The following is a 56628-nucleotide window of genomic DNA, read 5'->3' as shown; positions in this document are numbered from 1 at the left end:
GAGAGCCATACCGGTAGTCGTCGCGGTCGACGATGGCCACTGCCACGACAAGCGACGGCAGCCGAACCACCAGTATCTCGTGCGCCCTGTGGAGTCGTTCGAGCCGAATCTCCTCGTCACCGCGGAGGAAGCCATCGTGCATCAGGTCGGGATGCGCACAGTTGTAGAACGCGTGACCGAAATCATGTGGCAGCCGCGGATGCCGGTTCTTCACCCACGCGTCGTCGAACGACCCCGCGCGTGCGCGGCGCGGCAGCCAAGGCTTGGCGATCGCGGAGAGGCCCTCCACAGGATAAGGTTCACCGAGAACGGGGACGCGGCCATCGGGCGACAAGATCGTAGGCGCCGGGATCGTTTGCGCGGTGTGCAGCCTCCGTCGGTCCACGAAGCCCACCCCCACCGGATTTTGTTGGTGCACCTCCACGATGCCATCTCGTTCGACAAAACCCCCGAAGGCGTGCTCGTAACGAATAGGCATCTCCGTGACGGGGGTCACGGGGCCGAGGGACCAGCCGACGAGCGGAGCATATGCCCACGCGCGTGTCCCCGTCACGAGCACCCGCTTCGCGCGGTCGCCGATCGTGATGCCTGCGAGCCATTCAGGCGACGGCCGACCGCTCGGCGCATATGCAGTGGCATTGACCACGACGTCCGTGCACGGCTTGAAGGGCGCGAGGTCGTCCTCCCAGCGCAGGCTGGATGGCTTCTGATTGTCCCAGTAAGTATCGCAGGTCCGGATGGGATCCTGCTCCGCAGAGAGCGAGAGGGGAGCGTCGGGAACGATGTCGAATGTTCCCTTGGCGATGACGACCTGGAATGGATCGTCGTCGGTATCCAGGGTTTGGAAGGTATACGGAGAAAACGGGGTCCGGTTCCGGATCTTCACGGTCGCAACCTCGTCAATTGAGATCGATCGGATCGCCAGAAATCTGAACTGTACCGCCCGCGAGTTCTGCCTTTCCGGATGCGCTGAGGCCGAGCTCGGTGCCGTCGACCGTGATTTTCTTGCCTGTCACACCGACCGGACCGGAAGAGTTGAACACGAACTCCGTGCCCTCCAGCGTCACCTTCCCTGATTTCTCCAGCACGAGCTTCGCCGCACCGCACGTGAATTCGATCTTGTCTCCCACCGTGACGGTCTTTGTCAACCCCACCTGCTCGGCCTGCACCAACCCCACGGTCGTATTCATCGCCCCGCCCACCGTCACCTGGTACCCCGCCCCCACCGTCAGCGCTTTCGCGAGCCCCACCGTCTCCGCCGCCGCGAGCTTCACCGTGACAGCCTGCGCGCCCCCCACGGTGATGGTCTGCGTGGCCCCCACCTTCACGTTCTGCGCCGCGCCCACGTTCAGACTCTGATTGACCCCCACGGTCATCGTCTCATTCTGCCCGACCACCTTCGTCCGATTGTTCCCGACCGTCACACCCTCATTGTTCCCCACCATCCTGGTCCGATCATTCCCAATCTGCACCGTCTCATCATGCACCACCTGACGCGTCCGATCATTCCCCACCGTCAGCGCATCGTCGTGCCCGACCTGTTTCGCCCGATCCCTCCCAATCGTCACACTCTCATCATTTTTCACCAACTTCTTCAAATCCTTCTCCGCCTGCATCCGGAGAAGCTCCTTCCCCACCGCATCCTCGAACATCACCTCATTGTACCCGCCGCCCCCACCCGTCGAATTGCTCTTCCACCCGCTCTGCGTCTTGCTCTCCGGCAGCTTGTACGGCGTCTTCTGCAAGTTCGTATACACCCGCCCCACGATCACCGGTCGGTCCGGATCTCCCCCCAGGAAATCCACCAGCACCTCCTGCCCGATCCTCGGCAGATTCGTCGCGCCATACCCCGCGCCGCCCCACGGCTGACTCACGTGGATCCAGCACGAGCTCCCGTCATCCATCTTGCTCTCGCGATCCCAGTGGAAATGCACACGCACCCGCCCGAACTCGTCCGTGTGGATCTCCTCCCCCGCCGGTCCCACCACCGTCGCGCTCTCCACACCGTTCACCTTCGGCTTCGGCGTCGATACCTCCGGCCGGAACGGCACCTCCGCCTTGCGCGCCTCGCACCGCAACGACCATTCCCCCTGCGCCGTCCCGCTCAGCGTCGCATCCACCACGAGCAGCGCCTTCCCGTCCCCCAGCGCCGCGTGCGGATGCCCCACCATGCTCATCACCACGGCCGGCGCGAGGTCGTACGCGTTCGTCTCGAACGAACACACCCACCCCTTCCCCCGCTTCGCGTCCAGCCGCTTCTGCGCCAGGATCGCCGCCTCCTTTTCGTCCGTCCGCGTCTTGCCCTTGTCGTCCGCGCTCGGCGTCGCTTCCCCCGCCTCCGCGCCGAACAGGAACGCACCCGGCGCGTACTGGAACCGCTCCAGCTTCTCCTCCACCGCGAGCCCCTTCGACGCCGTCGACATCAGCTTGTACGTCGGCGGCTTGCGGTAATCGTGGTCCCGTATCGCGTACTTCCCGGGCCGCACCTGCTGGTGCACCTGCACCGACGTCACGAACTCGACGTCGACCTTCTGCACCAAGCTCACGTCGTCCAGGAACTTGAGCGGCGCATCACGCCGCGGATTCGATTGCGGCGCGTCCGAGAGCACGAGCTTCGTCTCCTCGCCCTCCTGCGCGAAATGATAGGTGATCCCCGCGTCCTCCAGCATCCGGTTCACGAACGCGAAGTCCGACTCGGCATACTGCACGCGGTACTTCCGCTTCTTGTATGCCCCCTTGTCGATCTTCAGCGCCGGCTCGATGCCCCACTCCGAGAGCACCTTCACGACGATGTCCGGCTCCGCGATGTGCTGGAACATCCGGTGGTTCTTCCGCTGCGTCAAAAGCCACATCGTCGGCACGATCGAAAAACGATACGTCGAGAGGCCCGTCGGCTCCGAGCGCAGGAGCTCGAAATGATTGCAAAGGCCCGACCAGAACCGCGGGTGCAGCCCCGCCTGCATCGCGAAACGCGCGGGCTGGCCCACCACGGCGTCGAAGTCGATGCTCGGGTTCTCCGAGACGGCGACGAGGCTCACCTGGAACAACGAGGAGAGCCGCTCGTTCACGGAGAAGTGTCGTACGTCGAGCGCGTCGCCCGAGGCGATCTCGAGGGAGAAATTCTTCATCGGATACTCATTTCTTGTATCGAATGTGGACACCGCCCACCCGCCTCGTGCCTTTGCGTCGAAGAATCAGATATGCGTAGATCGTATCCCAGACATCCGGATCGACGGAGAGACATCCCGCCGACCGGAGCCCACAATGAAGGTATCGTGCTTCGTTGTTCAACAATGCGATGTTCTTCGTGCCGGTATAAATGGGGAACCAGACCAGGTGCATCGCCGCGCGGTCCGCATACCCCCGCGCCTTGTCGATAGGCCAGTTCGGGATCCCCAGCGCGCTCCAGCGCTCCTCGCCAGGCTTCAACCCGCCAGGGACATCGTCGACCTCCATACGAACGGAGTAGGGACCTCGCGAGCCGGGGCCCGAGCGCGCCCCGATCCAAAGCTTGCCCTGGAGCATGTCGAACACATCCGTGACACGGTCGCCGTCGACGAAGTCGACGAAGATGAGCCCCTCCTCATCGCGTCGATCCCAGGGGTTGTCCCAGAGCGTCGGCCACCTCGAATCCGGGTCGATTGTCCAGACGCTTCCCTTCCTGCCCTCTGCAATCCCCAGGCTGGGGACCGAGCCCTCCATGAAGGTGAAGTTCGTTCGACCATCCTTCTTGCCGTCGACCCGCACCTGAAGCCCGGCGGGGACCGATACTTCGGTGCCCGAGGCGTTCTTGACCTTCAGCCATCCGTCGCCCGACACAAAAGGACTGATGTACTTGAGCTCCGCCACGCCTTCGCCCCTCGTCCGCCAAACCCTCTACATACGTGAGCCACCATTCTACACGCTCCCCGTGCGCGTCGTAAGTGGTTTGTTAGCGGCAGACCAGATCAGCATAACCACGGGGAAACACTGCGACAGCACGCTGCGCACGAAGTGTGTGCCGATCTTCCTTGACGAGCCGCAGATCTATCTGTTAGCCGCCGTCCACGACGAGGAGGATCCATGGCAAAGCAGGTTACCGATCGGCAAGGCGCGGTCGTGTTCGTCGCATCGGCGGCGGATACCCACGCGGCGCGCTTGCAGCAGAGGTTCGAGGCGCTCTTCGCGGAGCACCTGAGGCCGGGCGAGGTCCTCCCCGACGTCGGCCTCCTCGGGCTGCTCATCGCGAGGCGGCTGCGCGCGACGAATGCAACGCTCGTGGAGAAGAGCGACGCCTACGACAAGGAGCTCTCCGACGACGCCGGGCCCCGCGAGCGACGCGACGAAGCGGCGGCGAGGCTGACGAGCGAGATCGTGGAGATCCGCAGCACCCTCGAAGCGGCCTATGGCGCGGGGATCCTGCGTGAGCTCGGGCTCGATGGGAAAACGGAGGTCGAGCCGAAGGCGATCCTCGCGAAGGCGAAGCGGCTCGTCGACGAGCTCGGGCGGCCCGCGAGCGCATGGCCGAAGCCGCGGCGGAAGGGAGTGACGATCGAACCGGCGGCGTGGGTCGCGGACCTGACGAAGCCCATCGCGACGCTGGAGCAAGCGCTCTCCGACGTGGCGCGCGAGGCGCGCGAGGCGCAGGCCGCGAGCGACGCGAAGGCGACGGCAATGGATCGGAACGACGACGTCTTCGCGCGCTCCGCGGGGTGTCTGTCGGGGCTCTTGCGGCTGGCCGAGGAGGACACATTCGCGCGCCAGGTGCGTCCTTCGGGGCGGAAGCCAGGGCGTGTGGCCGAGCCGGAGGAGTCCACGAGCGGGGAGGAAGGCAGCTCCGCAGGGCAAGGGGGCTGAAGGAGCGGGGAGGGCCCGAGGCGCCGCGGGCGAGGCGCGGGCGGTTGTGAGGTGGAAGGGTGTTTCCCGGGGCGAGGGGCGATCTTCCCCGGGAAGGACGCGCATTCCGTGCCGCCGGCCCCTCCGGTAGACTGTCGCGACCATGCTCAAACGCGCGATTCTTCTCCTTGGTCCCGCAATGGTGCTCGTCTCCGCGTGTGGCTCCGGCCCTTTCCCCGACGCCCCGAAGAAGCCTCTGCCCGACGATTGCTCGAACCCCGCGGTGCGCGACATCCTGGGCGACCAGTCCACGGGGCCGAAGACGTTACGCGTCCGCGCGCGGATCGCCACGAACGCGGCCGGCGAGCTCGCCGTCCCGATCTCCCGGCCCCTGTTCGACATGGTCACCCTCAACGCGCATTTCGCGTCGGCCAACGTTCAGTTCCTGCTGGTGGACGTGGAGGCGCTCCCCCCGGACGACGCGCTCTACGACATCCCGTACGGCGCGAGCCCCCTCTGCGGGGGCGATCTGAGCTCGCTCTCCGACGACGCGATCCCGATCCTCTACGTGAACACGATCGACTTCGGGAACGGCAACAAGTACGGCGGCAAAGGGAATCATTGCGGCGCGATGATGACCGTCTACACCTCCTATGCGATGTTCGGCGATCTCAACGGCAACTTCTCGGACCCAGAGACGCTGACGCACGAGCTCGGCCACGTCCTCGGCCTGAGCCACACGCACGAGTGTTATGAGCACGCCGATTACCCCGAAAATCTGGCGCTCAACGAGGACCTCGTCGCGGACACGCCGTACGATCCGGGGCCCGTCGGCGCCTCGCTCCTCTCATGCGCGAGCGGCGCGCTTCCAGGTCAGTGTACGGTGGACCCGAATTCGTGCGCCGTGGATTGCGCCGACGGATCGACGCCCGACGTCCGCAACTTCATGTCCTATTATCACGGATGCCGGAGCCACTTCTCCGCCGGGCAGGCGGTCCTCATCCGGTGCGACGTCGAGAAGCTGCACCCGGGCGCGCGGTGCAACAACCGGTGGTCCGAGAGCTTCGGCGTGGATTGGGATTGGGCCTCGAGTTTCAATGGCGGCTACAAGAGCTGGCACATCGCCGATGTGGACGGCGACAAGAAGGCCGACGCCATCCTTCATTACGTCGACGACGCGCCCGTCACCTGGGAGGTCGCGCTTTCGAATGGCGCCTCGTTCGACGAAGGCTCGGTATGGAGCGTGGAACACGGCCGCTTCGCAGACGGCGCGGTCGGAGACGTGGACGGAGACGGGAAAGCGGACGCCATCGCCGTCACGGAGGAGGGCACCTGGTCCGTGGCGCGCTCGACGGGGACGTCGTTCGCCGAGCCTTCGATCTGGGTCGAGAATCTCCCGGGCGGCTACCCCTACCGGCGGCCGCTCGCCGCCGATGTGAACGGCGACAAGAGGGTCGACGCAATCTCGTTCGACGACGCGACGGGGCGATGGTCCGTGGCGCTGTCGACGGGGACCTCCTTCTCGACGCCCGTGCCCTGGATCGAAGGGTTTGGCGCGGGCTCGGCAGGCCAATACGTGGCCGACGTGGACGGCGATGGCAAGGCCGACGCCATCAGCTTCACCGACGACGACATGTGGACGCCGAAGCATCTCTTGCACGTGGCACGCTCGACCGGCAGCTCGTTCGAGCCGCCCACGTCGTGGTTCGAACGGCAAGGCAGGACCAAAGATGTCGATATGATCTTCGCGGACATCGACGCGGACGGGAAGGCCGACGCGATTCGTTACCTTCATCGGATCGCCGGCTGGTCCGTCCACCTCTCGACCGGAACGAGCTTCGCGGAAGGATATGGAGCCGCCGGCGGCCTCGGCCAGGGAATCTGGTTCCCCGGCTTCGAGGACCAGGCCCAGGGCGCCGCGGGCGACATGGACGGCGACGGCAAGGCGGACTTCGTCGCGTTCGATTTCCGCAAGGGGATCTGGACGACGAATCTCTGTCGATAACGACAAGCCTCTTGACAAGAGGCTCCTTCTCGAAAAAGCGCGCTTCGCTCAGCGCCCCGCGTAACAACAGAGCGCCGATCCGTCCTCCGCGACCACGGTGATCCGCGGCGTGCGGGGCCAGACGAGCAAGAGCGCGCTCGTGACCGAGGGATCGAGCGGGACGCGGATCCACCCGCCCTCCTGCCGTTCGAGCAGGCGCGCATCCGCGCCCACGGCCCACGCGCCGCCCGTCGTCGGATCGACCGCGACACCCACGAGATCCCGCGTCGTCTGCACGCTCTCCAGCGTCGCCACCGCGCCGCCGTGCGCCGGCTCGACGCGGAGCGCATGTCCCCCGCTGCCCACGGCATACGCGACGCCGCCCGGTCCCGCCGCGATCGCGTAGAGGTGCCCCGTTCGTCCCCAGGGCACGTCGCGCGCGCCGCGCTCGCTGATCTCCACGAGCGTCCCCTGCGTGCCGACCGCGATCCCATGCCCGCTGCTCGTGCGCGTCACGCCCGCGAAGCGCGCCGTGTCCGGCGCGGCGAGCATCGTTGGTGCTCCTTCGTTCGGCAGGAAGATCGCCACGCCGCCCGGACGCGACGCGCGCTCGCCGACGAGCACGATCCCCCGCTCGTCCGCGTGCGCCGCGAGCAGCGTGAGCTCGCGCTCCGGCAGCGTGATCCGCCGCAGCCCGCCGCGCGGCGAGAGGGCCGCGCAGAGCCCCGCGTCGCCGAAGAGAAGGACCTCGCCCGACGGGAGCCGCGACAGGCCTCGCACGGCCCGCACATCGATCCCCGCAGGCAGCGGCGCCAAGGACCACGCGCCGTGCACGAGCCGGTAGAGGCCTCGCGTGCCGAGGGCCATGATCGCGCGTCCCTCTTCGACGACCATCGCCGCGCGGAGGCGCTCGCCTGCGATCGCGGGGCCGAGCAGCTCCCACACGGGCATCGGCGCGGCGACGGGCGCGGCCGAGGGCGTCGGCATGGGCATCGCGGCGGCGAGGCGCGCGCCTTCGCTGGATCGCGGGAAGACCGAGTCGAAGCTCACGGGCTCTTCCGGTGTGCTCCCGCCGCTCGCCGTCGGCCGCACGGCTTCGCGCAAGAGCGGCTCCAGCGCGAGCCAGAGCTCGCGGATCGACCCGTGCCGATGGATCGGATTCGTGCTCGTGGCGCGGCCGATCTCCCGATCGAGCGCAGCCACGAGATCCGGGCGATCGCGGAGCTCCGCCGGCAACGTGGCGCGCACGCGGCCGAGCTGCGGCCGATCGCCCGTCATCAAGCGGAGGAGCGCTTTCGGCTTTGCTTCGCCCGGCTTCGGCGCGAACGCGGCGGTCCCGCAGAGCAGCTCGTAGAGCACGGCCGCGAACGAGTACACGTCCGCCTCGGGCCCGATGGGGCCCGCGAGGTGCCCGAAGCTCTCGGGCGCTTCGTAGAGCAGGTTCGGCGGGTCGAGCGGATCTTGCGGGCCGAGGGTCGTGACGAAGCCGTCCGTGATCCGGGCCGTCTCCTGGCCGCGCTCCTGCGCGATGAGCACGTGCGAGGGCTTCAGGTCCCGATGCACGCCGCCAGCTTCATGCAAGGCGAAGAGCGCCCGCGCCACGTGCCCCATGACGCGCCGCGTGCGCGCCGCGGGCAGCCCAAAGCCGCCGTGCGCGGCGATCACGCGCGCGAGGTTCTGCCCCGGCAGGTACTCGCGGACGAGGCACGGCAAGGCGCCGCGCGGGCTCTCGATCGTGCCGTGATCGATCACGTGCGCGAGCCCGCGCCGCTCCGGGAGCGAGGCGAGCAAGCGGGAGAGGACGTTCGCCTCGCGGGCGAACCGCAGGAGCGCTGTGCCGCCGTCGACGAACCCGGGCCGGTACACCTTCACGGCGGTCGTCGCGCCGAGGACCTCGCTCGTGGTCTTGAAGACCCAGCCGGAGCGGCCTTCGCCGACGAGCTCGCCGAGCTCGTAGCGGACGCCCTGGGCGCCGGAAAGCACCTGGCCGATCAGGCTTTGTCGGAGTTCGGCGTCCACGAGAGCCAAGCTCTACGAGGAAAATGGAGGCGCGAAAAGACGCGAGCGCGAACCCCTCGTGCTCCGAGGGGCCGCGCTCGTAGGGGCCGCCGACTTTGGTGGCTCGTCTTACACGCCGAGGAGCTTGACGAGCTTGTCTCGGTTCGTCAGCCCCACGTGCTGGTCGGCCTTCGCGCCGCCTTTGAAGATCATCACGGTCGGAACACTACGGACGCCGTATTTCGTGGCGAGGTTCGGGGACTCGTCGATGTCGAGCTTGCCGACCCGCACCTTGCCCTCGAACTCGTCGGCGACCTTGTCGACGATCGGGGCGAGCGCCTTGCAGGGGCCGCACCACGTGGCGGTGAAATCCACGAGCACGGGCACATCGGACTGCAGGACCTCTTGCTCGAAGTTTTTCTCGTTGAAGCTGCGGACGTTCTTGCTAGCCATGGTGCCTCGTTCTCTGCCGGGCCGTTGGCCATTGGCGCCTGTTGCAGGTACCCGCACGATCCGGTAGGGCAACGAAACGTAACTTCGAGAATCGGAGCCGACAAGGCTTCCTGCTGACGCTCCCTTTCTGCTACATGACCCCACGCTCCCCCGCGTCGGTCGGGGAGCCCACGAGCTCGAATGGCCCCGCGGATCCTCGTCGTCACGCCGACCTACAACGAGCGTGACAACCTCCCGCGCTTCGTGCGCTCGGTGCTCGAGGTCGTCCCCGAGGCGCACGTTCTCGTCGTGGACGATGCCTCGCCCGATGGTACGGGCGCCGTCGCCGACACGCTCGCCGCCGAGGACCCGCGCACGACCGTGCTGCATCGACCGGGCAAGCTCGGGCTCGGCACGGCGTACGTGGACGCATTTCGGCGCGCGCTCGATCTCGGCTATGACGTCGTCGTGGAGATGGACGCGGATCTCTCGCACGATCCGAAGTACCTGCCCGCGTTTCTGCGGGCGATCGAGGAGGGCGCGGACGTCGTGCTCGGCTCGCGCAACGTGCCCGGCGGCGGCGTCCTCGGATGGGGGCCGGGGCGGCACGTGCTCTCGAAGGGAGGCTCGCTCTACGCGCGGACCCTCCTCGGCGTGCCGATCCGCGACCTGACGACGGGCTTCAAGGCGTTCACGCGCCGCGCCTTGCGCGCGATCGACATCGAGACGCTGCGCTCGAACGGCTATTCGTTTCAGATCGAAACGACGTACCGCGCGCTGCGCAAAGGCCTGCGGGTGACCGAGGTGCCGATCGTGTTCGTCGATCGGCGCGCGGGCCACTCCAAGATGAGCCGCTCGATCTTCGCGGAGGCCGTCGTGGAAGTGTGGCGCTTGCGCTTCGACGCGCTCACCGGTCGGCTCTGACGTCAGCGCATGAAGCCGCGTCGTTGCAGGCTGACGACGCGTCCGAGGGCGACGACCTTGAGCGCGGCCGGATGGTTCTCGTACTCGTCCTGCTGCATGTGCGCCTCGGCGACGATGCGCGCCTTGAAGCGCTGGAACATCGGCAGCTTCTTCGTGAGGCTCTCGGGCAGGTAGGCGGGCATCAGCGACTGCGAGCCCGCGGGCACGAGGACGCTGCGGATCCAGGGCTCCCCGAAGACCGTGCGTTTCTGGTAGTGCCGTTGTTCGAGCAGCATCCGCTCGGTGTGCGTCTCCAGGTAGCTCGGCGGCAGCATGCGGTTGCCCTGCGCGAAGGCGTCCTTCACCTGCTGCGTGAGCCGCTCGGCGACGCCGCTCGAGCTCGACAGCCACGGCGTCTTGAGCAGCTCGTTCACCGTGTCCACGGTCTCCTTGAGCTTCTTGTCGCCCGCGATGAGCGGCGAGACCGCCGTGACCGTGGCCTTCAGCGTCTCGAGTTCGTCGAACGGGAACGTGAGCTCGGCCGAGACGAGCACGAGCGGCGGCGTGAAGGTGCCGTCGTCGGCGACCGCATCACCGATGGCCTCCTGGATGCCCTCGGCGTCGGTGGTCGCGCCGCGCGTGAGCACGGCGAAAACGTCCTTGCGATCCCGCACGTCGGGCGGCTCCTCGGGCGGCGGCTCGTCGTCGAAGTCGAGGTCGCGTGGCTCGGGCTTCTTGTCGAGCAGGAGCTTCCAGCTCGGGTGCTCGCGCATCTTCGGCGCGGCTTTCGGGTCGTACCAGATGAGGTCGACGACGTCGCGCGAAGGGCCGCGGTGGGTGTACGGCCGCGGCGAGACGGCAGGGGAGGGCGAGGACGAGCTGTCGCTCGGCGTCGACCATGGGCCCGCGGCGGCGGCGGCGTTCGAGGCTGCGGCGGCGCCGACGGTCGCGGCGTTCGCGACGGCGACGGGCGGCGGGGGCGCGGCCTGCGAGGCGCTGGAGAACGCGGCGACGGCGGCCGCACCGGCGAGGCCCGCGGCGGCCATCGCGGTCGCCGTGGGGGCGATCGGGCTCGGCGGGGACAAACCCGCGGCCATGCTGCCCACGGTCGGCGCGGGGAGGTTCTCGTTTCCGCCGGCGCGCGCGGACGGGTTTGCCCACGGGCTGTCGAGCGGCGAGGGGCTCGGCGAGGGCGGGGCCTGCGGGACGCGCGCGGGCAGCGGCGGAGGCGGCGGCGCGGAGGGTTGCGCGGCGGGAGGGGCGAACGGCGTCGCGGGCGGCGGCTGGGGTTGCGCGGCCGCGGGGGCGAACGGCGTCGCGTTGGGCACGGCCGGCGAGGGGACGCTGGGGGACGACGATTGGCGCGCGGCCGAGAGCCACGGCGGCGCGGCGTCTCCAGGTTGCGGACGATCGGCCAGCGGTTGCGGCGCGCCCCCGGCGGGCCCCACGTTTTTCGCCGCGATGAACGGCAGGCCGCTCGCCGTGGGCGCGACGCGGGGCTGCGGCAACGCGTTCTCCGCGCGCGGCGCGCTCATCTGGCTGAGCGCGGAGACCGCAGGCGAGGGCGAAGGCGGTTTGGCCGGGACATCCCCCGCCACGTCGGGCCGCAAAAACGGCACGGTCGCAGGGCGAAGTGGTTTGCTCGGGGGCGGCGTGGACCGCGTGGGGGCTTCGGCCGGGGCCTCCGGGAGCGGCTCGCCGGCTTGCCCGCTCGCGACGAGCAGACGCTCGACGTCGGCCCACGTGAGCCGCTGTCCCGGCTCCTCCATCGCGACCACCACGCGGCCGAGGCCATGCGGCCTGTCGAGCCCGATCTGCGCGCGCCACGTCAGCGTGCATTGCGCCCGGTCCGTGTCGATCCAGAGCGTGTCGCACTTCATCGTGAGGTCCTGCGGGGTCCCGCCGGGCCGAACCACGAAGGCGCGCGGATGCAGCCCCGGCAGGCTCGTCACGAGCCGCGGGTGCTGCGGGTGCAGGTTCTCGAGCACGATGCGCTCGTTGTCGCGCAGCTCTTCGAGCTGCTGATCACGCGGGGCGCAGTCGAAGTACGCAGGATCGATGTCGTCGGGCACCGGCTGCTCACGGACGATTTGCTGCGAGAACGACGACGCGTGCGCGCCGAGCGCTTCCATGCGGCCCGGCCACGTCGGCGCGATCGGGCCGTACCCGATCGGGGGGATCACGTCTGCGCGGCTCTGCACGAGCATCCCCGGCGGCTGCAAGTTCGGCACGGGGGAGACGCCGTACGCGTCGGGCTGCGCGTCGGGCCGGATGCCCACCGGGTTCAGCGTGTCTGGACCTCCCGTCGCGCGCTCGTAGCGCAGCGGCACCTTCGTCACGCGGCTCGTCTCGCGCACGGCGCCGTCCGGGCCGTATACGCGCTCGCCGAACGCTTCGATCGACTTGTCGACGCCGCCGACGACGAGGCGCGAGACGATCGACCGGGACGCTTCGCCGCGCGGGGCGAACGCGTTGCCCACGAGGATCACGTCGGCGCGCACCTTGAACGGAACGAGATCACTCGGCGAGTACACGCTGCGTGCGGGATCGTCGTTCCAGTGGTTGTCGTCCTCGTTCGGATCGTCCTGGTTCGCGGCGAGGCGCGACTGGACGGGCGCGAGGTCGTACGTGGCCTTGCAGACGACCGTGAGGACCCACCCGCCGCGTCGTGGCTGCCAGAGCAGCGACGCGACCCGGAAGGGACAAACCGTGACGACCTCCATGGCGGAGTGATACTAATCGACCGTCGCGAAAGCGGATACGGGGGTTCTGGCATGAACGCGATCATCTCGGCGCGTCCGTGGGTTTTGGCGTGTCTTCTGTCGCTCTTCACGGTCGCGTGTGGGCCGTCCTGGCATGTGGTGGCCAAGGCCGTGCCGAATCCGTTCGTGAACCAGCGCAGCTTCGCAGTGGAGCCCGTGCACTTCGAAGGGGTCCAGATCGGCGAAAAGAGCGAGGCGGAGTACCAGGCGTCGAAGGACGGCGATCAGCAGGCGAGCTGGGACGAGGACAAGCGTGCGTTCGCCGGTGAATTCGGCCGGGAGCTCGCCGAGGAGCTGCCCGAGGTCCAGTTCGTGTCCGCGCCCGCGCCGAGCCCGTTCGTGGTGCGGCCGGTGGTCACCTTCATCGAGCCGGGGTTTTACGCCTACGTCGCGGCGCGTCCCTCGGAGGTGCGGATGACGCTGGAGATCTGGGGGCCGGGGCCCCAGCGCCTCGACGTGCTTCAGTTTCGCGCCGTCGTGCCCGCCACGATGACGAACCCATCGAGCGGCGGCCGTCTGCGCAGCGCCGGCGAGATGCTGGGCGCGCAGGTGGCAGAATATCTGCGGACGCGCGTCTTCCCGGATTAATGCAGCGTGTGCCAGTCGCCGTCGTGCTCCACCTTGGGCACCTCGGCCTCCGGCGGGAACGTCTTGCCGAGGTCCTCGCGCTCGCTGCCGTCGATGCGCTCGAGGAGGAGCGGCGCGGGCGCAGGGCGCGGGAGCGGGCGGCTCGGGGGTTCCATCGGGAGCGGCCGCGGCTCCTTGCGCGGCGCGGGCATCGTCGTCCCCGCGCGCCGGCGCTCGAACACGCGCCGCACGAAGAGGACCAGCGCGCAAAGCGCCCAGACCCCGATCCCCGCGAGGAACACGGGCAAAAACCCGTACCGCCGCGCGAGATCCTCCCGCCACTTCCGTTCGATCTGCGCGAGCGGCGCCTCGTGCGTGGCCGCGAGCGCCTGCTCGAACGGCTCGCCGCTCCGCGCCCGATCGAGCGCCCCCACGAACGCCGATCGGTGAGGTTTGTCCGTGAGGAAGCGCGCGAGGTCCGCGGCCTGGGCATACGCGAGCGACGTCTCCGGCGCGTCGGCCGGCAGGCCTCCTTCGAGCGCCGCGATCCCGTGCAGGCGCCTTTGCAGCGTGGCGAGGAGGAGCGCCTGCGCGCGGATCGCCGACGCCTCGCCCGCCACGTGCGCGGCGAACCCCTCGTGCAGCCAGAGCGGCGCGGGCTTGTGGTCGAGCGCCTCGTCGAGCGCCACGTGCGCGAGCGCGTGCGGAAGGGCCACGGCGAGATCCGTCGGCTCCAGCGATCGATGCGAGCCGAGGCTCGTCACCACGAGCCGCTGCTTCGAGAACGCGAGCGCCGGCGCATACCCGGGCACGTCCTCCATCGGGCCGAGCGAGCGCACCTCCTCGGGCACCGCGGCCACGCGGATCTCCACCGCGCCGAGGACCTCCCGCCCGAGCAGCTCGCCCATGGCCTTTCGCGCCCGGAGCACCGCGGGGATCGCGGCGCGCACGCGCTCGTGCGCGGAGGGGTGGTACGCGAATGTGAGGCCTGCCTCCTGAAGCTCCAGGTATCCCGTGGGGCGCGCGGGCACGTCGGCGCGTGGATCCGTCACGGCCGGCGCGTCGTGCGGGCGCGAGGGCGCGGCGAACGCGTCCGCGGCGACGAGCCACGACGCGACCGACACGACGACGAGCGCCCGCAACCCCGCTCTCACGGCGCGACCTGCCCTTTCAGCCGCACCATGCCCGTCGAATCTTCCGTCACCTTCGACGTGATCAGCACCGCGGCGCCCGCGGCCACGACCGCGCCGAGCGGGCCCCAGAACCAGGCCGACTTGTAGAACGGCTTGCGCGTCGGCTCCTCCGGCTTCGGCGGGGCGGGCGTGCTGGTTTGTTTCGGTGCGATCGGCGGAGGCGGCGCGGCCTGCGGCACGATCACGAGCTTTCGCAACGTCGACGCGGCGCCGGGCCACGTGTAGCGGATCTCCCCGGCCTCGCTTCGTTCGATCGTCGGCCCGAGCTCGATCGACTCGTACCGCGCCGTTCCCACGCGGAGCACGCGCGCGACGGGGCGATCGCCGGCCATCGACACGGCGACCACGATCTCGGCCTTCTGCTCGGCGCCGAGCGAGGCGAGCAGCCTGCGGCTCGGGGCGTCGTCGTTCGCCGTGAGCGCGCTCCGCACCTCGGCGAGCTCGCGCTCCTTCGCGGGCGCGTCCGGCGCGGCGGCCTCACCGGCGAGCAGCCGCGCCGCCCGGTCGTCGAGGCCCGGCCGGAGCACGTCATCCCGGTAGATCTCGCGCGCGAGCGGCTTGGCCGCGGCCTCCACGCCGCTCCCGATCGCCACGACGACCGCCCCGCGGCCTGCCGGCGCCGCCGTCTCCGATCCTCGCGCCTCGGGCTCCGCCGCCAGGCTCACGCCTGGGGAGCCGAGCCACATCCCGCACCCGGCGAGGGTAAGGGCGAGCACACGAAAACGCATGTGCGGATTTTACGGACGACCTATCGCCCCGTCAAAGTGTTTTTCGGGAGGCGCCGGCCCATTCTGCTCACAGCTCGCGCTGGTAGACGCGATATTTCTTGTAAATGCGGCCGCCCATCAGCCGGATCCCCGCATTGATGGCCGCGTTGTCCTCGAGTGTCCACGAGAGCTCGCCTCGTTCGAGGCCGAGCAGGTGGGCGGAGCGGTTCATCGCGACGTAGAGGAACGCGGAGAGCCCCGCGTACTTGCGCACGTGCCGGTACTTCTTCTTGATGCCGAGGATGATGAGCCGCCCGCTCTTCGGCCCCTTCACGCGCAGCCGATAGAGGAGCTTCGCCACGTTGAACGGAAAGAGTTTTCCGTCGAAATCGCGGATCACCTCGTTGATGTTCGGCAGCGCGAGCGCCACCGCGGCCGGCTCGCCGTCGATCGAGACGAGGTAGGTGATCTCGGGGAACAGGATGAGCTTCATGTCGGCCGCCATCTTGGCGAGCTCGCGCTCCGAGAGCGGCACGAAGCCCCAGTTGTCGCTCCACGCGTCATTGAAGATGTCCATGAGGACGCGGACCTCTTCGCCGAAATGCGCGGGGTCCAAGTGGCGGACCGTCACCTCGGGCATGCCGAGGACCTCGTCGTGCGCCTTCTGCGCGCGCGCCGGGACCGAGCCGACGTCGTACGTCCACGCATAGAAGTCCTTGAGCTTCGCGAGGCCCGCCTGCTCGATGAGCCCGCCCTGGTAGGGCCGGTGGTGGGGCATCATGATCATCGGCGGCGTATCGAAGCCCTCGACGAGGCAGCCGAGCTCCTCGTTGATGTTCAGCGAGATCGGCCCGCGCAGGAGCTTCATCCCCCGGGCGCGGTTCCAGTCCGCGGCCTTTTCGAGCAGGGCCCGCGCGACCTCCGGGTCGTCCAGCGTATCGAGGAACCCGAAGAACCCGGCCGCGTCCTTGTGCCGTTCGAGGTGCGTGTGGTCGATCTGCGCCGTGATACGCCCGACGCGGCGCCCATCCCGGTAGGCGACGAACGCCTGCGCGTCGCCGTGGTCGAAGAACGGGTTCTTCTTCCGGTCGAGCCGGTCCTCGATGTCCATGTCGAGGGGACGCACCCAGGCCGGATCGTCCGCGTAGATCTCCCGCGCGACGTCGAGGAAATCCCGCCGCCGCTTCTTGTCCTTCTCGCCAAGCTCGACGATCTCGATGGCCATTGCCCGCCGTCCGTACCGTTCGGAGGCCGGCGACGCAAGAGGAAACGAGGGAACATGGAACGAAATGGGGCCGCCCGCGTACGGGCCGCCCCATTTCGCTCTCGCCGCGCGAAGCGCGCCGCTTCAGTTGATCTGGATGTTGAACCCGGAGGTGCCGTTCAGGCCCTTGCCGCCCACGCCGCCCTCGGGGTTCGTCCCGCCGTTCGCGCCGAGGCCGACCGCGCCCGTCGAGCAGCTATTGCCGTCGAACGTGAACGTGACGCCGCTGGTGCGCGCGAGGCACGCGCTCGGGCCGCCGCCGCCGCCGCCGCCGGCACCGCCGGCCGAGCCCTTTCCGCCGTTGCCGCCCTTGCCGCCGGGGCCGCTGTCGTCGTTGTGCGCGCCGCCGTTGCCGCCGACGCCGCCGTTCTGTCCCAGCGCGCCATTGCCGCCGAGCCCGCCGTTGCCGCCGGCGCTCGTCTGGATCTCGTTCTTCGACACGGTGACCTTGCCGGAGACCGCGAACACGCCAAAACTCCCGCCGCCGCCGAAGCCACCCTTGCCGGCATTGCCGCCCTTGCCGCCGCAGCCGCCGCTGCCGCCGCCGCCGCCCTTGTCCCAGTCGCCGAGGCAGAACCCGCCGCCGCTGCCGCCGCCGCCGCCGCCGCCGCCGCCGCCGCCCTTGGCCGTCTGGGCGTTCATTCCGTCGGTGCCGTGCGCCGGCCGATAGAAATGGTCCTGCACGCCGCCGAGCGTCGCGCCGCCCTGGCCCGCCTGTCCTTGCGGGGAATCTGCGCCGTTTTGCCCGGTCCCGCCGGCCGGCCCGGCGCCGCCGATGGCGGGCGTGCAGCCGTTCCACGCGGCGCCGCCGCCGCCCGACGTTCCACCGAATCCGGACGAGCCGGCCTGGCCGTTGTTCTCGTTCGCCCCGCCGTCGCCGCCCTTCCCGCCGGGCGCGTCGCATACCGGCGCTGCGCCGCCGATGCCGGAGTTCTGGTTTTTCTGGGCGCCGGCCGACCCGTTGAGCCCGCCGGGCGCCTGCGATTGCGCTTGCGCCGCTCCGTTCGTGCCGGCGTCCCCGCTGGTCCCGCCGCCGATCACCATCTTGTTGTATCGCACGAAGAGCTCGCCCACGCCGCCGCCGAGCCGCACGCCGTACGTGCTCGCGCCCGAGCCCTGCGGCGTCGAGGACTCGATCGTGATTCCTTCGATGTGCGTCTCCTGATCGATTTGCGGCGCGTAGAACACCGTGCCCACGGCCTTGACCGTGGTCGTCACCGCCGCGGATCGCCGGAAGCGGAAATCGGCATTGTTATGATCGAATCCGCCGTAAATGTTGATACCTGAGACCACGGTCACGGCCTCGTTGTAAATCTCGCCCGAAAGGCAGACCGACGGGACGCCCTTCGACTGCGCCTGCTGAATGGCCGCGGCGATCGTCTTCATCGGGTCCTGCCGCGTGCCTGGGCTCGCGTCATTCCCCGCGCCGGCGGAGACGTAGATGCACTGCTCGGCGACGCCGTCCGTCCCGTCGCAGTTGTCGTCCTTGTATCCGTCGTCGATCGGGTCTTTGTCGGCGCTCACCAGCGTGCACTGATATTCGCAGCCGCACTGGGCTCCCGTGAGCGGGTTTCCGTCCACGTCCCAGGTGCCCGCGGGGCAGCCCATGGAGCATGGATCGACCATCCCGCCGCCCGTTCCGCCGCCGCCTGCGCCGCCCATCCCTCCAGCGCCGCCCGCGCCGCCCATCCCGCCTTCGCCGCCTGCGCCGCCCGAGCCGCTCGACGCACTCGCCGAGCTCGAGCTCGACCCCGAGCCGCCGCCCGCGCCGCCGCCCGCGCCCCCTGCGCCGGCATCGCCGCCCGATCCTCCGTCGCCGCCCCCGTTGCCGGATCCGCCGATGCCGCCGGTGATGCCTCCGGACGTCACGGACCCGCCCTCGGCGCAGCCTGCGACCGAAACGGCCCCTACCAAACCGACCAAACCCAGTGTCGTACCAAGAAGAAGACGCGCGCGCATGCCTGAATCTTTCTCTCCCGCACCATCGGTTGGCAAGGAATTTCTTCCATTTCGACGAACGCCGTACAGCCCGAATGTGATCGTCCGACCCAGGCCTCCGGGGACGTCGCAAAATGCGACGCGGGTGCGAGCGTCCCGGCTCGGGTTGACGTCTCTCCCCTCGATCGGGCACCATCCAGACATGAACCGTATCCACGCCGCTTTGCTTGTTCTATCGGCATGCGCCCTCGGCGTTGCCTGTGCGCCCGACTCGAACCTGCCTCCCTCGGGCAATCCCGCCGGCGCCGGCGCCGGGAGCGCGGGCGGCTCGGGTGGCGCGGGCGGCATGGGCACGGGCGGAGATATCTTCGTCGGCAGCGGCGGCAGCAGCAGCTCCAGCGGCGTCGTGGATCCAGGCTGCGGACTCCTCACCGAGCAAGGAAAGTCCGTGCCGCTCTCGCTCTACATCGCGTTCGACAAGTCGAGCTCGATGGTGGGAACGAAGTGGAACAGCGCCGAAGCGGGGCTCGCGGCGTTCGTCAACGATCCGAACTCGGCGGGCACCTCGGTCGCGCTCAATTTTTTCCCCCTGCCGGCCGAGTCCACTTGTGATCAGATGCTCTACAAGCCGCCGGTCGTGCCCTTCGGCGAGCTGCCGGCGAACGCCGAGCCGATCATTCAGGCCATCGCCGCCGAGGACCCGAACGGCTTCAAGACCCCGATCTACCCGGCGCTCGGCGGCGCCCTCCTCGCCTGCGCCGACGCATTGCAGCAAAAGCCGGGGACGGGGTGCGCCGTGCTCCTCGTCACGGACGGGCAGCCGGCCGGGCCCGCGCCTGTGTGCAGCGGCGTCAATCCGGAGGACCCGCAGGTCATCGCGAACCTCGCGGCGACGGGCCTCTCGCAATTCAAGGTCCGCACGTTCGTGATTGGCCTCCCGGGGGTCACGCAGGATACGGTGAACCTCATCGCGGCGTCGGGCGGCACCGATTCGGCCATCCTCGTCGGCAGCGTGAACGTCCAGGTCGAGTTTCAGAATGCGCTCGCGAAGGCCCGCGGCAAGGCCTTGCCCTGCGATTACGAGATTCCGACGAAGGTCTCGGGGGGCGAGGTCGATCCGGGCTTCGTGAACGTGCTCTTCACGCCGTCGAGCGGCGGCGAGCCGCAGACGATCCTCCAGGACAAGGCGTGCACGAACGGCCTCGGCTGGTATTACGACAATCCCGTCGTTCCCTCGAAGATTTCGTTCTGCCCGGCCACCTGCGACGCCGTCCGCAAAGACTTCGGCGCGAAGGTGCAAATCGCCCTCGGCTGCAAGACCGAGGTGGCCAAGTAAAACCCTGGGCGCGCGGCGGGGACGAATCTCCGCGCCGCGCGCCTCCAGCGGTCAAGGCCCCGGGTTCGGGCTCGGCGCTTCTCCGGAGGGATCGTGCGGCAGGCTCCCGCGGCGGGAGCGGAAATACGAATACGGCGTGTAGCGCAGGAAGTTCGAGACGCGCGACGTGTAAATGTCGGCCGAGCGCTCGATCTGCCGCGCCAGGTGGCTCTTGTCGTTGCCCGTGCGCAGGAGCAGGCCCCAGCGCGAGTTCGAGACCTCGGCCGCCGCCTTCGCGAGCGGGGCGATTCGATCGTCGAGCTCCGCGAGCGCCGTCTTCAGCGCGCCGAGCCGCGCGAGGACCTCGTCGCACGAGGGGGCGTCCTCGGGCAACCCATCCTCTTCCCTGTGCCGCTGGGCGAGCAGCCGGAGCTGGCAGGAGGCGAGCTCGAGCGCCTCTTTTTCCTCCATCAATGCGCCGAGCCGCGCCTCGTCCACGCGGGACGCATAGGCCGCCCGCACCTCTTCTTCGAGCTCCCACAGAATGAGCGCCGTCCGCCAGCGCAAGACGCTCTTCGACACCCGCACGTCGCCCCAGATGTGGTCCCCCACGTACAGGATCTCGTCCCCCGAGATCCCGAGCGAGCGCTCCACCTGCGTCGCGTCCCCGCCGAGGTACGAGCCGCCTTCTTTGAGCGGACCGATCCACGGCCGGAGCAGCCCGTCCTCGCTCACGACCTCGAAGAGCGGCGATTTCTGCATGAAGAAATCGGGCTTCCGCGCCTGCACGATCACCACGTCGAAGAGATTCCGCCACCGCATCCCGTTCGGCAGGAATCGTTCGAATGCATAACGCATCATCGCGTCCGTGTAGCCCCACTCCGAGTTCGTGATGAGCAGGAGCTTTTTCCCGGCCCGCTGCTGGTCGAGCAGCGCGAGCGGCGCCTCCGGGTCGAGCACCACGAACCGGTCCGGATCCGCGATGATCTCGGCCTTCAAGCGGCCCTCCATGTGCGCTTCGTCGAGGCCGCTCTTCACGAGCCGATAAAGCTGCTCGTAGCCTGTCCCGGCCGGCATCTTTCCCGCGTCCGCGAGGTCGACGAGCTGGGCGTACATGCACGCCTCGGAGAGCGAGAAGAGCGTGTTCAGAAAGACGAACCGCGGCTCGGCGAGGTCGATGATCGTCCGCGCGTACGCCGCGCGCATCGGCTCGAAATCGAGCAGCGACGTCCCGTGCATCGCGCGCTTCACGTAACCGAAGCGGTTCACCTTGAGCAGGTTGCCGAGCTCCGTGTCGATGATGAGCCCCCGGATCACGAGCTCCGGATCGAAGCGGAGATCCTCCACCGGATACCCATGCGCGAGCAGCCGCGTCCGCAGGTGCTCGTACGCCAGGCGCTCCCACTCCTCCACCCGGTAATGGATGAGCGTGTAGTCCATGTCGTAGCCGATCGCCTTGATCGACCGCATGTTCATGGTCCGGTTGCAAAAGATGCCCCGCTCGCGCGGCGGCTTGCCCGGCAGACCGTCGAAATACGACATTCCTCGAACTCTCCTCGAACCCTGCGACTCGTCCTTCAGTAGGGCGGCTTCGCCGTCGCGTACGGCTCGGCGAGCCCTGTCTGGAAAAACTCCACGTATTGCGCCTGTCCCTCCGGCGAGAAGATGAGCTCGCCATGCACGGCGAGCTTCGTCCCCTCGATCCGGTCGAACTGCGACATCACCAGCGTCGAGCCGGTCTTGCCGTTGCCCGCCAGCGGCCCCTCGGCGACGGGCAAGCCGCTCACCGGGCGGATCGCATTCATGAGCGTCATGCCCGAGGCCCGCGCGAGCGCTTCGCTGGTCGAGTTTGGGACGATCGTGTCGTTCATGACCACCTGCAAGAGCACGTCGCGCGGCTTTGATTCCGGTGCGCCCGGCAGACGTTCGCCCGACGCGAACCGAGCGTAGTTGATCGGATCGCCCGGGTCCACGATCGCCTGCGTGACGGCGAAGAAACGGGCGAGCGCGCCGTCCGGCGTCTTGGGTGGACGCATCGCGTCGACGAGCAGGGCGAACGTGCCGGAGTCCCGCAGGAGCATCATGAGCCCGTCGCCGCCCACGTTCCAGACGGCTTGCCGGATCTCGGGCGCGAGCGCGAGGATCGTCGGTCCCTGCACGGACCCGAACGAATGGCCGATGTAGAGGATCCGCGAGGTATCGAGGTCGGGCACGCCGTCCGGGGCGCCAACGGGCAGGAGATCGAGCGAGCCGAGCGAATCGATGAGCCGCACGAGCTCGAGCTGATCCGAGGCCATTTGCCGGAAATTGTCCCGCGCCTTGCCGATGTCGAATTCGCCCGTCGCGCTGTTGATGCCGAAGAAGCCGAACGCGGCGAGCAGGGCATTCTGGTCCGGCTTTTTCGCGCGCGAGCCGTGCTCGGGCGAGTCGATCCCGAAGACGGCCGCGCCGTTCGGGTGAATCGCCGCGAGCCTCTGGGCCGTGCCCCACGTGCCGCCCTTGTCGCCGCCGAGCCCGTGCCCGTAAATGACCACCGGCCTCTTTCCGCTCACCTCCGCCTTCGAGAACGCCAGGAACACATCGAGCCCGACCTTCTTGCTCGCGACGGGTGTCCCTCCCTCGAAGGACCATTTCCCCGTCTCGCCGCGATATTCGGGTGCCTCGTACACGCCACGAAAACGCACGCGCCCGCCCGGCTCGGCCGGCGTCTCGACTTCGAAGGGCGTGAGCAGCGCAGGCGGAGGGGACTTTCGTGCGGCGACGCCCATCGCCTCGATCCCGGCGCGCACCGTGGCCGTGGTGAACGCGGTCGCGAGCACGACGTCCTCGGTATGGAAGAGCCCGCTCGTCCGCGCCTCGGTGATGGCCTTGCGCACCTCGTCGCCGTATTCGCCCTCGGCCGTGCCTCCGAGGAGCGCCTGCATGTCCGGCGATCGCCGCACGGGGGCACCATCGTCCGCGCGGAGCACGTTCGTCGCGACGAACAGATAGCGTGTCCCGGGACGGAGCGGCGTGGCGGGCTCCGCGACCAAGGTGAAATCGTCCGGGTAAAACCCGTCGTCGGGCTGCGGGAACCAGCGGGGGATCAGCCCGACGGGTTTTCCTTGCTCGGGCGAGTCCGGGTCCACGTCGACGAGGTAGAGCGGCGCGCCGGGCTTTTTGTAGTCCTCCGCGTCGAGGATGGGCCCGAGCAGCGGCGGCTCCGCATACGGCGCGAGCACGAGCGGCCGCGCGTCGATGGGGCCGCTGAAATTCACCACGACGCCGCCCACCGTGGAGAAACCATCCATTTCGTTCAGGAGATCGACCGTGCCCTGGTAGCTGGTGACGAGCGGATCGGCCGCCGTGTCCGGCCCGATCCGCACGCGCCGGCCCGTGGCCGTGGCCGCGTCGGCCGTCGTGTATCGGTCGGACGGGTAGGGCGAGAGGACCGTCTCGGCGGGCTTTCCGTAGAGCGCGACGACGCCGGTCTCCGGCGGCACGGGCAGCTCCACGGGATCGCTGCATGCGGAGAGGAGCAGGGCGGCGAGGGGAAGGGGGAAGGCAAGGGCGCTGCGCACGAACGCAGCCTACCAGAAATCGCGCGCGGCCGCAGGCCGTTCATCTCGATCAGGGCATCTTGCAGGCCATGAAATAATTCGAGGTGCCGAACGAGAGCAGGCCGTCTCCGCCCCAGGTGGGGTACGCTTCTTTGAGCTTCGTCACGGCCTCGTCGGCGGTCGTCGCGGCATCGAGGATCGGCTTTGCGTCGCTCAAGTACTTCTTGTCCTCGTCGATGACGGCGGCCGTGGCCTTTTCGCCGTGGCCCGGATAAAACGTCGTGAAGCCCTTCCCGGCGAGGGCGTCGAGGTTCTTGATCCAGCCGTCGAAGTTGCACTCCGCGAGCCAGAGGTGCTCCTTGTTGTAAAGCAGATCGCCCGCGAAAAATGCCTTTTGCTCGTTCAGCGCGAGCCCCGCGGCCTCCACGCTCTCGCCCGCGTCGCCGATCTCGACGACGTCGAGTGTATGCCCGTCGACCGTGATCGTGGTCCCTGCGAGCGCGGTGAAGGCGACGACCTTGTCGGGCACCTGGCCGGGGAAGTTCGTCTGGGCGAACGCGAGCGTGCCGTCCTTCTTCGCGTTGTAATCGGCGAGGACCGCGGCCGTCGTCACGAACTTCGCGTCCGGGAACGCCGCGCGGATGACCTCCATCCCGAGGTAATGGTCGGGGTGGGCGTGCGTGAGCCAGACGGTGGTGAGCTTCTTGTTCGTGCCTTTGACGAGGTCGACGACCTTTTGCGCCTCCGCGGTGAAGAACTGGCCATCGACGAGGACGACCTCGGTCGGGCCCACGATGAGGTGCGAGTCGACGCCGAATCCATCGGGCGAGACGTGCGTCTGCACTTCGATCTCCGAGCCGCTGCCGCCGGCGCCTCCATTTCCGCCGCTGCCACCACTGCCGCCGCTGCCGCCCGAGCCCGACGAGGAGGACGAGGTTGTATTGTTGTTATTGTTCGTATCGTCGCCACAAGCCACGACCGCGAGCGCCGCGCCGAGGCCGAGCGCGAGCCAAAGACCCTGCTTCATGGTGAATTCGCTCCTTGGAAGGATGAAAGCACCGCGAAGCTAATGGGCACCGATACGACTGTCAAACGAGGAGCGTATTGGCGTGAGCGATGTCACGCATGCAGGGCGTGAATGGGAGAATGGGGGATGCGGTCGGCCGATGCGTCAGCCGCCTGTGGATTCGCCTCCGCCCGGCGGCGGCTCCTCGGCCGCGCCCTCGGACCTCGCCTTGCGGGCCGCGCGCCCCGCCGTGACGAGCGACGGATACGGCGCCGCGCCGCTTTCTTTCCGCCAGAGCCACGCCGCGGTGGTGGTCGCCTCCCCATAAAGTCCGAGGAGGAGCGTCCAGGCGCGCTGGACCCGCTCGGTCCAGAGCGCTTGCTCCGTGCTGCGGGACGTGGCGAGCTCCGCCAAGATCCGGTGGGACAGCTCGTCCGCGCGTGTGGCGTCCTCGACGCTGTAATGGACTTTGTCGTTTTCGAGCTGGTTCTTCTCGGTGCGGTAGAGCCTGGCGAGCCGGGCGAGGTCCTGGGCGAGGTCGCGGTACCCCGTGCCGACGCGGATATCGGCGATCTCGCGGCCGGTGGGCGTGGCCGGGTCGAAGTGGTACTCGCCGACCTTGAGCATCCGCGCCTTGAGCGTGGTGGCGTCGTCGACGAGCTCGACGGGGAGCTTGGCCTCCGTGCCCTGGGCATTGGCGGAGAGGAGGCTCGTGGCCGTATACCAGGCCGCGAGCGCCGCGGCTTCGAGGTCGTCTATGGCGGCGATATCGAAGAGCTCCTTGGGCAAGAGCTCGAAGCGCGCGCGCGCCTGGGGCGCCGAGAACTCGCGGGCAATGCCGAGGGCGACGATGGCCGCGGCGTCGACGCTGGTGTTCGGTGATTGGAGGCCATCTTTGGGGAGCTGGGCGAGGCGCGGCAGGAGTTTTTCGAAGGCGGCCTTGGCGGCGTCGTGGTCGACCGGGGGTTTTTTCTTTTGGGGAGGACTCATGGTGGGGAAGCTACCATGAGGATGCGCGGACGGGAACCTCTACGAGAAAGCGGTCGTTCAGGCGCGGGGATCTCCGGTGTTGGGGGGCTGGGCGTCGCCCTGGTCTGTCCCGCCGTGAAAACCAGACTTGCGCCCCTGTTCGGCTTCATCCAGGTCCCGTAACGGGATGGAGCGGAGCAGCGGGCTCCCATCCTTGCGCTGCCAGAGCCGCTGCGCTGGGTAGATGCTGCGATGCCCCGCCAGCAGATACGAGAGTACGCAGACCACGGCCACGTGCGGGAAGACATTGGGCCCGAGCAGTTCCATCGCCATGATCGAGAGCGCCAGCGGCGTGTTCGATGCGCTCGCGAACACGGCGGCGAGGCCGACGCCCGCGCAGAGCGGGAGCGGTAGCCCGAGCGGCCCGGAGAGCGCATTCCCGAGCGCCGCGCCGACGAAGAAGAGCGGCGTCACCTCGCCGCCCAGGAAACCCGCCCCGAGCGTCACGGCCGTGAACACGAGCTTGGCCGCGAACGCATACGCGGGCAGGCCCGGATCCTCGAACGAACGCACGATCATCGGCACCCCGAGGCCGAGATAGTCGCTCGTCCCGATGATCTGCCACATCGCGACCACGACGACGCCGCCGAGCATCATCCGCACGGGCAGCCGAGGTACCCGCTTCTCCATCTGCTTTTTGATGAAATGGGTGAGCTCGATGAAGACCGTCGTCGAAGCTGCGATGGCCACGGCGAACAGGAGCCATTTCAACAGGAGCAGCGAGGAGAGGGGGACGTGCGGGGGAGCCGGGTAGTGGGTATGCCCGATGCCGAGCCAGCGCGTCGTCATGTCGCCGACCACGGACGCGACCAGCGCCGGGACGAGGGCGGTGTATTCGATGCGTCCGAGCGTGATGAACTCGAGCCCGAACACCGTGCCAGCGATCGGCGTGCCAAAGACCGAGCCGAAGCCGCCCGCGACGCCGGCCGCGAGGAGCTGTTTGCGCAGCTCTTGCGTCAAGCGGAGGCGGTGGGCTACGGCATCGGCGAGGCTCGCCCCCATCTGCACGGCCGTTCCTTCCCGTCCGGCGCTGCCGCCGAAGAGGTGGGTCAATACCGTGCCGATCAGCACCATGGGAGCCATGCGCAGCGGGATCTCGGGGCCCTCGTCGTGAAGGGTGTCGAGGATGAGGTTGCTCCCGGCCTTGATCGGCTTTCCGAACCGCTCATAAATCCATCCAATGGCGAGGCCCGCGAGGGGCAGGGTATACACGACGACCTCGTGACCCGTGCGGACCTCCGTGGCCTTTTCGAGGAGAGAAAGGAAGAGCGCGGACGAGCCCCCGCATATCACGCCGACGCACACGCCAAGGACAATCCACTGCCCGAGCGTCGAGAGTCGCCGCCGCGTCACGATGGCCCCCCGATGGACAGGGCAACTCCATCGAGGCGGACGATGACCGCGCCTCGAAGATCATCGCGGTGCGCCGTCACGAACGCCTCGAGGATTTCCGGCGTCCCGATGAGTTCGACGCAGCTCGGCAACGTATCCGGCGGCGTATCGGAGAGGTCGGCGACGACCGCGGTCGATCCCGACACGAAGCCCATGTGTCCCTGCGTCACGGTCGCGTACAGCACCCCCGACCGCAGCGCCTCCGCTGCGAGGTGATGCGTGATCGAGCGACCGAAGAGCCACCCCCAGAAGCCTCGACCGTGCTTGACGCCGCGGCGGGGAAGGTAGATGCGGAGCACCGACAGGGCTCCCGAAAGGCTGGTCGTCACGTCGTTCTCTCTCCTGGCTCTGGCGGCACCGGAGGAGAAGACGGACAACTCCTACGGTGCCCTGGGGGCATGCATCGTAGGAGTCATTGGCGGTCGCGAAGGACCGCGGTTATCGGCGGACTCCACCGCCATCGACCTGCATCTTGTCCGAGCACGGCCTGCGCCGTCAAGGCAGATTCGCGGCGTGAGCCCGCGGCGGGCGAAGGGTGACCTCCGGACGGCCCGGCCGAGCCGCGGGACGGTCGGTAGGCGACGACATTTGGGATGAAGCCAACCTCCGGAGGTCGGTGGGGGACCGCCGGGAGGCTGGCGGGAGCCGGGAGGAGGTCGGGAGGGGACCGCCGGGAGGCTCGCGGGAGCGAAGGGCGGCTTCGCACGCAAGTCGGAGTGCAGTACAAAGCTCGCTGCCCGCCGCCCAACCAGAGAACCATCCACGTGAGGGGTGTCGACGCCATGCAGGCGCTCCTGAGCTGCCTCACGGTCGCCCGCAGCTACATCGAGCATCCCACGGAGGAACGGTCGAGCTGGCGAGGGATGGATCATGCGGGCCTTCCGCGATTCGCCGAGAAACCTGCGGCGTACCAGCCCCCCCGCTGTCCCCCCATTCATTCCGGAGCTGAGCATTGGTCTCATCGTGCAGGCGCTTCGCTGGGGCTTTGCCCCAGACCCCACCGGGGCTATCCGCCCCTGGACCCGGGGCCTGCGCAAGCGCTGGACTCGGGGTCAATAAACTGCGCTCCGCGCAGTTCATCGAACAGCCGGTGGCAAGACCTGCGACGATTTCGCCCAAGGCCAAGGCCGCAGCGCTGACGGCTCCGCTGGCAACGCCCCGTTGCCAGTAGAGACGCGCGTCCGTGGTCTTGCCATCGGCCCTCGCCGAGCTCGAGCGTCACCTTCTCCTCGCCCTTTTTCTTCGGTTCCAGGACGAACTTCCTTCGCGCCCCGAGCGACAGGGACGCGATCACCGGGTTTTCGCCGAGTTCGGGCTCGTCGTCGGCGTGTTTGCCCATCGAATCGTCGCCGTCTCTGGAGTGGTTCACGAGCACGCTGTTGAACGTGCAGCCGGCCGCCGCCTCGACCCGCGCGCGCAGCACCGAGAGCGCTGGCGTCCAGGGGTTCGGCGTGAGCGACAGGCCCGAATACGTGTACGAGGCGCCCTCATCCCCGTGCCAGGCCGATAGGCGCGGCTGCAAGATCGGCGAGCGCGAGGCCCGAGATGACGCAAAACAAACCAAACGCGAGCGTCGGACCGGAGAGCCGTTCGTCCTCGGGCGAGCCTTCGGGGGGCACCGTGGGCCTCATGCGGTACGGATGCGCCATGCGTCCATCGTACCAGCGCGGAGAGCGGAAGGGTATGGGGTTTGGGGCGTAACGCGGCTCGTCCGCGTGGAGCCCCAATCGTCAAGCGGGACAAACCGCACCTCGGGTGCCATCTCTTGTGACCACCCGGGTGTTTCCGTACCCGAGCGACGCGAGCCGCGCGGCGAGCACGAAGGCGTGCCGCGAAACGCGACGCATTGCATCGAGCACGCGCGGGTCCTGGATGTTGTGACGCGCTTGCTCCCTCGGATCCATGACGGAGACGCGCTCGACGCAATCGTCGCGCCGAGCTCCTTTCGTGCGGGACGTCCAGAAGAGCACGCTCGAAGCGGCGCGACCACGTCCTTGGGGCGCGGGGCTTCGCGCGGGCCCGCGGAGCGACGCCCCAAATCCCGCGAAGAGGTCTCGCTCACGCGAGCGAGGCATGTTCGTCGCGCTAGGGTTTTTCAGCGCTCCGCCATAGAATGCTGGGCGAGGCGCGGCAGGAGTTTTTCGAAGGCGGCCTTGGCGGCGTCGTGATCGACCGGGGGATTGCCGCGGGCTCGCGGGAGCAGCATGTCCTCGGCGAGCGCGAATTTAGGCATTTGTCGCCGGCTCATGTTAACGTGCTTCCAGCGTGTTCGGACGACGCACGAGGGAGGACAACCATGGCGAAGCTGATCTTGGGGCTCGGGGCGCTTGTTCTGTACGGGTCGCTCGGTATGGCGTCAGGCGTGGGTGACGTCCGACTGGCATCACCTGACTCGTCGTTGACGTCGAGGGGGGCTGACCCAAGAGAACCGGAGCTTCATGAGGGAGCCGCGGTGCCGACGGGAGGGATCAGCGAGGAGGAGCGCGAGCGCCGTGTGCAGGAATGCGAGACGTTGTTCGAGGCGTGCCGCGACTGGTGTACGTGAGGAAAACTTGGACGCCAATGCTACGCGGAGTGCAGCCAAAAGCTCGGCGATTGCATGAAGAAAATCCCCTACGCAGATTGAGGACGAGATGGCCGTTCTCACCACACGCGTGCTCCAGTACCGCAGCGATAACGGCGTCGTGAAGGACGTCACCCTGACGGTATTTACCCCACGCAAGACGGATCAGGATGACTGGGAGTGCGGATTCCAGTTCAGCCCGCCGCCCAACCAGAGGACCCTCCACGTGAGGGGCGTCGACGCCATTCAGGCGCTCCTGAGCTGCCTCACGGTCGCCCGCAGCTACATCGAGCATCCCACGGAGGAACGGTCGAGCTGGCAAGGGATGGTTCATGCGGGCCTGCCGCGTTTCGCCGAGAAACCTGAGGCGTACCAGCCCCCCACCGTCCCCCCATGCGAGGCGAATCCCGGGGGGCTCGAACCTCTCGCGGTCGGCACGCTCGGCTGCCCCGATGAGGCGGGTCGCGCACGAGCATTGGCCCTCACGGTGTACAAGCCGGTTCGCGTCGATGACGGAACGTGGAAATGCGCGTTCCTCCTTGGTTCGACCCTCGACGAGCCTGTTCGTCATGGCACGGGCGACGACTTCATCGAGGCGCTTCTGGACGGCCTCGCCTTGGCGCGCGCGACCTACGAAGCCATGATTCCGGAAGGTTGGGAGGCGCCGCTTTCCGATGAATTCTTGGGGCCCACGTTCTTGCCCTACAAGGTGGGCCGAGCCTACGCGATGGAACCGACCAGCGACCCCGACATGCCTGATTTCTCAGCCCCCTGACCCCAAAATCCGGCGAAACGTCAAATTCATCCTCGCCCCCCGCCCGGCCTGCTTCGGCACCCCGTGCCGATAATGGTGCTGCGTCGTCCCCGCCATCACGAGCAGATTCCCCTCGCCGAGCTCGAGCGTCACCTTCTCCCCGCCCTTGTGCTTCGGTTCCAGGACGAACCTCCTTCGCGCCCCGAGCGAGAGGGACGCGATCACCGGGTTTTCCCCGAGCTCGGGCTCGTCGTCGGCGTGTTTGCCCATCGAATCGTCGCCGTCCCTGTAGTGGTTCACGAGCACGCTGTTGAACGTGCAGCCGGCCGCCGCCTCGACCCGCGCGCGCAGCGCCGAGAGCGCCGGCGTCCACGGGTTCGGCGTGAGCGACAGGCCCGAATACGTGTACGAGGCGCCCGCATCCCCGTGCCAGGCCGAGAGGCGCGGCTGCAAGATCGATTTGCCGAAGAGCCGGATCGTTTGCTGCTGAAACGGGACCTCCGCGAGCAGCGCGGGAAACGAGGCGTCGGCCTCGCTCCGCGTGAGAAACGGGTCGTGGAAGAGGAGGAATCCCCCGCGCTGGAGCTCAATCCTTGTCACGCGGGTAGGCCCCTCCGCGCGGCGTTCGGCGCGCCGCGATCGCGACAGTCCCCGCGCCGCCCGCGAGGAGCAGCGCGCCCGGGCGCGACGCGCCCGCGAGCGCGAGGCCCGAGATGACGCAAAACAAACCGAACGCGAGCGTCGGACCGGAGAGCCGTTCGTCGTCGGACGAGCCTTCGGGGGGCACCGTGGGCCTCATGCGGTACGGATGCGCCATGCGTTCATCGTACCAGGGCGGAGGGCGGAACGGTATGGGGTTTGGGGCGTAACACGGCTCGTCCGCGTGACGCCCCAATCGTCAAGCGGGACGAATGAAGTTTTCCAGCCGTCCGCCCGGGCCCAGCCGTCCTGGTGCCATCTCCCGTGACCACCCGGATGTTTCCGTACCCGAGCGGCGCGAGCCGCGCGGCAGGCACGAAGGCGTGCCGCGGGACGCGACGCATCGCATCGAGCACCCGCCGGTCCTGGATGTCGCGGCGTGCGAGTTGTTCGGCCACCATGGGGCGACGCGCTCGACGCAATCGTCGTGCCGAGCTCCTTTCGTGCGGGACGTCAAGAAGAGCACGCTCGAAGCGGCGGCACCACGTCCTTCGGTGCGCGGGGCTTGGCGCGGGTCCGCCGAGCTGTGGCCCCAAACCCCGCGAGGAGGTCTCGCTCACGCGAGGAGGCATGTTCGTCGCGCTAGGGTTTTTCGACGCTCCGCCATAGAATGCGTCTGCGATGGTGACCAGGAGCAGCGCGAAGGGCGGCACGATGAAGACCAAGGGGACGACGAAGGGCGGGGTCAAGGGCGCGGCGAAGAAGGCGACGAAGGTTGCGGCCAAGGCGCCCGCGAAGGGCGTGGCAAAGAAGGCGAAGGCCGCGGCCAGGGCGGCGAAGGTCAGCGCGACGGCGAAGATCGAGGCGAGGGCGAAGGCGGCGGCGAGGGCCGCGGCCGCCGCGCCGGTGGAGCTCATCGACGAGCCGCCGCCGAGCCTCATGGGTCGGCCGTTTCGGCGCCTCGCGTGGGGCTACGCGCTCCTCAGCGAGATGCGCGACGAGGCGATGAACGAGTTCGACGTCGAGGCGGGCACGAAGGTCGCGATCGAGGGCGAGCTCGATCGGCTCGCGTACGTGTACGTCGTGCAGATCGCGGCGGAGGACCGGTCGGTGGAGATCCTTTATCCGCCGAAGGGCGGGGCGCGTCGCATGCGCCCAGGCACGAAGACGCGCATCCCCGGCGGCTCGGGCTGGATCGTGACCACGAAGAAAGGCAAGATCCGCACGATCGCCTCGTCCGCCCCGATCACGGACGTGACCAACCTCGGCATCGACTGACCCGTCCTCCGCCTCCTCCTCCTCCCCTTCCGATCGAGAAAAGGCGCGGCCGCGCGCGTCAAGGCCGCGGCCCCCGCCGATCCTCGACATGGCGCCGCAAGAGCTCCGGCGTCTGCAATGCATACGTGCGGATCTTCTCCTGGAAGAGGAGCTTGATCACGCCGAATTCGAGGTGCAGGAGGGCGCCATAGGTGAGCAGGGTTTTCCCGCCGTCGGCGGGGTCGACCCGGAAAAAACCCCAGCAATCGCCGATGTCGTGGGGCCGCGTCGGGTCCATCCAGAATCGGACGAGCGATGGGGTTTCCCGGCGCGCGCGTACGGTGTATTCGCCCGCGACCGTGGCCCCGCCCTGGCGGAGCGTCAGGAAAAAATCGTCGCCCTTGCGGCCGACGAGGCGCGCGTCCTGCGTGAGCGGGAAAATATACCGATACGCGCCCGGGTCGAGCAACACGGCCATGACCTCGGCCGGCGGGGCCGCGATGATCACGTACCCGAGGCCGCCAATGAAATCGCCCTCCGGAAGCTCGACGTCGAAGGTCCGCTTGACGACCTCGCCCCGCGCGAGGCGGGCTTTTTCGTCCGTCGTGAGGGCGCCGGCGTGCGCGCGGCCCGGTAACCCGAGGACGAGGGCGCAGAGGACCGCGAGGAGGGCGAGGAGGCGGCGCGCCATGTCCCCCCACGGTGAGGTCGCGTCGGTCCCGGCGCAAGCCCCGCGTCGACGACGAAGGGCCCCTTCCGCCCTGCGCCCGCGTATACTCCCCTCCCATGTACGCCGGTCACCTCGACTTGACGCAGCCCCTCGTCTGGACCGTGGACGACGCGCTCTCGTCCGCCGACTGCGACGCGTATATCGAGCGCATGCGGATGGGGCACGCAGAGATCGCGCCGATCGTGGGCGAGGACGGGGAGCCCGAGGTCGATCTCGGGGTCCGGAACAACACGCGCGTGATGTGGGACGACGCGGCGGAGGCCGACGGGCTCGTCGCGCGGGTCGCGCCGCACGTGCCGAAGCTGCTGATGGGCATGAAGCTCGCGGGCGGCAACCCGCGCATCCGCCTGTATCGATACGGCCCCGGCGAGCAACACGGGGCGCATTGGGACACGGTCGTGCACCTCGACGGCGGCGTGCGCAGCCTGGTCACGCTCGTCTTTTACCTGAACGACGACTTCGAGGGCGGCGAGACCGATTTTCCGGAACTCGAACGGCGCGTCACCCCGCGGCGCGGGCGCGCATTGATGTTCCAGCACCGGATCCTCCATATCGCGAGCCAGGTGGCCCGCGGTGAGAAGTTCGTCCTGCGCACGGACATCCTTTACAGTCCGGGGTGAGGCGCGCATGCGGAGCGGCGACATCGTGGACGGGCGGTTCGAGCTGGAGTCGCGGGCGAGCACCGGCGGCATGGGGACCATCTGGCGCGCCCGCGAGCTCGCGACGAACGAGGCCGTGGCGCTGAAGGTCCTGCGCGATCCCGAGCACGGCGCCGAGCGATTCCTGTCCGAGGCGCGTATCCTCGCGCGGCTCGAACATCCGTGCATCGTGCGGCACGTCGGGCACGGGCTCACGGCCCTCGGCGAGCCGTACCTCGTGATGGAGTGGCTCTCGGGCGAGGACCTCGCCACGCGCCTCGCGCGCGCGCCGCTCGAAATCGACGCAGGCCTCGCGCTCGTGCGCAACGTCGCGGATGGGCTCGCCGCGGCGCACGCGCGCGGCATCGTTCATCGCGACATCAAGCCGAGCAACATCTTCCTCGTCGGCCGGCGCGTCGATCACATCAAGCTTCTCGATTTCGGCATCGCGCGCGCGTCGACCGGCTCGACCCAGCACACGCGCTCGAGTTCGGTGCTCGGGACGCCCGGCTACATGGCGCCGGAGCAAGCGCGCGGCGACGGGGTCGTGGGGCCGCGCGCCGATGTGTTCTCGCTCGGCTGCGTGCTCTTCGAGTGTTTGGCAGGACGACCCGCATTTCAGGGTTCGCACCCGATGGCGCTGCTCGCGAAGCTCTTGCTCGAAGAGCCGCCCGAGCTCGCGGTCGTGCGGCCCGAGGTCTCCTCCGCCGTGTCGAGCCTCTGCACACGTATGCTTTCAAAGGATCCGGGGGAGCGGCCGGACGACGGGGCGGCCCTCGTGGCCGAGCTGTCCGCGATCGGCGGGATTTCCTCGTCGAGCTCGCCGTCCGTGCGGAGCATGACGCCGTCGCGGCTCAGCGAGCGGGAGCGGCGGCTGCTCTCGATCGTGGCGATCGCAGGGACCGCGCGCGGCGCGCTCGTGGAGGTCCGTCGTATCGCGGAGCCGCTCGGCGCGTTCGTGGATACGCTCGCCGGGGGCACGATCTTGATGGTGTTGCCCGGCGTGGGGAGCCCGGGAGATCAGGTGCTGCGGGCGGCGCGCGCCGCGCTGGCGATTCAGGCGGCCTCGTCGGACCGGACGCTCGCGCTCGTCACGGGCCGCAGCGATCTCGCCGATCGGCTCCCCGTCGGGGATCTCGTCGAGCTCGTGGCATTGCTGCTCGATCGCGCGCGAGAGGACGGCCGGCCCGGGGTGATCGTCGACGAGGTCACGCGCGCGCTGCTCGATCCACGCTTCGAGGTGCAGGAGCACGCCGGGCATGCGTGGCTGCTCTCCGAGCACGCGCGCGGCGAGGAGAGGCGCACGTTGCTCGGTCATCCGAGCCCGTTCGTCGGCCGCGAGCGCGAGCTCACCACGCTGATGGATCTCCTGCAGCAAGAGTTCGACGAGCAGCGCGCGCAGTCCGTGCTCGTGACGGCGCCGGCGGGGATGGGGAAATCCCGATTGCGGCAGGAGCTCATCACGAAGCTGCAGGGCAACGTGCCGGAGCTGTGTTTGGCGGTCGGTCGCGCCGATGCGATGCGCTCGGGCGCCGCGTTTTCGGTGATCGCGTCGGCGCTGCGGATGCTCATGCAGATCGAGGTCGGCGAGCGGCGCGAGGTGCAGCAGGAGAAGGTCTCGTCGGCCGTGCGCGCGCTCTTGTCGGGAGAGGCGGCAACGCGGACGGCGCCGTTTCTGGGCGAGCTCGTGGGGGCGGCGTTCCCGGACGAACGCCATCCCCTGCTCCGATCGGCCCGCGAGAATGCGCCGCTCATGGCGGGCCGGATCGAGTCGGCCTGGGTCGAGTTCATGCGTGCCGCGGCCCGGAAGGGGCCGACGCTGCTCGTGCTGGAGGATTTGCACTGGGGGGATGGTTCGTCCGTGAAGCTCGTGGATACGACGCTGCGCGAGCTGCGGGACGAGCCGTTCGCGGTGGTCGCGTTTGCCCGGCCCGAGGTGCATGATTTGTTTCCGCGAATCTGGGCGGAGCGGACGCACGAGGTCCGGCTTGGACCCTTGCCGCGCCGCGCGGCCGCCGCGCTGGTGCGCGCCGCGCTCGGGGCCGACGTCGATGATGTGCTCGTGACGGGGCTCGTGGCGCGGTCGGAGGGAAATGCGTTTTACCTGGAGGAGCTCGTCCGGGCCTTCACGGAGGGGCGCAGCAGCGGCGCGTTGCCGGAGACGGTGCTCGGGATGGTCGAGGCCCGGCTCGCCGCGCTCCCGCCGGACGTGCGCCATTTTTTGCGCGCGGCGAGCGTCTATGGGGAGGCGTTCTGGCCGAATGGGGTGCGGCGGCTGCTCGGCGGTCGCAGGCCGGTGAACGTGGACGCCGCCCTCGATTATGCCGTGGCGCGCGAATTCGTGGCGCGCCGGAATTCGCGGCGGTTCGTCGGCGAGGAGGAGTATGCGTTCCGGCACGCGCTCCTGCGGGAGGGGGCGTATGCGATGTTGACGGAGCGGGACCGCGCGCTCGGGCACGGGCTCGCGGGCGCGTGGCTCGAGCGCGTGGGCGAGCCGGATCCCTCGGTGCTGGCGATGCATTTCGAGCGCGGCGGGCAGGGCGAGAAGGCGGCGTACTGGCACGCGCGGGCAGCGCAGACGGCGATGCGCGGCAATGATCTCCAGGCAGGCGTGCGGGCCGTCGAGCGGGGCCTCGCGGCCGGGCCGACGGACGAGGTGGCGACGGATCTCTGGGCGCTCCGGGCCCGCATCGCGTCGGCCTCGGGCGATTACGAGGCCTCGCTCGCCGCGGCTGAAGAGGCTTTGCGCCGCACGACCCCCGGATCCGTGGCCCATTGCATCGCCCTGGAGGGGGCCATCGGCGGCGCGATGCTGCTCGGCAGGCACGATACGCTCCAGGACCTGAGCCGGCGCGTTTTGCAGACGGAGCCCGCGCCGAATGCGCTCTCCGCGCTGGCGCGGGCGCTCGCGCCGCTCATCGCCGCGCTCGCGGCGAGCGGGAACGGCGACGCGTTTGTGTTCCTGGAAAAACTCCGCGCGACGATGGGGGCCGGCATCGAGGTGGAGCCGTCGAGGGCCGGGGCGCTCGCGTATGCGTCGGCGATGGTGGAGAAGAACCTCGGCCGCAATCCGTGGCTTTCGAGGCAACACGCGCTCGACGCCGTGCGATCGCTGGAGCAGGCCGGGGAGCGTCACATCGTGCCGATCGTGACGGGGATGCTCGTCGGCATTTGCACGGACCTCGGCGCGTTCGAGGAGGCCGAGTCGTGGCTCGACCGCACGGAGGCGCGCGCGTCGAGCATGGCGGCGAACGTGGTCGCGGCGTACCTCGCCCAGCTCAGGCTCGCGCAAGGCCGCTTCGAGGAGGCCATCACGGTGTCGCGCTCCGTGGCGGAGCGGGTGCACGGCAAGGACGGCAACGTGGTCAGCACGCTCGGCGCGATGACGCTGATCGAGGCGCATATCGAGCGCGGGGACGTGGAGGAGGCGGCGGCGAGGATCGAGGCGACGAGCAGCCGCGGAAACCTGATCGTCAGCGCCTCGTGCGCGTGGTTCCGGTCGAGGGTCCTGCTCGCGCGGGGTCGGCCCGCCGAAGCGGTGCACGTGGCTCGGGAGGCGCTCGCGCTCCATCGGCAGATCGGCCCGCGCGGGGTGGAGCGGGTGCTCCTCACGCTCGCCGAGGCCCTCATGGCGGCCGGGGAGACGGAGGCGGCGAAGGCGACGTTGCGCGAGGCGGCCGACGAGCTTTCCGCACGCGAGGCGGCGATCGGAGATCCCTCCTACCGCCGGCATTTCGGAGAGCGGGTCCCCGGGAACGTGCGCATTCGAAGGCTCGCGGGCGCGTGGCTCGGGGGGCCTCCGCAATGACCGTCGGTGACGGGTCGATGTCACCCGCGTAGACAACATGGCATCGCCGTGACGGAAGGGTGTCGCGCGCGCCGCGCGATTGCCTCGACGTGGACGGTCGATTAGGCATCGCCCACGTGAACGGGCCGTCCTCGAAAAGTATTCGTCGTTGCCTCGCGCTCGCGCTCGGGCTCGCGGCGTGTGGCGGCCGGACCGAGGAGGAGGCGCGCAAGGCCGAGATCACGAGCGTGATGGCGCGGGCCGACGAGCCGCTCCTCCGCGCGAGGCCGCGCCTCTGCGAGGGCAAATACGCGCGGATGGCCGCGAGCGTGTACGATTTTTATCGGGGGACGGTGCCCCTTTCGCTCCACGATTTTCGGGGGAACAACTTCGGCTTCGGCGCCTCCGCGTTTGCGCTCGCCGGGCCGCTCGTGCCTGCGCTCGGTGATCCGCACCCCGAGAACTTCGGCGCGCTGCTCGCGTCCGATGGCACGCTCGCGCTGGAGCCGAACGATTTCGACAGCGCCGAGTTCGCGCCGTATCTATGGGACGTGCGCCGCCTCGTCGCGGGAATGGCGCTCGCCGCGCGCCTGACGAATGCCGACGATCCGGCGGCGCAGGCGGCGACCGCCGCGGCCTCGCGTGACGTCGCCCGCGCCGCGGCGGAAGGGTATGCGGACGCGATCGCCGCCCTCGCGAAAGGAGGGCCCCGCGAGCGGATCACAGAGGGCGGGGGAGATCCGAACCTCGACGATCTCTTCGAGCGTTCGATCGAGGATCGGGACGCGCGCGCCGAGCTCGATGAGCTTTCGGCGCTCGAAGGCAACGTGCGGCGTCTTCGCCGGGGTGTGCTCGATCCAGAGGAGCCGACGGGCGTGTATCTCGATGTCCCGCCGGCTGCGTATGATGCGCTTTCTGGGGCGATCGAGCGATATCGCGGGACGCTCGTCGATCCGCCGCCGCCCGCGTTTTTCACGCTGCTCGATGCTGCGCGCGAGCTCGGCTCGGGCGTCGCGAGCTGGGCGCGGGTGCGGGTGATCTTGCTCGTCCGCGGGCCGACGGACGATCCGGGCGACGACGTCGTGCTCGAATTGAAGGAGCTCGCCGACAGCGGGCTTGGGGGCCTCTATCCGCCGGGGGTGTTTTATGACGGCGTCGCCGAGCGCGTGCGCCTCGCGTCCCGCGCGGCCTGGGCCCGGCCCGACGCGGAGCCGCTCTGGGGGACGACGGATTGGATGGGGTTCGTCTGTCAGATCAAGCGCGAGAGCGCCGGGCAAAAGACGCTGCGGACGAGCCGCATGCGCGAGGAGCGAGGCAGCCCGGCGGCGCTCGCGAGCCTCGGGCGGCGGCTCGGCGGCGTCGTGGCGCGGGCGCATGCGGCGGATCCGCTGGGTACGTCGTGGGCCGTGGCGGACGTGGCCGCGGTGATCGGTCGGGATCCGGCCGGGTTCGTCGCGGAGCAGGTCGAGGTCGGGGATCGATATGCGGCGCAGGTGGTCGTCGATTGGGGGTTGTTCCGGGAGGCCTTGGAGGCGCGCGGGCCGCGCCTCGGTATCCCGATGGATCCGGCGGATACGCCGCCGCCTGATGTGCGAGCGCTTTATGGCGATGCCTACGCGCCTTGAGGAGCGACGAGCCCGCATGCGTAGTTTCACCCTGACGACGATGTTCGCCGTGATGTTTGCCGCCGCGGGACCTGCCGCGGCGCAGGAAACGGCCGCGCCCGCAGCCGCTCCCGCGCGTGCGCCCTCGCCTGCGTCTGCCCCCGCCCCCGATCTCGAGGGGACCGCGGCGCCTCCCACCGCGGCAGGCACCACGGGGCTCAAGGTGACACCGGGGCTCGAAATGTTCGCGCAATATGCGGTTCGATGGACCGCGACCGAGCCGGGGCAACGAGCGTGGTTTCATCTGTTCGAGGTGCCTCGGGTGCACGGCGCGATCACCGGAGAGTTTGGTCCGGCCGTGGGGCGCGTCGTGATCGAAGGCGTGCGTTCGGCGAGCGAGGGCGCGCTGATCGGCGTGGCGGGCGATAGCATCGTGCTGCGGCTCCGCGAGGCCTGGGCCGGAGTTCGGTATTCGTCGTGGTTCGTGTTCTCGGCCGGCGTCGTCCCGACGCTCACCGTGCCCGAGCTCGAAGGGACCTGGCGCCTGCGGGTCGTCGGGCCCGCGCCGATCGAGCAAACCGGGATGCTCTCGCCCGCGGACCTCGGGGCGACGGCGCGCGTGAATCTGCCGCGGAAATATGGGTTCGTCGCCGTTGGGGCTTACAACGGTGAGGGGTATACGAACCGCGAGCTGAACCGCGGGAAAAACATCGAAATCGCGGCGTCGGTGCATCCCGCGCCCGGCGGGGCCGCGCGGCCGCTCGCGATTCTCGGGTCGTACGTGGTCGGCTCGTCGGGGACGGGGCTCTCGCGCGCGGACAGGCTGACCGGTTCGGTCCTCTGGCAAGGCATTCGTGTGCGCGCGGGCGCGTCGGTGACGCACGCGTGGGGGCTCGCGGACGACGGCGCGCGGAGGTCCCTGCTCGTCGATGGGTTCGTGCGGCTCGAACCCGTGGATCGGCTGATCTTCGGCGTGCGCGGCGCGTACTGGAATCGGGATCTCGGTGGGGCGGGGGACACGGTCGCGACGGTGACGGGGTCGGTCGGGTATCGCGTCGTGCAGCCGCTCGAAGGGCACATTGCGGTGACGCGGCAGGCGCCGGGGGAGGTCGCGAGGGCGGCGCTGCCCGGCTCGGATTTCTGGGAGCTCCGGCTCGCGAGCCGGGTCGTTTTCTGACGAAAGGAGACCACGAGATGGCGCGGATGGAGTTTTTCCTGGCAGGGGTGTTCGTCGCGGCAACCGCCGCCCTCGGCTGCTCGGAGGCGAGCGAGGATCGGCCTCCCACGGGGAGCGCGAGCAGCTCCGCGGGGCAAGGCGGCGGCGGGAGCGGCGGGAGCGGCGGGAGCGGGCAAGGTGGCGGCGGCGCGGGCGGCGCAGGCGCGGCGAAGGTGGTGATCAACGAGATTGCGGCGACCGGCGAGGAATGGATCGAGCTCGTCAACGTCGGCGACGCGGTGATGGATCTCGACGGATACGGGATCGCCGATCAGGACGGCGACGCGCCGAAGCTCGCGGAGGCCGTGCGTTTCGAGGCCGGGACGAAGCTCGCGCCGGGCTCCTACCTCGTCATCGTCGCGGGCCTCGACGCGCCCGAGGCCGGCCCGCAAGCGGAATGCCTCGCGGAGGGCGGGCCGGCGACCTGTTATCAGGCTGGCTTCGGGATCAGCGCGTCGAAAGGCGACAAGATTTTCCTCCTGTCGCCGAGTGATGCGATCGTCGAGGAGGCGGCCTACCCGGCGGAGGCCGTGGCGGAGGGGCAGACGTTCGGCCGCGTGCCGAACGGGATCGGCGATTTCGAGGCCTGCGAGCCGACGCCCGGCGCGGCGAACACGAAGGCGCCTTGAGGATCAGTTCGGCACGAGGACGAACTTGACGCCCGGGATGTTGATGCCCGGGCCGCCGAGCCGGAGCGTGCCTTCGACGAGCGAGATGCTCTGATCGGCCTGGTTCACGGTCTTCACCGTGCCCAGGATCATCGCGGCGTCGGCGACGCCGCTAGGGTTGATCGGCAAGGCGATCGGCTGCATGTAGAGTTTGTCGCCGTCGAGCCGCGCCCACACCTCCTGCCGCTGCTGGTTGCCGAAGAGCTGCGGCTTCACGATCAACGTCATGCCGCCCGGGCGCGGGGTGTCGCTCGCTTCGAGCACGTAATCGAGCGGGGTCATCACGCCGCCCGGGCCGGGGACCGTGACGGTCATTTTCATGGTCTTCGGCCACGTGCCGATCGCCGGGTTCGCCACGACGAACTCCGTGCTCCGCTCGCCCCAGAGCGCGCCGCCCGAGAGGAACGGGAGGCCCGCCAAGGCGCGGAACCGATACTTCGCGCCGGCCGTGAGCGGCGCCGCCGGGACGAACTCGACGACGCCGCCGGTCACCACGACCGAGCCCGCGACCTTCTCGCCCGCCTCGGTTTCGAGCGTGACGTATTCGGCGGCGAGGTCGGCCGCGGTTTTTCCGGGCTGCGAATCGTCGATCGGATCGGTGAACGCGATGCGTGGGCGAATGTTCGGGTAGACGGCGTCGTCGCTGTCGATGTCGGGCCAGATCCCGAGCGGGTGTGCGCCCTTCGGCGTGAGTTCGCGCAAGAACTGGAGCAAATCGGCCTTTTCGTTGGCCGTGAGGTCGGCGCCCACGTAATCGATGGCCACGTCGAGCGCTGCTTCGAGGTCGCGCGCCTGTCCCTTCACGAAATACACGCCGTGGCGGTAGACGCCGAGCAGCGAGGGGATGTCCGCCGGTTCGCCCGATTTGCCGACGGGGATGTATTCACGCGACGTGTAGAGCGGCGGCGCGTGGCAGCCATAACAAGCGGCTTTGCCCTCGAAGAGATCCTTGCCGCGGAGCGCGGCCTGCGTGAAGCTGCCGTCGACCCGGGTATGGCCCGTCTCGCGCGGGGCGCCGAGGAGCGAGCTCAAGAAGGCCTGCATGCCGAGCGCTTCCTCGGGCGTGGCCGGGCGGCCGACGATCGAGCTCGGGCCCTGATAGCCGAAATTGTCCGTGTTCGAGACGTACGCGCCCCATTCGAGCGGGGTCGTGGCGTCGAGGAGCTGGAGCGGCCGCACGTTGTGCCAGATCTGCGGGCCGAAGCGCCAGACCATGCCGTCGTTCTGCGTTTCGACGTGGCAACTGGAGCAAGCGTGGTTCGAGGCGAAGCCGCCGCCCGGGCGCGTGAAGACGCGCTCGCCGAGGGCGATGTCCGCGGGGCGCGGGTCCTCGGTGAGGGAGACGGTCTGCACGACGGTGCCGGTCGCGTCGAGGAAGCTCGCCTCGAAGCTCTGGTAGCAGTGGATGGCGACGTCGTTTCCGATCTTGACGAGCGCGCGCGCGCCGGGACCGACGGCGGTGCGGCCTTTTTCGGCGAGCGTGGCGCGGTCGAGGGCCACGACGACGTCGGAGGACTCGGACGCGACCCAGATGGTATCGCCGACGCCGAGCACACCCGAGGGATTGACGACAGCGCCGCCGGAGCCCGATTGCCGCGTGAGATCGGCGCGGCGGAGGACGGTGCCGTAGTCGGGTTTGGCCGGGTCGGCCCCGAGCACGACGACCTCGTGGACGAAGGGCTCGGCGCCCGGCGCGGACTGCGAGGGCTCGGGGTCGCCGTCGGTCGAGGCGACGTAGAGCTCGGCGCCGTCCTCCGAGAGCGCGATCGACCGGAGATCCGCGGCGACGCCGGAGATCACGAGCGAGACCTTTTGGGTCTCGGTGTCGACGATCCAGATGTCCTCGTCGTCGCCGGGGCCGTAGGTGCCGCGCGTGTCCTTGATCTTGTTGCCCGAGCGGTAGGAGGCGACGAAGAGGCGTTTTCCGTCGGCCGAGAGCGCGAGGGCGCGGGGGTCGAAGCCGACGTCGATCGTGGCCTTGACCTCGCGTTTGGCGAGGTCGACCACGGCGACCTTGCGCATCGTGGCGAGCGAGACGTAGAGGGTCGCGCCGTCGGGCGCGATGGCGAGGCCGCTCGGCTCGTCGCCGACCCAGAGCGCGTCTTCGAGGACGTTGCGGTCGCGATCGAGGATGCCGACCGTGTCGCCGCCGCGCTGCGCGATGTAGACCTTCTTGTCGCCGGGGTGATGCGCGATCGCGGCGGGCCAAGCGCCGACCGTGATTTCGCCGGCTTTTTTCCACTGGCCATTTTCGGGGACGAGGCGCGTGACGGTGTAGGAGGCGCCGTTCGTGGTCCAGAGCTCGCCGTCGACGGCGGCGGCGCCGTGGAGCGGCGTGAGGTGGTGGTTGCGGAAGCGCGCTTCGGGGGTGCGGGCGACGGCGCGGAGCGTGAGCTCGGTCTGCGCGGGGTCGTTGAGGCGGAAGGTGTAGTTGCCGGGGACGTCGGGCGTGAAGCGCGGCTCGGGGGCGCCGGTGTTGTAGACGGCGTTTTTGCTGTCGGGCGGCGCCGCGACGACCTGCCACGCGAGCTCGGCGGGGCAGCCGGGATCCGTGAGGAAACGCGGCAAATAAAAGGTCTCGCCGAGGGTGTGGGCGCGCGGGTTCTGGAGCGGCAGGAGCGCATCGGCGCAGGCGACGCCGGGGGTGCCGGAGCTCGAGCTGCCGCCGCCGACGCCGCCCATCCCGCCGTCGCCCCCGACGCCGCCTCCACCGCCGCTGCCGGAGGCGCTGCTCGAGCTCGTGGTCGTGTTCGGGTTCGTCGGGTCGTCGCTGCACGCCACCGCCGCAAACGGCGCGCAGCCAACAAGGATCACGAGGAGCTGAGATAGGCGCAAGGATCGCATGGTTTGTCTACCCTTTGTGGAAGGTATGTAGACAGTCGCAGACACACGGGTCCCTTGCAAGGTCTATCTTAGACCTTTTGTGATACGAAACGACCGGGAAGTGGGGTCAGGCCCGCTGGAAGTCCGAGGGGCGGCGGCGGGCGAGGTAGTCGGCGATCGGGGGCAGGGCGCGGATGTCGTCGAGGAAGCGCTGGAGCGAGCCGTGGCCGTCGAGGCAAGAGGGGACGACCTCGCGGTGCGATTCGAGGGTGTCGAAGGCGAAAAAGTCCGCGTGCGTGGGCGCGGAGCCAGCGAAGTAGAGGGCGCCGCGCTCCTCGGATTGTTCGAGCAAACCTTCGAGGGTCGCGCGGAAGCGGGGGAAGACGTCGCGGAAATGCGCGTCGGTGGCGGCTTGGTCCTTGAGCCAGCCAGGGTTGTAGGCGACGCGGTTCCACGCGGTCCGGAGCTCGAGGACGGTCTCGGCGACGATGTCAGCGCGGACGCGCTCGTCCTCGTTCGCCCCGTCGAGCCCGAAGACGCGGGCGAGGTGGCGGAGGATGGCCTGGCTCTGCGGGATCACGCGTTCGCCCGCGGGCGTGCGCTCGACGAGGACGGGGACCTGGCCGAGGGGGACGGTCTTCTTGAGGCTCGGCCAGTCGGCGCGCGGGATGCCCCGATCGATGTACGGCGCCTGCGCGTAGGCGAGCAAAAGGCGGATCGATTCGGCTCGGCCGCGGATGTCGAAGTAGACGAGCTCGCGCTCGGGATCGTGGCTCATGCGTCGCGAGGAGACCCGAGCCGGCGAGGGGCGTCAATCGGACCGGGACCCGCGTTTGCCCTGGAACGCGCGCGCCGCGGAAAGAGGCTCGACGCGGCGCGGGATCCCTTGCTAGAAATGCGGGTGGCATGCCGACCATCGAGCTCTTGCGTCACGGCCGAGAGATGGGGGCCCGGCTCGCCGCGGACCTCGGCGAGGCGACGCGGGCCTGCATCGCGGTGAGCCGCGCGGAGGCGAGCGCGCTCGGGGTGATCGCTCTCGTGGGGTTCGTGGAGCGCGGCGGCGAGCTGATGCTGCTCGCCGGGCTCGACGGGTACGGGACGGAGACGGCGATGCTGCGCCGCTTCGAACGGATGCCGGGCGCGCGTTGCCGCATCTATCACGCATGGAGCGGGACGGCTTTTCTGCCGCGGCTCTACGTGCTCGACATCGGCCCGCGGCGCGTCGTCTATGTGGGTTCGTCGGATCTCGCGGCGTCGGGGCTCTCGCGGGACCTCGCAGTGAACGTGCGGATCGAGGGGAGCGCGTCGGAGCCGGAGCTCGAACGGCCGATGCGGCTCTTCGAGGAGCTCTTCTGGTCGGAGCTGTCGTGGCCGCTGTCGTATGTGTTCGAGGCCGAGTACGAGGCGTTGCGGGCCGCGCGTCGAGCGGCGATCGAGCGCGCGCCGGATCCTTCGGCCGAGGCGCGGCTCGGCTTCGCGGTGGCCGAGAAGCTCGGCGAGCAGCGCGGCAAGGCGTCGGCGCGGCGGCACTTGCTCGTGGTGACGGCGAAGAGCTACGCGCTCTGCATGCAGACGAAGAGCTTCGGGCGGCGGAGGCAGGCCGAGCTCGATCGGTACGGCAAGGGCGATCCGTTTTTTTTCCACGTGACGGGGCGCGGCCGGGGCCTGCGGGCGATGGGCATGTTCACGGGGGAGACGTACCGCGACGAGGCGCCCTCGATCCGGGGGATGGACGGCGGGGCACCGCCATTCCGCAAGAAATTCGTGGTGCTCGGGGAGCTCGGCAAGGAGATCCGGACGCGGCCGATCCTGGAGTCGCTCCGGCCGGGCGCGCCGAAGCACTGGTTCAATGGGTTCGTCCAGGATAGCCATACGCTCTCGATCGAGGACTTCGAGGCGCTCCGCGGGGCGTTCGTGTCGGCGCTTGCCGCGGAGCAGGGCACGTCGAAGGCGAACGCGGGCTGAGCGCCGTCCGGACCGGACCCCGCCCGCGTGCCAGGGTCGTGGGACAAACCTCCGCGACGACAAACCACGGTCCCGGAAAAACCGAGCTTGACGTTCGGGGAAAAACCGAGCATGGAAGAGCCTTGGTCGGGTCTGCAGAGTTCGGCGTCCTTCCCAATGAGGGCCCGTACATGCGTGACAAATCGGTTCGACCCCGAAAAACCAGCATCCGCAAGGACGTTATGGCGGTGGCGACGAGGCGACGAACGAGAGATGTCCGAACGAAGGAGGACGAGGTCCCGTCGGAGCTCCCGACGGAGCTCGCGCTGGGCAGCGACGGTCTGATCTACGTGAATGCCGAGGGCATCGATCCGGCGCGGTATGCCGGGCGCAAGATGTTCACGGGATTCGCGATGACGCCGAGCGAGGCCGAGCGCGCTGTGGAGGAGATCCATCGACTCGCCTTCAACGTGACCGTCAGCGCGCAAGCTGGATCGGCGAGGTCGAAAAAGAAGAAAAGGGGGTGAAGAACGAGTCGTTCAGGGATCAACGATACGAACGTCGAGGAACCAAGGGCCGCTATCCTGGCCGAGCCCATCGATTTGGAGGAAATATACACCAGGATCGAGGGTGAGGTCGAGGAAGCTTTTGTTTTGGCCGTAACCGACGGCGCAGGCCTTCGGGACCTCGACGCCGGGGCAATCGGGACCTTTTCGAACATCGAGGAGCGTCGTGTACCCCGATCCGCCCATGTCCAGCACGACGCGTTTTTTATCAGACAGGGAGAGCCCGAGGAGCTGGTCACGCGCCCCGCCCTCGGGCCCTCCGCCTTGATCACAGCCCGCATTGAAGCTCGCCGTGGCATTCGCGGTGTTGCCCTGGAAAAAACCGCCCGTCGCGGGAATCATGAGCACGTCGGCGCAAGCGTCGGCGAAGGGGACGACCACAGGCGGCGTGGTCTTGCGGACGAACGCCGTGACCTGCGCGGGTTGGCCGAGGAGGGATTCGGCGACGACCCGGTAATCGCCGGCCGGGACGTTGCGCTTGCCGATGCGGAGAGGCGACTGCGAACCAGGATCGCAGATGAGCTGATCCAAGGGGTCGGCGCACGCTGGGAGGGCGAGCGTGACGGCGCCGGTGTCGCCCTGGGAGATGCGCTGGACGAGGAGGACGTCGGAGGCGACGGGCAAGGAGAGCGTGTAGGCCGCGTCGACGGCGCCCGGCAAGCAGCCGAGCTGCACGTCGTCCTGCCGATCGAGGAGGTCGACGTCGAGGGTGACGTTGGGCGTGAGCGCGGGGGCGCCCTCGCAGGTTTCATCGGGGAGAGGCTCGGTGGGCGGCTCGATCACGACGGTCGTGGAGACGATCGTGGGCGCGCCGGCAGCGACGGCGACATGGTACGTGCCCGCCGGGAGCGCGTGGCGGAAGACGTCAACGATCGGCGCGCCCTTGCAGGTGATCTCGTCCTCGGGCAGCGCGCAGTCCGCGTCGCGGAGGGAGATGACGGGGAAGCCGTCGCCGTCGACGGAGCTCGCATAAACGTGGACGTTCGCGGGGGACGCGAGCTCGAAGCTGTAGAGGAGTTCGCCGGTGAGCGGCGCGCAGGAGATGCCGACGTCCGTGGCGGCGTCGACCAAGGTGGAGAAGAAGGGCACGCCGAAGGAGATGGGCTCGGCCGTGCCGCAGGTCTCGTTCGTGGGAACGGGCTCGGGCGGGAGGAAGGCGACGTCGAGGATGACGGGCGTGTCCGCGTCGGCGAAGACGTAAAGCGGCAGCGCGGTGGTCTTCGCAGGATCCCCGAGGCCGCGGCCGCGGATCTTGGCGAAGCGGCCGCCCTGGGGGTGGAAGAACGACGTGCCGCAGGTGATCTCGGTGGAGGGATCTCCGCACTGGCCGAGGAGGGCGATGGCGACGTCGGCGCCGTTCGTCCGGGCGGTGATCTCGACGTCGAGGGGCGGGCCCGCAGGGAGGACGATGGCGGCGACGACGTCACGCGCGGCGGGCTGGTTGTTGACGTTGCACGAGGCGGCGAAGTTCGAGGCGGCGGCGGTGGTGTCGATCGTGTAGGCGCCGGGCGCGTCGATCACGAGGGGATCGCTGCAGGTGTCGTGCTTGGGGGAAGCGCAGTCGCCTTCGTCGACGGCGCCGTCGCAGTCGTCGTCCTTGCCGTTCGCGCAGACCTCGGGCAGCGCGGGGGAGACCTTGGGATCGTCGTCGTTGCAGTCGCCCTTGGCGATGCAGTGCCCGTCGGGCGCGCCGTCGCCGTCGGCGTCGCGCAGGACGTGGGTGCAGGCGCCCGTGGACTCGACGCAGGTGTCGATGGTGCAGACGTCGCCGTCGGAGCAAGCGACGGGAGGGCCGGGGAGGCAGCCAAGCTTGGGCGCGCAACGCTCGACGCCATCGCAGTAGACGCCGTCCTGGCAAGCCGCGTCGTCGGGGCTGTGGCGGCAACGCGCGATCGAGGTGTCGCAAGCGTCGACGGTGCAAGCGATGGCGTCGTCGCATTGCGTGTCGTCGTTGCAAGGGCCGCCGAGGGTGTCGTCGGGCGTGCCACCGTCGTCGGGATTACCGCCGCCGGTACCGCCGCCCGTGCCGCCGTCGGGGTCGGTTGCGCCGTCGGGGCCGGCGTCGAGGGTGAAGGGGTTCGGCGCGGTGGATGGCCCACAAGCGCTCGCGAGCGCGGCCACGGGGAGGAGGGCTGGGATCCAGCGAAGATGTCGCAGGAGCCGGGGCCGCGGAGCCTTCGTCTCGGCGCTCGTCATGGCAAAGGAAGAGGAGGCAGGTCCGCCTTCAGCGTAGCAGGGCAGGACGGGTTCTGGCATCATGCGTCGGCGCGATTTCTCGAAGAAAGCGCAGAGGACGGAGATCGGGTGACGAGCGATCGATTGACGCGCAACGAGCTGACGTGGCTGCTCGCGCAGGAAGCCCGCACTGCAGCGCAGAAGCTCCGCCAGGGAGTGATCATCCAGGACGGGCCCCCGGGCTCCGTTCGCGTGCCCGACGGCGAGAGCACGGTCGCCGTGGAGACGACGCTGAACCAGCTCGACGAGGCCGTCGGCATGCTGGCCTCGCTCCACGGGCATCCCGCGAGCCGAGGGCGGCGAGGCAAGATCGATCTCGCGCAGCTCATGTGGGAGGTCGCGCCCGAGGCGCGCGTGCAGATCGAGATGGGCGAGGGCACGACGGTGTTCGGCGACGAGGCCGAGCTGCGTCGCATGCTGCTCTTGCTCGTCGGTCAAGCCGGCGACCCGGCGAACGCGAAGGGCACCTCCGAGGTGAGCGTGCGCCGCGAAGGCGAAGAGGTGAAGGTCAGCGTGGTGCTCGGTCCAGACCAGCCCGCGACGTTCGAGTCGGAGCGCGCGTGGCTGTCGCGCATGGCGATCCGGCACGGCGGGCGGCTCGAGCTCGACGGCTCGATGCAGACGCTGGTCCTGCCGGCCGACGTGGACATGCAGCGGCTGGAGCTCGAGAACCTGAAGCGCGAGCTGAAGGCCGCGCAGGAGCAAGGCGAGGCCTACGCGAAAGAGCTCGCGGCGGTGTTCGCGAGCGGCAACACGAAGGTGTCGAGCTTGCCGCCGGCGAGCGCGTCGATCGAGCCGGTGAGCAGCGAGGGGCTCGCGGTGCTCGTGGCCGGCATGCGTGGGCTCGTGTCGGAGCTGCGCGGCATCTTCTCGGCGATCACGCGCGACCTCTTGCCGCTTCGGGATCGGCAGGGCGAAGTCGGCGACATCGTGGCGAGCGCAATGCGGCACGTGACGGCGGCGTCGGAGACGATGGGGGACCTCGCGCGGCTCGGCGCGTGCCCGATCGGCGAGCTGCCGCGGCACGTGGACATCGCCGAGGCGCTGCGGGACGTGGTGCGCGACGACATGGGGCGCGCAGCGCGGCACGATGTGCGCGTGACGCTGCACGCGCCGCAGAGCGCGTACGAGGTGACGCAAATCGGGGCGCTGACGGTGCTGATGCACGCGCTGCTCGATCATGCGATCAGCGCATCGCCGCCGGGCACGGAGGTGGTGCTGACGCTCGCCGAGCATACGAGCGGCGGGTACGCGCTCGCGGTCGACGACGCCGGGCACCCGCTGCCCGAGGCGGCGAGGACCGGCGTGTTGAGTCGTGATTTCGAGGTGCTCGCGGCAGGTCGTCCGGCGGGGATCTCGCTCATCGCCGCGACGGCGGTGGCGGCGCACGTGCGCATGCACCTCGAGATCGAGGATGCGCCGAGCGGCGGCGCGCGCGTGCGTCTGATCATTCCGAAGATGAGCGCCTAGAGCAGCGCCTCGTTCGCTGCTCTGCGAGGTCGCGAAGCGAACTCGCCTCGGGGGATGAATCCGCCGGGCATTGTCTGGCTGAGAGGGGGACGCGAGGCGTCCCCCTCGGGACTAACGACCCCGTCCGCCGGCTGCTCCGAGGAGCGCGAGCGCGCGCTGCAGGTCGGCCGGCGTCACGAGACCCACGACGTGCTCGCCCTCGTCGAGCACGAGCACCGCTTCCGCTTCTCCACTCACCAACGCATCGAGCGTGGCCGCGGCGTCGTCCCGGGTGTGCACGCGTGGCACGTCCGTCCGCATGGCCTTGCCGACGGTCGCGTCGGGCACGCGGTGAAGCTCGGGACGCGCGAGGTCCCACGCTGTCACCACGCCGAGCACGTGCTCCGGGTCGAGCGCGTCGTGCTCGTGCACGTGCGCGTGCCCGTTGTCGACCACGAGCGCGCCCGCGAGGTTCTGCCGGAAGAGCCGCCGCGCGACCTCGCCCGCGCGTTCGTCCGCGTGCGCCTCGCCGAGCCGATCGGTCATCACCTCGGCCACGGGCAAACCTTCGAGGACCTGCCTCCACTGGCTGCGCCCCTGCTCGCCGGCCGCGCCCATGTACACGAACACCGCGATGAGCACGAGCAGCACGTTGAACGAGAGCAGGCCGAAGAGGCCGAAGAGCACGGCCATGCCCTTGCCGATCGTCGCGGCCACGCTCGTCGCGCGTCGGATGCCGAGCCGCGTCGAGAGGAGGCCGCGCAGGACGCGGCCGCCGTCCATCGGGAAGGCGGGCAGGAGGTTGAACGCGCCGAGGACAGCGTTGGCGAGCGCGAGCGCGAGGAAGGCGACGCGCACCTCGGCGAGGAGCGGCAAGAGCGAGGCGAGCCAGCAAGCGACGGCGATGCCGAAGCTCGACAGCGGCCCGGCGAAGGCCATCCACGCCTCACGCTCGGGCCGCACATCACGCTCCATGCGCGAGACGCCGCCGAGCATCATGAGCGTGATCGATCGGACGCGGACGCCGTTCGAGACCGCGACGAGGCAGTGCGCGAGCTCGTGCAGCAGGATGGAGACGAAGAGCCCGACCGCGAGGATCGTGCCCCACACGAGCGGCGGCAGGTGCAGGTCGCTCCGCGGGACGCCGACGGCGTCGGCGATGGCCTTGAACTGGGAGGACGTGACGAACGCGACGTACGGGAGAAACAGGACGAGCGTGATGTGGAGCTTCACGGGGATGCCGCGAATGCGGAAGATCGTCCAGCCTCGGTCCAACATGGTGGCTCCTCCGGTGGCAGCGCGCGCGCCGGGTCGAGCTGCTCCCCCGGCGAAGGGGCAACACGCGTGCCCCGAGGTCGCTCGACGCGCGGCGAAGCAGGAGGCGCGTTACGCGGCCTCGTCGACCACGTCGCTGTCGATGTGGAAACCCTCGCCGTCGGGCGTGCTGATGAAGCGCAGCGCGCCCGAGGCTTCGAGCGCGTCGCAGAGCTCCTCGGCTTCGAGCTGCGAGACGCCGAACCGCTCGCAAAGCGCGTCGCGCATCGCCGTCTTGCCGGGAAGGTAGTCGGCGCCGACGAACGTGCCGAAGCGCGCGCGCAGCGCACGCCCCGCGCTCGCAGGCCCGAGCACGAAGGTCTCCTCGGGCTCTCGCTGGTGTTGCATCGAAAGGCTCCCCCCGAGGTTCATGGAGACGCGCCGCCGAGGCACAAGGCCCCTTCCTCGCGAGCGATCAACGGGGGTTCGTCGAAACGGATCGGGCGAGCGGATGTTCGAGCTGCAAGGCGAGGTCCACGCCGAGCCAGAGCCCCTCGACGGTGCCGCCGAGCCCGCCCGCGGTCTCGAAGCGCGTGGGTCGGAGGATGGCGCCCGGGCTCACGTGAAGGCCGAGCCACGCGGGGCCGAACGCGCGCACGTCGACGCCGAGCAGGCCGCCCGCGCGGCCGGACCACGCGTCCCGCGCGCCGAGGATGCCGTCCGTCGCGCGCGCGTCGCCGAGGTGCAGGAAGCCGAGCGCAGCGTCGGCGCCGAGCGCGAGGCGGACCGACGAGCCGAGGTAGACGCGGTAGTCGACCGCGAGGCCGACCTCGAACCAGCGCGTGGGGCCGGCGCTCGTGGGGCCCGTGAGCCAGCGAGCGGTCGCGCGCTCGCTCACGCCGGCGCCGCGGAAGCCGAGCGACGCGCCCGCGCCCCACAAGGTGCCGGACGAACCGGGCAGGAACGCGAAGCTCGGCGCGGCCGACCAGACGATCGCGGGGGCGCGCCGCGCAGCGAGCTCGAGTTCCTTCGGCGTGGGCGTGCGTGGGGCCGGGGCTTTGCGGGGCCGGAGCGGGCGTGCCTGCGCGCGGACGAGCTCGTTTGCGGCGATGGCCACGAGGCGCGCGGCGACGTCGGGGTTGAGGCCGCCGATCAGGAGGAAACGTCGCCCAGCGGTGCGTTCGGCGAGCCTCGCTTCGATGAGGACCTCGGACGGGCTCGGGAGATCGATCCACACGTGCGCCACGTCGTCGCCGAGCGGGCCGCTCGGGCCGGGCGCGAGCGTGCCCGTGTCGTCGAGCTCGATCTCCAGCAGGCGCCGCACGCGGGGCTCGCCGCCAAGCGCCTCGGCGGCCGCGCGCGAGAGCGAGAGGCGCACCTCGACGCGGCGCGGGGCCGTGGCAGCGGGCGTGGCTGGAGCGACGGCGGGCGGGGTGGTGGCGGCCGCAGGCCCTTCGGCGCGCGCGGCGCTCGGGCCGAGGGCGAACGTCACGAGGGCGGCGAGGGCCACGCGCGGGGTGGGCGAGCGCCACGCGCGTGGTGCTTCAGGGCGCGCTTGCGTCGCCTGCTCCCGCGTCTGGTGAAGCTTGGGGCTCCTCCTGCGTGGGCTCCTCGCCCGAGAGAATACGCTCCACGTCCTCCTTGCACCGGCCATCGGGGTACTTGTTCGAATACTCCGTGCCCATGCGCGCCGCCTCCTCCTTCCGACCGGCGCGGTGCTCGGCGCGGATCTGTTTGCAGAGGGCGTCCTCCGCCAGCACACCTTTGAGGCTCCGCGCGCGCTCGAAGTACTTTTGTGCTTGATCGGCCTGGCCCATCTTCTCGTACATGCCGCCGAGCGTGAAGGCCGCGATCTCCGCGTACGGATCGTTCGGGAAGCCCTCGACGACGCGGGTGAGTGCGAGCAACGCGGCCGAAGGATCTCCGCCTTTGGCGCGGGCGATGTCGCCGATCACGACGAGCTCGGCGGCGCTCCTCGACGACGCGATGGCGCCTTCGATCCCACCAGGCTGCTGGCGCAGGAGCTCGAGGGCCTGGGCGAGCTCGCCTGCGTTGTACTTGGCGCGCCAGTCGGGCGCCGCGATCGCGACCGCCGGCGTCTCGGGGCGCAGAGGCAGCGCGAGCGTGCGGGGAGAGATGTCGCGGGGCATCGGCGCGATCGTGCGGCGCGGGCGCGGATCGGGGTTCGTCGGATCGTCGTGCGGGGCCTCGGCGAGCGCGATCATCGGCACGGCTTCGAGGCCGTCGCCGCCCGAGAGCTCGCGCGAGCCGGCGGGCCAGGAGACGCGCGCCGATCCGCTCGCCACGCGCACGTCGATGTCGGCCTCGTTTCGCCGGACAAACACCACGCTGCCCGCGCGCGCGAAGAGGGCTGCGCCTTCGGCGACGAGCGCGATCTCCGCGGCCTTGGGCGCGCTGGCCGTGTCCACCGAGGCCTCGCCGCGCAGGAGGCGCAACGTCACGGCTTCGCCTTCGCCGCGCTCGACCTCCACGGTGGCGCCGGGCGAGAGGGTCAACGTGCCGCCGCCGGGCAGTGGATACCTCGCTTGCCGGGTCCCTGCAGCGAGCACGCTCGGCGACGCATTGTTTTCGGCCGCGATCGCGCGGACCTCGGTCGGACCGCCTTCGCCGCTCGAGCTCGACCCGACGTAGAGGCCCGCGCTGAAGGCGGCGACGGCAGCGGCGGCGACGGCGAGCAGGGTGCCCGTCATGCGTGCGCGTTCGGGCTCGCGGCGTCCGGGCAGATCGTGCTCGAGACGGTCCCAGACGCGCTCGATGCGCGCCGGATCCGCGTGATCCCGCAGGTCTTGCGGGCGCAGGGGAGGCACCACGCGGCGGGTCATTGGTCCACCTCTTTGCTCACCGGTTCTTCCTTGCCGGTCGGGTCGACGAAGTGTTCGTCGAGGAAGCGTTGCGCGCGCGTGATACGACGTTTGACCGTGGCGAGCGAGCACCGCGTGAGCCCGGCGACCGCTTCGAGCTCGTGCCCGTCGATGCAGCGGAGCGTCCAGGCGATGCGCTCGTCCGAGGGGAGCGTGCGCAGGAGCGCGTAGATCTGGGCGAGCTGCGCGCGCACGTGCGGCGAGGCCTCGGGGCTCGCGATCGCGTCGAGATCCACGGGCTCGCTCGCGCGGCCGAGCCCGAGGAGGTTCAGGAGCTTGCCGCGGCGCATGCGCGAGCGCACCGCGTGCACCACGATCGAGCCGAGCCAGCCGCGGAACGCCGCGCGATCCGTGAGATCACGCAGGCGCTCGAAGGCGCGGAGGAACGCGTCGTGAACGATGTCCTCCACGTCGCGCGGCGAGCCCTCGATCCGCGTGGCGAGGTTGATCGCGAAGGCCGCGTGGCGCCGGTAGAGGATCTCGAGGGCCTGGACGTCGCCCTCTGCGCCGAGGCCGACGAGCTGCGCGTCGGGCAGGTCGGCGAGGGCGGAGCGCCTGCCTTTGGGGACACGCGAGGTCTCGGGCGGGCGCTTGGCTTCGGCGCGATCGTCGGCGATGGGAGTCGCGGCCACCTCATCGCCCTCGTTCGTGGGGCGGGGCGATGGCTCGACGAGCCGCAACCGACCGCGCTGAAGTCTCGGCGCCATTTTCGTTAATCCTGCGTGTCTAAGGACGCTCAGGGTGTGGCAGGTGGCTCACGGCGGCTACAAAGATTTTTTTGAAGTTCACGTGAGCCGTTCCAGGGACCTTGGGCGTCCAGGGGAGTGCCGCAGGTCGGACGTCTGCGGGAGCTTCTAGCTAGTACGGAGGATCACGAACATGATCAAGCACATCATCCTCGCTCTCTCGGTTTCCCTCCTCGCGGTCGCCTGCGGCGGCGCTCCGGCGGAAGAGGCGAAGTCGCCTGAGGGTGCCCCGGCCGATGCGAAGCCGGCCGAGGGTGCTCCGGCCGATGCGAAGCCGGCTGACGGCGCCGCTCCGGCGGGCGACCAGGCTGCGCCGCCGGCTGGTGGCGAGGCCGCCCCGAAGTGAAACGACTTACACCCCGGCGATCCGCTTCCCGCGGATCGCCGGGGTGTCCTTTTTTGTGCGCCTGAAAGAAGACCGCGCAGGCGCGCAGCACGGGGATGCCTCGTCGGGTAGGATCGAAGCTCGCTCGCTTCGTTTTCTTCGTTCGACAGGTGGATCCCATGCAGAGCTCGCGGCGCTTCGTGCAGAGGTCGTTCGTCGGGGTGATGTTGCTCGGCGCGCTCGGCGCGTTGTTCCCCTTCGCCGGATGCGGCCGCACGAGCATCACGCCCGCGGAGGGGGGAAGCCTGGGCGGCGACGGCGCGTGTGGCGACGGCACGTGTGATCCCGAGGAGACGTGCGCGACCTGCGCGCAGGACTGCGGGTTCTGCGCGGGATGCGGCGACGGCGCGTGCACCGGGATCGAGGCCTGCGAGAACTGCCCCGTCGACTGCGGGGTGTGCGCGAGCTGCGGCGATGGAACGTGCGGCGACGGGGAGAGCTGCGCGACGTGCGTGCTCGACTGCGGGGCGTGCGCGGGCTGCGGCGACAAAACGTGTGATCCGAACGAGAGCTGCGCGACGTGCCCCGTCGATTGCGGGCTCTGCCAGACGTGCGGCAACGGCGCGTGCGACGCGAGCGAGACGTGCGCGTCGTGCCCCGGGGACTGCGGCGCGTGTTCGAGCTGCGGCGACGGGTTCTGCACGTCGCCGGAGGACTGCCTTTCCTGCGCGCCCGACTGCGACGCGTGCCCGAGCTGCGGCGACAAGGAGTGCGACGCGGGCACCGAGAACTGCTTCACGTGCCCCGGAGATTGCGGAAAGTGCGCGGGGTGCGGCGACGGCATCTGCACCGGGACCGAGACGTGCGCTTCGTGCCAGGCGGACTGCGGCGTCTGCTCGGTGTGCCCGAACGGCAAGTGCGAGGCGTTCGAGACGTGCTCGATCTGCCCCCAGGACTGCGGGACGTGCCAGACGAAGGGTTGCCTCGAAGTGGTCACGTGCGCCCTCGGGTGCCTCGATCTCAACGCGAATCCCCCGAAATTCAGCGTGACGTGCGTGGCGAACTGCGTCGCCCAGGGCTGCGCCGACGTGCAGTTCTTCGTGGACCAGGTGCTCACCTGCGCCGTCGGCGTGCTTCCCGACTGCGGCGGCGACTTCGGGTGCATCCAGTCCGAGTGCGGCGCGGAGTTCGCGGCCTGCATCGGCGCAAAGTGCAACTGACGCCCGTCCCCACGTGAAGGAGGGCCCCCTCTTGCCCAGGGCTTGCTCGATCGACGGGCAAGCCGTGTAGCATCGACGCGTGGCCGAGAAAGACGAGCGCCCCGACGAGCCGAAGGCCGAGGACAAACCCGCCCCGCAGGCGCGACCCGCCATGATGTCCGTGGACGCGGGCTGGGACGTGCCGGACAAGGGGAAGCCCGCAGCGCCCGGAAAGCCCGCGCCGCCCGCGCAAGCCGCGCAGCCGCCGCAAGGCGCGTCCGCGCCGAAGCCCGCTCCGCCTGGCAAGGTCGTGCCCGCGGTGGGGCCGCTCCCGCCGAAGCCCACGACGACCGTGGTGCGCGCCGCACCGGAGCCCGCCGCCGCCGCGCCCGCGCCGCTTCCGCCGATGGCGCCGCCGCCGCTTCCGCCGATGGCGCCGCCGCCAGTCCCGGGGCGTCCCGCGCCGCCACGCCGCGCGACCACCGTTGCGACGGGAGCCGCGCCT

The 56628-nt window shown here is 69.6% G+C and carries 48 protein-coding genes, 1 pseudogene and 1 riboswitch (1 of these 50 only partly in view); of the genes and pseudogenes, 19 read left to right on the top strand and 30 right to left on the bottom strand.

The window, feature by feature from the left end; translation table 11 throughout:
* The 3 genes in view from E8A74_RS28545 to E8A74_RS28535 are tightly spaced (at most 13 nt apart) and all read right to left on the bottom strand, a layout consistent with a single transcriptional unit that may run on beyond the window.
* Positions 1 to 886, bottom strand: the 5' portion of a protein-coding gene (locus E8A74_RS28545; protein ID WP_170229446.1) for a DUF2169 family type VI secretion system accessory protein. The gene continues 188 nt to the left of window position 1, outside the view; the window shows 886 of its 1074 coding nt (coding positions 1-886); it begins with the start codon at positions 884 to 886; its stop codon lies beyond the left edge, outside the window.
* Between the two features lie 13 nt (positions 887 to 899).
* Positions 900 to 3128: a type VI secretion system Vgr family protein gene (locus tag E8A74_RS28540; RefSeq protein ID WP_136932247.1), complete on the bottom strand. Its 2229-nt coding sequence runs from the start codon at positions 3126 to 3128 to the stop codon at positions 900 to 902.
* Between the two features lie 7 nt (positions 3129 to 3135).
* A complete protein-coding gene (locus E8A74_RS28535; protein WP_136932246.1) occupies positions 3136 to 3849 on the bottom strand; it encodes a hypothetical protein in 714 nt (237 codons plus the stop codon).
* Between the two features lie 213 nt (positions 3850 to 4062).
* On the opposite strand from E8A74_RS28535, the gene E8A74_RS28530 reads away from it, so the two are divergent.
* Both E8A74_RS28530 and E8A74_RS28525 read left to right on the top strand, forming a co-directional pair.
* Positions 4063 to 4836 (top strand): hypothetical protein, encoded by a 774-nt coding sequence (locus E8A74_RS28530; RefSeq protein WP_136932245.1) that lies wholly within the window; start codon positions 4063 to 4065, stop codon positions 4834 to 4836.
* A 142-nt stretch (positions 4837 to 4978) separates the two neighbouring features.
* Positions 4979 to 6820 (top strand): FG-GAP-like repeat-containing protein, encoded by a 1842-nt coding sequence (locus tag E8A74_RS28525; RefSeq protein ID WP_136932244.1) that lies wholly within the window; start codon positions 4979 to 4981, stop codon positions 6818 to 6820.
* A gap of 48 nt (positions 6821 to 6868) precedes the next feature.
* On the opposite strand, the gene E8A74_RS28520 is transcribed toward E8A74_RS28525, so the two are convergent.
* Positions 6869 to 8818: a serine/threonine protein kinase gene (locus E8A74_RS28520; protein ID WP_170229445.1), complete on the bottom strand. Its 1950-nt coding sequence runs from the start codon at positions 8816 to 8818 to the stop codon at positions 6869 to 6871.
* Between the two features lie 108 nt (positions 8819 to 8926).
* Complete coding sequence (trxA, locus tag E8A74_RS28515) at positions 8927 to 9250, bottom strand: thioredoxin (protein WP_136932242.1); 324 nt, start codon at positions 9248 to 9250, stop codon at positions 8927 to 8929.
* Positions 9251 to 9430: 180 nt separating this feature from the next.
* On the opposite strand from trxA, the gene E8A74_RS28510 reads away from it, so the two are divergent.
* Entirely contained in the window at positions 9431 to 10153 is a 723-nt protein-coding gene (locus tag E8A74_RS28510) for a polyprenol monophosphomannose synthase (protein WP_136932241.1), read from the top strand.
* Positions 10154 to 10155: 2 nt separating this feature from the next.
* On the opposite strand, the gene E8A74_RS28505 is transcribed toward E8A74_RS28510, so the two are convergent.
* Entirely contained in the window at positions 10156 to 12855 is a 2700-nt protein-coding gene (locus E8A74_RS28505; RefSeq protein ID WP_136932240.1) for a DUF2169 family type VI secretion system accessory protein, read from the bottom strand.
* Positions 12856 to 12906: 51 nt separating this feature from the next.
* Between E8A74_RS28505 and E8A74_RS28500 the strand changes: the two genes are divergently transcribed.
* Positions 12907 to 13482: a hypothetical protein gene (locus E8A74_RS28500; RefSeq protein WP_136932239.1), complete on the top strand. Its 576-nt coding sequence runs from the start codon at positions 12907 to 12909 to the stop codon at positions 13480 to 13482.
* Here the strand turns inward: E8A74_RS28500 and E8A74_RS28495 are convergent.
* From E8A74_RS28495 to E8A74_RS55630, 4 genes are all read right to left on the bottom strand, one after another.
* A complete protein-coding gene (locus E8A74_RS28495; RefSeq protein WP_136932238.1) occupies positions 13479 to 14615 on the bottom strand; it encodes a peptidase MA family metallohydrolase in 1137 nt (378 codons plus the stop codon). The genes E8A74_RS28500 and E8A74_RS28495 overlap by 4 nt on opposite strands.
* Entirely contained in the window at positions 14612 to 15382 is a 771-nt protein-coding gene (locus tag E8A74_RS28490; protein ID WP_136932237.1) for a hypothetical protein, read from the bottom strand. The genes E8A74_RS28495 and E8A74_RS28490 overlap by 4 nt, the downstream gene beginning before the upstream one ends.
* Before the next feature lie 67 nt (positions 15383 to 15449).
* The gene (locus tag E8A74_RS28485) at positions 15450 to 16586 is read right to left on the bottom strand and encodes a hypothetical protein (RefSeq protein WP_136932236.1); all 1137 of its coding nucleotides are present in this window, start codon (positions 16584 to 16586) and stop codon (positions 15450 to 15452) included.
* Between the two features lie 123 nt (positions 16587 to 16709).
* Complete coding sequence (locus E8A74_RS55630) at positions 16710 to 18494, bottom strand: PE-PGRS family protein (protein ID WP_136932235.1); 1785 nt, start codon at positions 18492 to 18494, stop codon at positions 16710 to 16712.
* Positions 18495 to 18765: 271 nt separating this feature from the next.
* Between E8A74_RS55630 and E8A74_RS28475 the strand changes: the two genes are divergently transcribed.
* Entirely contained in the window at positions 18766 to 19899 is a 1134-nt protein-coding gene (locus tag E8A74_RS28475) for a vWA domain-containing protein (protein WP_136932234.1), read from the top strand.
* A gap of 51 nt (positions 19900 to 19950) precedes the next feature.
* Here E8A74_RS28475 and E8A74_RS28470 read toward each other — a convergent pair whose 3' ends face one another.
* The 9 genes from E8A74_RS28470 to E8A74_RS52800 all read right to left on the bottom strand — a co-directional run bounded on the left by E8A74_RS28470 (position 19951) and on the right by E8A74_RS52800 (position 29092).
* Entirely contained in the window at positions 19951 to 21420 is a 1470-nt protein-coding gene (locus E8A74_RS28470) for an HAD-IG family 5'-nucleotidase (RefSeq protein WP_136932233.1), read from the bottom strand.
* Between the two features lie 35 nt (positions 21421 to 21455).
* A complete protein-coding gene (locus E8A74_RS28465) occupies positions 21456 to 23438 on the bottom strand; it encodes an alpha/beta hydrolase (protein WP_136932232.1) in 1983 nt (660 codons plus the stop codon).
* Positions 23439 to 23487: 49 nt separating this feature from the next.
* Positions 23488 to 24444, bottom strand: a complete 957-nt coding sequence (locus E8A74_RS28460) for an MBL fold metallo-hydrolase (protein WP_136932231.1) — start codon at positions 24442 to 24444, stop codon at positions 23488 to 23490.
* A 144-nt stretch (positions 24445 to 24588) separates the two neighbouring features.
* Positions 24589 to 25413 carry a hypothetical protein gene (locus E8A74_RS28455; RefSeq protein ID WP_136932230.1) on the bottom strand — a complete coding sequence of 275 codons (825 nt, stop codon included), beginning with the start codon at positions 25411 to 25413 and terminating at the stop codon, positions 24589 to 24591.
* 57 nt (positions 25414 to 25470) lie between these two features.
* Complete coding sequence (locus E8A74_RS28450) at positions 25471 to 26805, bottom strand: chloride channel protein (RefSeq protein ID WP_276567996.1); 1335 nt, start codon at positions 26803 to 26805, stop codon at positions 25471 to 25473.
* Positions 26802 to 27221 (bottom strand): DUF190 domain-containing protein, encoded by a 420-nt coding sequence (locus E8A74_RS28445; RefSeq protein WP_136932228.1) that lies wholly within the window; start codon positions 27219 to 27221, stop codon positions 26802 to 26804. Before E8A74_RS28445 ends, E8A74_RS28450 begins: the two co-directional genes overlap by 4 nt.
* Before the next feature lie 22 nt (positions 27222 to 27243).
* A riboswitch (Fluoride riboswitch) is annotated at positions 27244 to 27312 on the bottom strand.
* A 538-nt stretch (positions 27313 to 27850) separates the two neighbouring features.
* Entirely contained in the window at positions 27851 to 28366 is a 516-nt protein-coding gene (locus E8A74_RS28440; RefSeq protein WP_211365466.1) for an alpha-ketoglutarate-dependent dioxygenase AlkB family protein, read from the bottom strand.
* Complete coding sequence (locus E8A74_RS52805; RefSeq protein ID WP_170229442.1) at positions 28332 to 28493, bottom strand: hypothetical protein; 162 nt, start codon at positions 28491 to 28493, stop codon at positions 28332 to 28334. Before E8A74_RS52805 ends, E8A74_RS28440 begins: the two co-directional genes overlap by 35 nt.
* A gap of 446 nt (positions 28494 to 28939) precedes the next feature.
* Entirely contained in the window at positions 28940 to 29092 is a 153-nt protein-coding gene (locus E8A74_RS52800; protein ID WP_170229444.1) for a hypothetical protein, read from the bottom strand.
* A 48-nt stretch (positions 29093 to 29140) separates the two neighbouring features.
* Between E8A74_RS52800 and E8A74_RS28435 the strand changes: the two genes are divergently transcribed.
* Positions 29141 to 29389: a hypothetical protein gene (locus E8A74_RS28435; RefSeq protein ID WP_136932226.1), complete on the top strand. Its 249-nt coding sequence runs from the start codon at positions 29141 to 29143 to the stop codon at positions 29387 to 29389.
* Between the two features lie 88 nt (positions 29390 to 29477).
* Positions 29478 to 30182 carry a DUF6968 family protein gene (locus tag E8A74_RS28430; protein WP_170229443.1) on the top strand — a complete coding sequence of 235 codons (705 nt, stop codon included), beginning with the start codon at positions 29478 to 29480 and terminating at the stop codon, positions 30180 to 30182.
* Here E8A74_RS28430 and E8A74_RS28425 read toward each other — a convergent pair.
* Together E8A74_RS28425 and E8A74_RS28420 are read right to left on the bottom strand one after the other, a co-directional pair.
* On the bottom strand, positions 30171 to 30761 hold the full coding sequence (locus E8A74_RS28425; RefSeq protein ID WP_136932224.1) for an alpha-ketoglutarate-dependent dioxygenase AlkB family protein: 591 nt from the start codon (positions 30759 to 30761) through the stop codon (positions 30171 to 30173). The genes E8A74_RS28430 and E8A74_RS28425 overlap by 12 nt on opposite strands.
* Complete coding sequence (locus E8A74_RS28420) at positions 30748 to 30978, bottom strand: hypothetical protein (RefSeq protein WP_136932223.1); 231 nt, start codon at positions 30976 to 30978, stop codon at positions 30748 to 30750. Before E8A74_RS28420 ends, E8A74_RS28425 begins: the two co-directional genes overlap by 14 nt.
* Positions 30979 to 31481: 503 nt before the next feature.
* Here E8A74_RS28420 and E8A74_RS28410 point away from each other — a divergent pair.
* Complete coding sequence (locus E8A74_RS28410) at positions 31482 to 32078, top strand: DUF4384 domain-containing protein (RefSeq protein WP_136932222.1); 597 nt, start codon at positions 31482 to 31484, stop codon at positions 32076 to 32078.
* A 58-nt stretch (positions 32079 to 32136) separates the two neighbouring features.
* On the opposite strand, the gene E8A74_RS28405 is transcribed toward E8A74_RS28410, so the two are convergent.
* On the bottom strand, positions 32137 to 32748 hold the full coding sequence (locus E8A74_RS28405) for an SRPBCC family protein (RefSeq protein WP_136932221.1): 612 nt from the start codon (positions 32746 to 32748) through the stop codon (positions 32137 to 32139).
* A gap of 95 nt (positions 32749 to 32843) precedes the next feature.
* Here E8A74_RS28405 and E8A74_RS28400 point away from each other — a divergent pair, with 95 nt between their 5' ends.
* From E8A74_RS28400 to E8A74_RS28380, 5 genes are all read left to right on the top strand, one after another.
* Positions 32844 to 33407, top strand: coding sequence for a prolyl hydroxylase family protein (locus E8A74_RS28400; protein WP_136932220.1), 564 nt, complete (start codon positions 32844 to 32846; stop codon positions 33405 to 33407).
* A 7-nt stretch (positions 33408 to 33414) separates the two neighbouring features.
* Complete coding sequence (locus E8A74_RS28395) at positions 33415 to 37233, top strand: protein kinase domain-containing protein (protein ID WP_136932219.1); 3819 nt, start codon at positions 33415 to 33417, stop codon at positions 37231 to 37233.
* 116 nt (positions 37234 to 37349) lie between these two features.
* Positions 37350 to 38837: a DUF2252 family protein gene (locus tag E8A74_RS28390; RefSeq protein WP_136932218.1), complete on the top strand. Its 1488-nt coding sequence runs from the start codon at positions 37350 to 37352 to the stop codon at positions 38835 to 38837.
* A 16-nt stretch (positions 38838 to 38853) separates the two neighbouring features.
* Complete coding sequence (locus E8A74_RS52795; protein ID WP_170229441.1) at positions 38854 to 39993, top strand: hypothetical protein; 1140 nt, start codon at positions 38854 to 38856, stop codon at positions 39991 to 39993.
* A gap of 17 nt (positions 39994 to 40010) precedes the next feature.
* Complete coding sequence (locus tag E8A74_RS28380; RefSeq protein WP_136932217.1) at positions 40011 to 40661, top strand: lamin tail domain-containing protein; 651 nt, start codon at positions 40011 to 40013, stop codon at positions 40659 to 40661.
* Positions 40662 to 40664: 3 nt separating this feature from the next.
* On the opposite strand, the gene E8A74_RS28375 is transcribed toward E8A74_RS28380, so the two are convergent.
* Both E8A74_RS28375 and E8A74_RS28370 read right to left on the bottom strand, forming a co-directional pair.
* Positions 40665 to 43544: a YncE family protein gene (locus E8A74_RS28375; protein WP_136932216.1), complete on the bottom strand. Its 2880-nt coding sequence runs from the start codon at positions 43542 to 43544 to the stop codon at positions 40665 to 40667.
* A 106-nt stretch (positions 43545 to 43650) separates the two neighbouring features.
* Positions 43651 to 44301, bottom strand: coding sequence for a glutathione S-transferase family protein (locus E8A74_RS28370; RefSeq protein WP_136932215.1), 651 nt, complete (start codon positions 44299 to 44301; stop codon positions 43651 to 43653).
* A 128-nt stretch (positions 44302 to 44429) separates the two neighbouring features.
* Here E8A74_RS28370 and E8A74_RS28365 point away from each other — a divergent pair, with 128 nt between their 5' ends.
* Both E8A74_RS28365 and E8A74_RS28360 read left to right on the top strand, forming a co-directional pair.
* Positions 44430 to 45488, top strand: a complete 1059-nt coding sequence (locus tag E8A74_RS28365) for a phospholipase D-like domain-containing protein (RefSeq protein WP_136932214.1) — start codon at positions 44430 to 44432, stop codon at positions 45486 to 45488.
* Between the two features lie 170 nt (positions 45489 to 45658).
* Positions 45659 to 45994: a hypothetical protein gene (locus E8A74_RS28360; RefSeq protein WP_136932213.1), complete on the top strand. Its 336-nt coding sequence runs from the start codon at positions 45659 to 45661 to the stop codon at positions 45992 to 45994.
* 12 nt (positions 45995 to 46006) lie between these two features.
* Here E8A74_RS28360 and E8A74_RS28355 read toward each other — a convergent pair whose 3' ends face one another.
* The gene (locus tag E8A74_RS28355; RefSeq protein WP_136932212.1) at positions 46007 to 48229 is read right to left on the bottom strand and encodes a putative metal-binding motif-containing protein; all 2223 of its coding nucleotides are present in this window, start codon (positions 48227 to 48229) and stop codon (positions 46007 to 46009) included.
* A 108-nt stretch (positions 48230 to 48337) separates the two neighbouring features.
* On the opposite strand from E8A74_RS28355, the gene E8A74_RS28350 reads away from it, so the two are divergent.
* Positions 48338 to 49738, top strand: coding sequence for a histidine kinase (locus tag E8A74_RS28350; RefSeq protein WP_232379783.1), 1401 nt, complete (start codon positions 48338 to 48340; stop codon positions 49736 to 49738).
* A 111-nt stretch (positions 49739 to 49849) separates the two neighbouring features.
* On the opposite strand, the gene E8A74_RS28345 is transcribed toward E8A74_RS28350, so the two are convergent.
* The 5 genes from E8A74_RS28345 to E8A74_RS28325 form a co-directional block, all read right to left on the bottom strand.
* The gene (locus E8A74_RS28345; protein ID WP_136932211.1) at positions 49850 to 50995 is read right to left on the bottom strand and encodes a site-2 protease family protein; all 1146 of its coding nucleotides are present in this window, start codon (positions 50993 to 50995) and stop codon (positions 49850 to 49852) included.
* 108 nt (positions 50996 to 51103) lie between these two features.
* Entirely contained in the window at positions 51104 to 51379 is a 276-nt protein-coding gene (locus E8A74_RS28340; protein WP_136932210.1) for a hypothetical protein, read from the bottom strand.
* A 67-nt stretch (positions 51380 to 51446) separates the two neighbouring features.
* Entirely contained in the window at positions 51447 to 52481 is a 1035-nt protein-coding gene (locus E8A74_RS28335) for a hypothetical protein (RefSeq protein ID WP_232379782.1), read from the bottom strand.
* 34 nt (positions 52482 to 52515) lie between these two features.
* Positions 52516 to 53814 carry a FecR domain-containing protein gene (locus E8A74_RS28330; protein WP_136932209.1) on the bottom strand — a complete coding sequence of 433 codons (1299 nt, stop codon included), beginning with the start codon at positions 53812 to 53814 and terminating at the stop codon, positions 52516 to 52518.
* Positions 53811 to 54485 (bottom strand): RNA polymerase sigma factor, encoded by a 675-nt coding sequence (locus tag E8A74_RS28325; protein ID WP_232379781.1) that lies wholly within the window; start codon positions 54483 to 54485, stop codon positions 53811 to 53813. The genes E8A74_RS28330 and E8A74_RS28325 overlap by 4 nt, the downstream gene beginning before the upstream one ends.
* A 247-nt stretch (positions 54486 to 54732) precedes the next feature.
* On the opposite strand from E8A74_RS28325, the gene E8A74_RS28320 reads away from it, so the two are divergent.
* The 3 genes and pseudogenes from E8A74_RS28320 to E8A74_RS28310 form a co-directional block, all read left to right on the top strand.
* Positions 54733 to 54945, top strand: coding sequence for a hypothetical protein (locus E8A74_RS28320; protein WP_136932207.1), 213 nt, complete (start codon positions 54733 to 54735; stop codon positions 54943 to 54945).
* Between the two features lie 158 nt (positions 54946 to 55103).
* Entirely contained in the window at positions 55104 to 56144 is a 1041-nt protein-coding gene (locus E8A74_RS28315) for a hypothetical protein (RefSeq protein ID WP_136932206.1), read from the top strand.
* A 79-nt stretch (positions 56145 to 56223) separates the two neighbouring features.
* Positions 56224 to 56628, top strand: a pseudogene (locus tag E8A74_RS28310) (hypothetical protein); the annotation flags it as partial.

This window comes from Polyangium fumosum (assembly GCF_005144585.1).
GTDB classification, from domain to species: domain Bacteria; phylum Myxococcota_A; class Polyangia; order Polyangiales; family Polyangiaceae; genus Polyangium; species Polyangium fumosum.
This window is presented reverse-complemented; position numbering and strand designations above follow the sequence as displayed.

Excerpts from the sequence above, each read along its gene's own strand:
- E8A74_RS52805 (WP_170229442.1), bottom strand. The coding sequence starts at position 28,493 with ATGGCGCATCCGTACCGCATGAGGCCCACGGTGCCCCCCGAAGGCTCG.
- E8A74_RS28400 (WP_136932220.1), top strand. The coding sequence starts at position 32,844 with ATGTACGCCGGTCACCTCGACTTGACGCAGCCCCTCGTCTGGACCGTG.
- E8A74_RS28510 (WP_136932241.1), top strand. The coding sequence starts at position 9,431 with ATGGCCCCGCGGATCCTCGTCGTCACGCCGACCTACAACGAGCGTGAC.
- E8A74_RS28360 (WP_136932213.1), top strand. The coding sequence starts at position 45,659 with ATGCGTGACAAATCGGTTCGACCCCGAAAAACCAGCATCCGCAAGGAC.
- E8A74_RS28395 (WP_136932219.1), top strand. The coding sequence starts at position 33,415 with ATGCGGAGCGGCGACATCGTGGACGGGCGGTTCGAGCTGGAGTCGCGG.
- E8A74_RS28380 (WP_136932217.1), top strand. The coding sequence starts at position 40,011 with ATGGCGCGGATGGAGTTTTTCCTGGCAGGGGTGTTCGTCGCGGCAACC.
- E8A74_RS28340 (WP_136932210.1), bottom strand. The coding sequence starts at position 51,379 with ATGCAACACCAGCGAGAGCCCGAGGAGACCTTCGTGCTCGGGCCTGCG.
- E8A74_RS28365 (WP_136932214.1), top strand. The coding sequence starts at position 44,430 with ATGCCGACCATCGAGCTCTTGCGTCACGGCCGAGAGATGGGGGCCCGG.
- E8A74_RS28355 (WP_136932212.1), bottom strand. The coding sequence starts at position 48,229 with ATGACGAGCGCCGAGACGAAGGCTCCGCGGCCCCGGCTCCTGCGACAT.
- E8A74_RS28315 (WP_136932206.1), top strand. The coding sequence starts at position 55,104 with ATGCAGAGCTCGCGGCGCTTCGTGCAGAGGTCGTTCGTCGGGGTGATG.
- E8A74_RS28505 (WP_136932240.1), bottom strand. The coding sequence starts at position 12,855 with ATGGAGGTCGTCACGGTTTGTCCCTTCCGGGTCGCGTCGCTGCTCTGG.
- E8A74_RS28330 (WP_136932209.1), bottom strand. The coding sequence starts at position 53,814 with ATGACCCGCCGCGTGGTGCCTCCCCTGCGCCCGCAAGACCTGCGGGAT.
- E8A74_RS28525 (WP_136932244.1), top strand. The coding sequence starts at position 4,979 with ATGCTCAAACGCGCGATTCTTCTCCTTGGTCCCGCAATGGTGCTCGTC.
- E8A74_RS28375 (WP_136932216.1), bottom strand. The coding sequence starts at position 43,544 with ATGCGATCCTTGCGCCTATCTCAGCTCCTCGTGATCCTTGTTGGCTGC.
- E8A74_RS28485 (WP_136932236.1), bottom strand. The coding sequence starts at position 16,586 with ATGGCCATCGAGATCGTCGAGCTTGGCGAGAAGGACAAGAAGCGGCGG.
- E8A74_RS28455 (WP_136932230.1), bottom strand. The coding sequence starts at position 25,413 with ATGAGTCCTCCCCAAAAGAAAAAACCCCCGGTCGACCACGACGCCGCC.
- E8A74_RS52795 (WP_170229441.1), top strand. The coding sequence starts at position 38,854 with ATGCGTAGTTTCACCCTGACGACGATGTTCGCCGTGATGTTTGCCGCC.
- E8A74_RS28530 (WP_136932245.1), top strand. The coding sequence starts at position 4,063 with ATGGCAAAGCAGGTTACCGATCGGCAAGGCGCGGTCGTGTTCGTCGCA.
- E8A74_RS28540 (WP_136932247.1), bottom strand. The coding sequence starts at position 3,128 with ATGAAGAATTTCTCCCTCGAGATCGCCTCGGGCGACGCGCTCGACGTA.
- E8A74_RS28460 (WP_136932231.1), bottom strand. The coding sequence starts at position 24,444 with ATGAAGCAGGGTCTTTGGCTCGCGCTCGGCCTCGGCGCGGCGCTCGCG.
- E8A74_RS28370 (WP_136932215.1), bottom strand. The coding sequence starts at position 44,301 with ATGAGCCACGATCCCGAGCGCGAGCTCGTCTACTTCGACATCCGCGGC.
- E8A74_RS28430 (WP_170229443.1), top strand. The coding sequence starts at position 29,478 with ATGGCCGTTCTCACCACACGCGTGCTCCAGTACCGCAGCGATAACGGC.
- E8A74_RS28470 (WP_136932233.1), bottom strand. The coding sequence starts at position 21,420 with ATGTCGTATTTCGACGGTCTGCCGGGCAAGCCGCCGCGCGAGCGGGGC.
- E8A74_RS28320 (WP_136932207.1), top strand. The coding sequence starts at position 54,733 with ATGATCAAGCACATCATCCTCGCTCTCTCGGTTTCCCTCCTCGCGGTC.
- E8A74_RS28405 (WP_136932221.1), bottom strand. The coding sequence starts at position 32,748 with ATGGCGCGCCGCCTCCTCGCCCTCCTCGCGGTCCTCTGCGCCCTCGTC.
- E8A74_RS52800 (WP_170229444.1), bottom strand. The coding sequence starts at position 29,092 with ATGAGCCGGCGACAAATGCCTAAATTCGCGCTCGCCGAGGACATGCTG.
- trxA (WP_136932242.1), bottom strand. The coding sequence starts at position 9,250 with ATGGCTAGCAAGAACGTCCGCAGCTTCAACGAGAAAAACTTCGAGCAA.
- E8A74_RS28410 (WP_136932222.1), top strand. The coding sequence starts at position 31,482 with ATGGTGACCAGGAGCAGCGCGAAGGGCGGCACGATGAAGACCAAGGGG.
- E8A74_RS28490 (WP_136932237.1), bottom strand. The coding sequence starts at position 15,382 with ATGCGTTTTCGTGTGCTCGCCCTTACCCTCGCCGGGTGCGGGATGTGG.
- E8A74_RS28475 (WP_136932234.1), top strand. The coding sequence starts at position 18,766 with ATGAACCGTATCCACGCCGCTTTGCTTGTTCTATCGGCATGCGCCCTC.
- E8A74_RS28420 (WP_136932223.1), bottom strand. The coding sequence starts at position 30,978 with ATGGCGCATCCGTACCGCATGAGGCCCACGGTGCCCCCCGAAGGCTCG.
- E8A74_RS28435 (WP_136932226.1), top strand. The coding sequence starts at position 29,141 with ATGGCGAAGCTGATCTTGGGGCTCGGGGCGCTTGTTCTGTACGGGTCG.
- E8A74_RS28500 (WP_136932239.1), top strand. The coding sequence starts at position 12,907 with ATGAACGCGATCATCTCGGCGCGTCCGTGGGTTTTGGCGTGTCTTCTG.
- E8A74_RS28345 (WP_136932211.1), bottom strand. The coding sequence starts at position 50,995 with ATGTTGGACCGAGGCTGGACGATCTTCCGCATTCGCGGCATCCCCGTG.